Below are 56,058 nucleotides of genomic sequence, written 5' to 3'. Positions count from 1 at the left end.
GCGCCTCGCCGATCGCTGGTCCAAGCGTAAGATCGTCGCGATCGCCGCCACCGTCTGGAGCGCGGCGATCATCCTGTGCGGCATGGCCAAAAGCTTCTGGGTGCTGCTGATCGGCCGCGCCGGGATCGGCCTTGGCGAAGGCGGCTTCACTCCGCCGTCCCAGGCCTGGATCGCCGACCTCTTTCCCATTCGTCAGCGCGCCACCGCGCTTTCCATCTTCCTGCTCGGCGCGTCGCTCGGCACGTTTCTCGGCCCCGCCGTCGGCGGCTGGGCGGTGCAGGAATATGGCTGGCGCAACACGCTGATCTTCGCCAGCATCCCCGGCTTCATCCTGGCACCCATCGTCTGGTTCACCCTGCGCGACACCCGTGCTGGCCTCGCCGATGGCGCGCCGGTCGAAACGGGCGCGACGCCTTCCTTCCTCAAGACTGCGCGTGAACTGATGGCGATCCGGACATTGCCGCCGCTCATTCTGGCAGCCTCGCTCAATGCGCTGCTGACCATGGGCTTCATCAGCTGGGCACCGGCCTTCATGGAGCGCACGCACGGCATGCCCGCCAATGAAGCCGGGTTGCAGATGGGCGGCGCGCTCTTCTTCGGTTCGGCGATCGGCCATACGGTCGGCGGTCCCCTGGCGGACTTTCTTGGGCGTCGCGACATGCGTTGGTATGTCTGGATGCTGATGATCAGCGGCGCGCTCGCCACCGGCATCGGCTGGATGATCCTTACCGGCTCGGCCGACCGCGTGTTCCCGCTCTATGGCCTCAACATGCTGATCGGCGGCCTGTCCGCCGCGCCGTTGATGGCCGTGGTCGCGGGCCTTGTCCCGTCCCGCTCGCGCGCGACCGCCATTGCCGTGCTGATGGTGTCGATCCAGGTCATTGGCCTTGGCGGCGGCCCTGTGCTGGTTGGCTGGCTGAGCGACATGTTGCGGCCGATCTACGGCGAGGATTCGCTCGGCATGGCGATGCGCTGGGCGCTGCTGGTCGGCATTCCCAGCACCTTCCTCGCCTGGATCGCCAGCCGCTCCTGCCGCACCGATTTCGCGGCCGCGGGCGGCTGGAACGGGGCGGCCATCATCCACGCGCCGCATTGAAACAGGAGACGCACAATGCCCGCTTATATGATCTTCACCCGCGAAGGGCCGATCCACGATCAGGCGGCGATGGATGCCTATAGCGCCATGAACCGTGCCCAGGCGGGGCGCTTCGTCGCCGACTATGGGCTTAGGCCGCTCGCCGTCTACGGCGCGCTCGACACGCTGGAGGGCGAAGCACCCGATGGCATCATCATCCTGCAATTCCCCGACGCCGCCCAGGCCCGCGCCTGGTACGACAGCCCGGAATATCAGGAGGCCAAGGCCTTGCGGCAAAAGGGCGCAACCTATCGTGCCCTGCTGGTCGAGGGACTCTAGCCGATCGCCGCTCCCACCCCGCAGATGCCAAACCCAAGGAGGTATCCAGCCATGACCGACATCAAGCCCCGCATCCTGCCACTACCCCGCGCGGAATGGACGGACGACGCCCGCGAAGTCTTTGCCTATTGGGGCGAGCCCAATGCGTGGGAAGAAGGCTCCAAGACCAATGTCCTGATGGTTATGGCTAACCACCCTGATCTGGGCAAAGTCTATAATATCTGGGGCAAGCATCTGTTGATGTCGAACACGCTCTCGACGCGCCATCTGGAATTGCTCATCCTGCGCGTCGCCTGGAAGGTGAAGTCCGCTTATGAATGGCATAATCATGTCGGCTATGGCCTCAACGCCGGGCTGACGCTGGACGATATCGCCGCGATCCGTGATTATCCCACAGGCGGCGATTGGAACGAAGCCGATGAGGCCGTCCTGCGATCGGTCGATGAACTGATCGCCGACGGCACGATCAGCGATGCGACATGGGCCGTGCTTGGCCGTCATTTCGACAAGAAGCAGCAGATGGATCTGGTCTTTTCGATCGGCCATTATGTCATGACCAGTTGGGCCTTGTCCGCCTTTGGCGTCGGCATCGAAGGGGGTGCGGACCCGATCGGCTTCGACCTTAAGAGCGCATCGGGCAAGATACCCGGCAAGACCTACAAGCCCGGCGAGACCGAGGATTGGACCGACAGCCGCGGCTATTGACGCGGGCACTATCGCGGCAACGATATCGGGGCGGCACGCCCTGTTGCGCATTGCCGCGCGCCTGCCCCAGCGGGCATGACCAGCGCCAGATCTTCACGAAGGACAAGACCCATGGCGACCGACATATTGCTGCCCAAGATCGGCTTTTCGATGACCGAGGCCCAGATCGCCGAATGGCTCGCCGAAGACGGCGCGCAAGTGACCGAAGGCCAGCCGCTCTATCTGCTCGAAGCCGACAAGTCGGCCAATGAAGTGGAATCGCCCGCCAGCGGTACGTTGCGCATCGTCGCCCAGCCCGGCGAAACCTATGAAGTCGGCACCATATTGGGCACGATCGAATAATGACCCTGCGCGTCGGCATCGTCAGCGCCGCTTGGGGCGCCTTCGCCCATCTTCCCGCCTGGCGCGCCATTCCCGGCGTCGAGGTGACGGCCATCTGCACCTCGCGCGAGGAAACGGCGCGCGCTGCGGCCGACCGGCTGGGCCTGCCGCGCGCCTTCTGGAACGCGCAGGAGATGTGCGCCGACCCGGACATCGACATTGTCGATCTCGGCACCCGGCCCTCGGTGCGCCTGCCGATGGTGCTGGCCGCGCTGGCCCATGGCAAACATGTCTATAATGCCAGCCCCCATGCCCCCGACTGGGCAGGCGCCAAAGCGATCGACGCGGCGTGGCGCGCGGGCGGCAGCGTCGGTGTGGTCGATGCTTTCTCCCAATGGCTGCCCGCTCACCGCCAGATGAAGGCGATGCTCGACGATAGCTATGTCGGCACACCGCTCGGCGGCACCTGCCATTTCAACATCTCGCTGTTCAACAGCCCGATCAAGCAATTCCCCTATAATTGGTTCGCGCAAGGCGGGCAGGGGGTGTCGGCCGTCCGCAACAATGGCAGCCATGCGCTCTACATGCTGCGCCATCTGTTCGGCCCGATCGCCGAACTGGTCGCCGACGACAGCCAGATCCTGCGCGAATGGCGTTTCGCGGATGGCGACACCATCACGCCCGACACCACCGATTTCGCCAATGTCATTCTGCGCTTCGAAAGCGGCCTCACCATGCAGATGCAGATCAGCTGGTCCATGGCGCTGCACGATGGCTGGTTGATCGACGTCTTCGGCGACAAGGGCCGGATTGCCGTGTCGTCGCCGACCTTCCCGACCGCGCGCGACTGCACGTTGCGCGCCGGACAATTGGGCGGGGCGATGGCGGAGATCGCGATTCCCGATGCCTTCAAGGCGGCACCCGGCATCACGCTCGACTGGCAGAGCGAGCCCCAGCCAAGCTTCCCCATGGCGCTCTCGATGCAGGCCATGGTCGAAGCGATCGAGGGCCATGGCAACGCCGCCCCGGACTTTGCCGAAGCGCTGGAGGTAGAGCGTCTGCAGGAAGCCATCCGCCTGTCGAGCGAGGCACGATGTTGGGTATGGCTGGCGGACGTGACTTAACCTCTCCGTTCGTTTCGAGCGAAGTCGAGAAACGCCCGCGCCGCCTTATCGTCCGGTAAAGCGCGGCGCGCGCTTCTCCCTGAGCGCGGCAATCCCCTCGCGATGATCGGCGCTCCGCACGCTCAGCGACTCATAGGCGATCCCTGCCTCCATCACCGCGCCCGCAATTCGCTTGAGTTCGATATTGGTCAATATCTTGGTCCAGCGGATCGCATTCGGCGCGCCCGCCAGCAGCTTCGCGCAAAAGCCATCGACCGCCGCGTCCAGTGCCTCCGGCGCAACGCAGTGGTTGATCAGCCCGATCTCCGCCGCTTTTCGCGCGCTCAGCAGTTCACCGGTCAGCAGATATTCCTTGGCCTTGGCGAGGCCAATCCGCTGCGCCCACACGACCGCGCCGCCATCCCCGGCGACTAGGCCAATGCCCACATGCGGATCGCCGATCTTCGCGCCCTCCGCCGCAAAGATCACATCGCACAGCAGCGCGATCGACGCGCCCAGCCCCACCGCATGCCCGTTCATCCGGCAGACGACCGACTTTTCGATGTCCAGCATCGCAAAGACGATCCGCTTGGCCTGCCGCGCCTCATGGTCGAACAGGTGCGGGTTCGCGGCATTATGCGCCATATGGTCGATGTCGCCCCCCGCCGAAAAGGCCCGCCCCGCGCCGGTCAGCAGCACCACGTCGGAATCGGGATCGGTCCCGGCAAAGGTCAGCGCATCGGGCAATTCGTCATGCAGCACGCGATTGACCGCGTTCATCGCGTCGGGCCGGTTGAGCGTCACCACCAGCAACCGCCCGCGTCGCTCCAGCAGGATCGTCTCATAGGCGGGCAGCATCTGGGTCATCGCTCGGTCTCCTCGACGCTCCCCATATCACGCGCCGCGCCGCCGCCAACGTCGCCCCGGCGATAAGCGCAGGGCTGGCGTGGCGGCCGGCCGCATAACCGATATAGCCTGCGCCATAAGCAGAGGAGAGCGCATAGCATGACCGGATTTGACGAAATGGTCGACTGGCTCGTCGTCGGCAGCGGCGCAGGGTCGATGGCTTCGGCGCTGGTCATGCGCGACACCGGAAAATCGGTCGTCATCCTCGAAAAGACCGCCTTCGTCGGCGGCACGACGGCCAAGTCGGGCGGCGTGATGTGGATTCCAGCCAACCGTTTCATGCTGGCCGATGGCGAAAGCGACAGCGCCGAGGCAGCCATGGCCTATCTCGACGCCACGCAGGACGAGCATCCCGCCCCCGGCACCTCGTCCGCAAAGCGGCGCGCCTATGTCACGCAAGCGCCGCGCGCGATCGATTTCCTGGTCGACAAGGGCGTCGCCCTGCAACGCGGCGCGACCTTCTGGCCCGATTATTATGACGAACTGCCCGGCGGCTGCAAAACCTCACGCACGGTCGTCGCCAAGCCCTTCGACCGCAAGGAATTGGGGCCATGGCGCGACAAGCTGCGCAAGGGTTTCGCCGAATTCAACGTCACTTTGGTCGAAGGAATGGAGGCGCAGGGCCATCGCCGTACCAACAAGGCGTCGGGCAAAATGCTGCTGCGCATCATCGGCCGGACATTGCGGGACAAGCTGCTAGGACGCCAATATACCACCGCCGGCGCAGCGCTGCAGGGCCGCATGCTCAAGGCTGCCCTGGCCGCCGGCGTGGACATAAGGCTGAACGCACCCGCCCGCCAGATCATCATCGCCGATGACGCCGCGACAGGCGTCGAAACGGTGCGGGACGGCAAGCCCTGGCGGATCGGCGCGCGCTTGGGCGTCCTCATCAATGCGGGCGGCTTCTCGCAAAATCAGGCTATGCGCGATCGCTATATCCCCGGCACCAGCGTCCAATGGTCGCAGACGCCCGAAGGGGACACCGGCGACATGCACCAGGAACTGGAGCGGATCGGCGGTCATTTGGCGCAGATGGACCAGTTGGTCGGCTATCAGATGACGCCTGCGCCCGGTTGGGATCAAACCTATGTCGCACCAGGCGCGCAATCGATGACCGGCAAGCCCCACGCCATATTGGTGGACCAGAGAGGCCAGCGCTACATGAACGAGGGCGGCAGCTACGAACTTTATTGCGAAACCATGCGCAAGCGGAACGCGCTGGTCCCCGCCATCCCCAGTTGGGCGATCGTCGACCGCAACTATGTCGAATTATACGCCATCGCGGGTAAGTTCATCGACAAGAAAATCCCCGATGGCTGGATCGAAAGCGGCTATCTCCACACCGCCGACACGATCGCTGACCTTGCCACCAGCATCAAGGTCGATCCCGCTACATTGACCGCCACCGTCGCCCGCTGGAACGGCTTTGTCGCCAAGGGCGTGGACGAGGATTTTCAGCGCGGTGCCCGCGCCTATGATAATTGCGGCTTCGTCGGCGATCCCTTTTCCGACCAAAGCGCCCTCGGCGCGATCGACAAGGGGCCGTTTTACGCTGTCCCCGTGGTGCCCGGCGATGTCAGCACCTATGGCGGCGTCGTCACCGATGCGCGTGGCCGCGTGGTCAATGCCGACGGCCAGGTGATCGCCGGGCTCTATGCCACCGGCACCACCACGGCATCGGTCATGGGCAATGTCTATGTCGGCGCGGGGGCCAGCATCGGTCCTTCCCTGGTGTTCGGCTATATCGCCGCCCGCCACGCCGTAGGGCTCGATAATCAGCCCTGATCGGTAAAGCGCGCCGGTCGGGACAGAAGATAGGGCAGGGCAGGCGAAGAAATACGCGATTCGCCGCCATCGGCATGGATCAGCGACACCCGCCCCACGCCTGGTGAGGATACCACTGCCACCACGCTGTCCACCCATTGGTGCAGCATCGCGCGCGCATGGTCCAATTCCTCCCCTTGCGTCGTCGCTGCGCCCTCGGCCTCCAGTTCGGCCTCCAATTGCAGCACCCGGTCCGTCCGCTCGCTGATGTCGCGTGTGTCCTTGGTCATAAAATCCTTCCTTTCCCGTCGAGCATGAACGCCCCCGCGCGCCGCGCAAAGGGCAGCGTGCGCATATCGGCGGGGCGAATTGGCGGTGTGTTTCAGGGCATCAACGCCGCCTTCCGGGCCTTGATCCCCGCCCGCATCGACATATCGCCCCGGCGAGTTGACCCTCGCCCCGCAACGGCCAATGCAGGGGCATCCCATTGGCCATCTGAGGACTTTATGGCAGAGCTGAGCAACGCCCCGGCGCCGACCCCGGACCAGCTGGTAGACATCTACCGGCGCATGATCCGCATCGAACGCAATGATGACGCCATCCGCAAGACCATCCGGCTTGGGCGGCTCGTCATGCCCTATTATTCCGCGCGCGGGCAGGAAGTCATCCCCGCCACGCTCTCATCGCTGATGACGGACGATGACAAGATCTGCACCATCTATCGCGGCATCCACGACATGGTGGCCAAGGACATGCCGCTGCGCCCGCTCTGGGCCGAAATCGCCGGACGTGTCGATGGCACCTGCAAGGGGAAGGGCGGGCCGATGCACCTTACCCACCCCGAAAGCGGCGTCATGGTCACGACCGGCATCGTCGGCTCCTCCATGCCGATCGCCAATGGCCTCGCCTGGGCGGCAAAGCTGGATGGGTCGCGGCGCGTGACCATCGCCTATTTCGGTGACGGCGCTTCCAACATCGGCGCTTTCCATGAATCGCTCAACCTCGCCTCGGTCTGGAAGCTGCCGGTGATCTTCGTGTGCCAGAATAACGGCTTCGCCGAACATACACGCTATGAGAACGGCACCTCGGTCGACTTCATCGCCAAGCGCGCGATCGGCTATGGAATGCCGGGCTATACGGTTGACGGCAACGACCCGCTCGCCATGTTCGCCGCCGCCCATGATGCCATCACCCGCGCGCGCGATGGCGAAGGTCCGACCCTGCTGGAATGCAAGACGTTCCGCTTCCACGGCCATGTGCTGGGCGACGACGATAAATATATGACCAAGGAAGAAAAGGCTGCCGCGATCGAAAAAGACCCGCTGCCCGCCTTCAAGGCCTGGCTGATCGAACAGGGCCATGCGACCGAAGAGACGCTGGCCACAATGCAGGCGACGATCGAAGCCGAGATCGAAGACGCACAGGAATTCGGCCTCGCCAGTCCCTTGCCCTCGGTGGACGAATTGCGTCGCGATGTCTTTGCGCAGGAGATCCCGGCATGAGCGCCAAGAAGATGAACAGCCTCCAGGCCGTGAATGCAGCCTTGCATCAGGCCATGGCCGAAGACGACAAGGTGATCGTGCTGGGCGAGGATATCGCCGACCGCGAAGGCGGCGGCGTCACCGGCGCGACGGCGGGCCTGTCGACCAAATTCGGCGACGATCGCGTCAAATCCACGCCGATTTCCGAACAGGCGATCATTGGTGCGGCCATCGGCGCGGCGCTTGCGGGCTACAAGCCCGTCGCCGAAATCATGCTGATGAACTTCACCGCCGTCGCCATGGACATGATCTTCAACCATGCCGCCAAGCTGCGCTTCATGTCGGGTGGGCAAAGCACGGTGCCGATCACCATCCGCACGCTGACGGGTGCCGGCTGGCAGACTGCGGGCCAACATGCCGATCATCTCGAAGGCTGGTTCGCGCATACGGCGGGGATCAAGGTGGTCGCGCCGTCCAATCCCGTCGACTATGCAGGATTGCTCCTGTCCTGCATCCAAGATCCGGACCCCTGCATCTTCATCGAATCGGCCGGATCGCTGTTCATCCCTGCCGAAGTGCCCGATGTGATAGTGCCCGTTCCGCTCGGCAAGGCGCGGATCGTGCAGGAAGGGACCGACGTCACCATCGTCTCCTGGTCGTCGCAGGTCATCCGCTGCCAGCAGGCGCTTGCCCCCTTGGCAGAGGCGGGCATTTCGGTCGAACTGATCGACTTGCGCACGGTATCGCCCTGGGACAAGGAAGCCGTGCTGGCCTCCGTCGCCAAGACGGGTCGCGCGGTGATCGCCCATGAAGCGGTGCGCCATTTCGGCCCCGGCGGCGAAATCGCCTCGACCATAGCCGAAGAACTATTCGGTCAGTTAAAGGCACCGGTCCGCCGCCTTGGCGCGCCCTATTCGCCGGTGCCCTTCGCCAAGGTGCTGGAAGACGTCTATATCGTCTCGCCCGATCGGGTGGTCGAAACGGTGAAGGCCCTGATGGCCTGACAGAAACAGGGGGCCGATCCACAAAGGTCCGGCCCCCTTTCTTATGTCCCCCGTCAATCGCTCGATGACGCGCCATTCGACAGACCGGATGCCAGGCCGGATGCCAGCACAATTCCATCTATCTCGCGCAACATCGCCGCGAACTGGTCCAGCTCCGTCTTAGCAAAGCGGCTGAATATCTGCTGCTCCAACTCCAGCGCCTTGGGCACCACCGCCTCATATAAGGCGCGTCCCTCGCTCGTCAGCACCAACAGATGCGATCGCTGATCGGCGGCGTTGGGCCTGCGCGCGATCAGGTCGCGCGCGATCAGGCTCTTGGCCGCGCGGCTCACCGTCACCTTGTCCATCCGCGTGCGGATGCCGATCGCCTGCTGGGTGATTCCGTCCACGCTCTCGGCCGTCACCGCAATCACCCGCCATTCGGGAATGCGCAGTCCGAACAGCGCCTGATAGGCGCTCGCCACCGCGTCGCTCACCAGATTGGCGGTGAAGGACAGGCGATAAGGCAGGAAATCATCGAGCGTGAGCGTAGCGGCGGACATGGCAGATAGTAACATTTGACACCAGTTCGGCAAGGCCTATGATGGTTGCAAAGGAAACTATCGGCCGGAGAGGGCAGGGCAATGCGCGCCAGCGACAATATGATGACCGGCTTTGCCAATCATTTCGCAACGCAGGCGGTGCCAGGCGCGCTGCCGGTCGGCTGTAACTCGCCGCAGAAAGTGCCCTTTGGCCTCTATGCCGAACAGCTTTCAGGCACGGCCTTCACCGCACCCCGCGCCGAGAACCGCCGCAGCTGGCTCTACCGCCTGCGCCCGACGGCGCAGCATGGTGCCTATCGCCCCTGGCAAGGGGCTGGCCAATTTCGTTCCGCGCCCTTCACCGACCTGCCACCATCCCCCAACCGCCTGCGCTGGAACCCGCTGCCGATCCCGACCGATCCGACCGATTTCCTCGACGGCCTCGTCACCTATTGCGGCAATGGCGATGTCGCGGCGGGCACGGGGCAGGGGGTGCATCTCTACACCTGCAACCGCTCGATGCAGGACCGCGCCTTTTTCAACGCGGACGGCGAAATGCTGATCGTGCCGCAGGAAGGGGCCATTCGTCTCATCACCGAACTTGGTCGCTTCGACGTCGACCCGCTCCAGATCGCCCTCATCCCGCGCGGCCTGCGCTTCCGCGTCGAATTGCTGGACCTGGTCGCGCGCGGCTATGTCTGCGAAAATTACGGTGCGGCCTTTCGCCTGCCCGACCTTGGCCCAATCGGCGCGAACGGGCTTGCCAATCCGCGCGATTTCGAAACGCCGGTCGCCTGGTTCGAGGATGTCGATGCGCCGGTCGACTTGATCCAGAAATTCCAGGGTCAGCTCTGGTCCACCCGTCTGCCGCACAGTCCGTTCGATGTCGTCGCCTGGCACGGCGATCTCGCACCCTGCCGCTATGACCTGCGCCGCTTCAACACGATCAACACGGTCAGCTACGACCATCCCGATCCGTCCATCTTCACCGTCCTGACCAGCCCCAGCGACACGCCCGGCACCGCCAATTGCGACTTCGTCATCTTCCCGCCGCGCTGGATGGTGGCGGAGAATACGTTCCGCCCGCCCTGGTTCCACCGCAACGTCATGAGCGAATTTATGGGCCTGATAACCGGCACCTATGACGCAAAGGCAGGCGGCTTCGCCCCCGGCGGCGCATCGCTGCACAATCAGATGGCGAGCCACGGCCCTGACCGCGCCAGCTATGAAACGGGCATCACCGCCGCCTTGGCCCCGCACAAGATCGAAGCCACCATGGCCTTCATGTTCGAAAGCCGCTTCCCCTTCCGCCCCACAGAGTTCGCCGCGCAAGCCCCCTTCGCCCAGCCCGACTATGACCAATGCTGGGATGGCTTCCGCAAGGCGCAGCTCCCCACAGACAAGGACGCCGCATGATCGACCACACCCACGCCGCCGACCTGCAAAGCTGGGTCACCAGCGCGAACGGCCATGCCGCCTTCCCGATCCAGAATCTGCCGCTAGGTATCTTCTCGCCGCCCGGCGGCGGCCCGCGCGCAGGCGTCGCAATAGGCGACTATATCATTGATATAAAAGCCATAATTGACATTCTGCCGACGGACTTGCAGGCCGCGCTGAACCAAACCCGCCTCAACAGTTTCTTCGCCCTGCCAACCGCCCTCCGGCGCGAATTACGCAAAGCAATGTCCGCTTCGCTGTCCGATTTGGCGTTTCAGGCAGCGGTCGAACCCGCGCTGCACCCGATGGCGGCTTGCGAACTCCACCTCCCGGCTACCATCGGCGACTATACCGATTTCTATGTCGGCATCCATCACGCCACCCATGTCGGCCAGTTGTTCCGCCCCGACAATCCGCTGCTGCCTAACTATAAATATGTTCCCATTGGATATCATGGCCGCGCCTCTTCAATCCGCCCCTCCGGCGTCCCTGTGATCCGCCCGGCCGGCCAGACCAAGGGACCACAGGATAGCGAACCGGTCTTCGGCCCGACCCGGCGGCTCGATTATGAACTGGAACTTGGGCTTTGGATCGGGGAGGGCAATGAATTGGGTGAGCCCATCCCGATCGGTCAGGCGGCCGACCATATTGCGGGCTTCTGCCTGCTCAACGACTGGTCGGCGCGCGATTTTCAGGCCTGGGAATATGTGCCGCTCGGCCCCTTCCTCGCCAAGAATTTCCATTCCACCATCTCGCCCTGGGTCATCACCCCCGAAGCCCTAGCCCCCTTCCGCGCTGCGCAGCCAGCACGCGACGCCGCTGACCCCAAGCCCTTGCCCTATCTATGGGACGAACAGGATCAGGCTGGCGGCGCTCTAGCGCTCGACCTTAGCGTCACCCTGTCCACCACCCGGATGCGCGATCAGGGGCTGCCGGACTTCGCGCTCAGCCACGGCCCCTCGTCGAACATGTATTGGACGCCCGCGCAGATCGTTACCCATCATGCCTCGAACGGCTGTAACCTCCAGCCCGGCGACCTGCTCGGCACCGGCACCATTTCCGGTCCCGATCGCAGCGCTTATGGTAGCCTGTTGGAGATCAGCCGCGGCGGGGCGGAACCGATCACCCTGCCATCGGGCGAACAACGCACCTTCCTGGAGGATGGCGACGAAGTGGTCCTCACCGCAACTGCGCGGCGGGAGGGCTTTGCGTCTATCGGCTTTGGCGAATGCCGCGCCCGCATCCTTCCGGCCAAAGGCTGACGGGCATGATCCTGCACGGCTATTGGCGATCGAGCGCCGCCTACCGGGTGCGCATCGCGCTGGCGCTCAAAGGGCTGGACTATCGTCAGACGCCCTACGACCTGCGCACCAGTGCGCATCGCGCCCCGTCTTTCCGCGTACTCAACCCGCAGGCGCTCGTTCCCGCGCTGGAAACGCCGGACGGTGTCCTCACCCAGTCCGGCGCGATCATCGAATGGCTGGACGAGCAATATCCCGACCCGCCGCTGCTGCCCGCCAAGGCGTTCGACCGGGCGGTGGTGCGCGGCATGGCGGCCCTTGTCGGGTGCGACATTCACCCGCTCAACAATCTGCGCGTCCTCGACCGGCTACGTGGCGATTTCGCGGCTAGCCCCGATCAGATCACCGCCTGGATCGGCCATTGGATCAACGAAGGCTTCGCCGCGCTGGAGCAACAGATTGCCCGCCACGGCGGCGACTTCACCTTCGGCGATACGCCCGGCCTGGCCGACTGTTTCCTGCTACCGCAACTCTATAGTGCGCATCGCTTCGGCGTCGATATGCAGCCCTTCCCGCTGATCCGCGCGATCGGTATCCGCCTGTCGAGCCTCGCGTCCGTCGCCCAGGCCCATCCCGATCAGCAGCCCGACGCCGACCGCCCCTAGAGCAGCCCCGCATCCTTATGCGCCAGCCGCCGTCCGGTGATCAGCGTCTGGCCGATGAACAGGATGATCAACAGGCCGCCGACCGCGCCGACGAATATGTCGAAGCCCGACCAGCGCCCGAACAGGCCCGGCCCATAGCCCAGCATCATCATCATGATGGTCAGGCCGATCAGCATTAGCCGCAATTCGGTCGGCCCGGCCGACAGATAGGAGAGTTTGAACTCGCCCAGCACGCGGGCGGAAAGATAGGCGTGGATCGACAGCAGCAGATAGCCTGCCAGCGCCACCATCGCGACGTCCATCGTGACGAAGGGGCTAAGCCCTATCCCGGCCAGGATCAGCAGCGTGACCAGCCCGTCGCAGCTATGGTCGATGAAATAGCCATAGGATGGCCGCTCGATCCTCCGGAACCGCGCCAGGCTGCCATCCATCGAATCCCCGAACCACTGGACGACATAGCCAATAATGGCGAGGATCAGCCAGGCCGCACCCCAATTGCTGGCCACATAGCCGGCAAAGGTCATCACCGCGCCGATCACCCCGGCGAAGGTCAGGCGGTCGGGCGTGACCCAGCTCGGCATCCGGCTGCATAGCCAGGTCAGCAATCGTCGTTCGGCCTTGGCAAGAAAATTCTGTTGTATGCGATCAAGCGTGCCGGGGCCGCTTTGTAATGAGTCTGTCATATCGCCTTATCGGGCAACCCGGCGACAACGGCAATGCTCCTGTCACTTCGGTTCGTCGCCATCCCGACTCATGCCGTCATACGCCCGACAATACTGGCCGCGTCAGCCTGCCAGTCAATGCCATGCGCGCTCGTCCAATCCGCATCATAATAGGTGCAGCCATAGCGATCGCCACTGTCGCATAGCAGCGTGACGATACTACCCTGTTCGCCCGCCTGCGCCATGGCATCGGCGATCGCCATGCAGGCCCAGATATTAGTGCCGGTCGATCCACCGACGCGGCGACCCAATATCCCGGCGAGCGCATGCATCGCGCCGATCGACTGCGCATCCTCCACCGCGATCATCCGGTCGATCACGGAAGGGATGAAGCTCGGCTCAACGCGGGGCCGCCCGATCCCCTCGATCCGCGCCGCACAGCCTTCGGGCAGGGTGGTGACCGACGGGTCGGCATGGTGGCGATGAAAGACCGAGTTGACGGGATCGGCGACGCACAGGCGGGTCGAGTGCCGTTCGTAGCGGATGAAGCGGCCGATCGTCGCCGATGTGCCACCCGTTCCCGCGCCACAGACGATCCAGCTGGGGATGGGATATTCTTCGTGCGCCATTTGGGTGAAGATGCTCTGCGCGATATTATTATTGCCGCGCCAGTCGGTCGCCCGCTCGGCATAGGTGAACTGATCGAGATAATGACCGCCGGTTTCCTGCGCCAGCCGTTGCGCCGTGGCATAGACGGTGCGGGGATCATCGACGGCATGGATCTCGCCACCGTGAAAGCGGATGGCATCGAGCTTGGGCGCGGCGGTAGACGCTGGCACCACGGCGATGAAGCGCAGTCCCAGCATCTTGGCGAAATAGGCTTCGGACACGGCGGTCGAGCCGGATGAGGCCTCGATCACCGTCGTCTGCGGCCCGATCCATTCGTTGCACAACGCATAGAGAAAGAGCGAGCGCGCCAGCCGATGCTTGAGGCTGCCGGTCGGGTGCGAGCTTTCATCTTTTAGATACAGGGTGATGCCGGGGTGTCGCGGCAAGGGTAGGCGGATAAGGTGGGTGTCGGCGGAGCGGTTATAATCCGCCTCGATCCGCCTGATCGCCTCGGCCAGCCAGTCCCGCGACACCCCACCACTCATGCGGCCAGGCCCAGCGCCCGCAGCAGCGCAGCCGAATCCGGCTCGCGGCCCCGGAAGCCGACGAAATTGTCGAGCGCAGGCCGCGATCCGCCCCGTGCCAGCACATGGTCGCGGAACAGCCCGCCCAATGCGGCGCGGTCGGCGCGCTCATCGGCAAAGGCTTCGAAGGCATCGGCGGACAGGCGTTCGGCCCACAAATAGCTGTAATAGCCCGCCGCATAACCGCCCGCGAAGATATGGCTGAAGCCATGGGCGAAGCGATGCCATTCCGGCGGATGAATGACGGCTACTTCCTGCCGGACTGCCTGCAGCACTTGCTGTGCGGAGGGACCATCAGGCTGCGCCGTCGCCAGATGCAGACGCAGATCGAACAAAGCGAACTCCACCTGCCGCAGCAAAGCGAGCGCGCCCATGAAGCGGCGCGCGGCGAGCATCCGGCCGATCATTGCCTCATCCAGCGGCGCCCCGCTCGTCTCATGCGCCGACACCCGGCGCAGCATGGCTGGCTCCCAGGCGAAATTCTCCAGAAACTGGCTCGGCAGCTCCACCGCATCCCATTCGACGCCCGATATGCCGCCAATCGAGGGCAGGTCCACCTGAGTCAGCAGATGATGCAGGCAATGGCCCATTTCGTGGAACAGCGTGACCATATCCGAATGGGTAAGATGCGCGGGCCGATCCGCGCCGCCGCTGGCGAAATTGCACACCAGATAGGCGATCGGCATTTGCTCCCGGTCGGCTTCGCGCAGGCGCGGACGGCACACGTCCATCCACGCGCCGCCCCGCTTGCCCGCCCGCGCGAACATATCGCAATAGAGCGCGGCGACCGGCGCATCCTCGCCTGCCCGGTGGAACGTGAAATAGCGCACGTCGGGATGCCAGACCGGCGCTTCGCCATCGGCGGCGCGGATCTCCAGTTCGAACAGGTCGGTGACCAAGGCGAACAGACCGTCAAGCACGCGCGCCAGCGGCAGATGCGCGCGAATTTCCGCCTCGTCAACGGCATGCACCGCGCGGCGCATATGTTCGGTCACATAGGCGACATCCCATGGTTCGATGGTCGCAATGGCGAGATGATCGCGCGCGAAGGCGGTCAGTTCGGCCAGTTCCTCCTGCGCGCGCGGCCGCGCCCGTTGCGCCAGATCGACGAGGAAGGCGTCAACCTCGGCCCCGTCGCGCGCCATCTTGGTCGAGAGCGACAATGCCACCGCATCGCTATGGCCCAACAAGCGCGCGGCATCCTGCCGTAAGGCCAGCAATTGCGCGATCCGATCGCCATTGTCGAACTGGCCCGCCTGCGGCCCTTGTTCGGAGGCGCGGGTGCCATAGGCTTCGTAGACGGTGCGGCGTAGGTCACGATCCTGCGCAAAGGCCGTGACAGCGCGCACCGATGGCGCGTGGAGATCGACCAACCAGCCGTCCAGCCCCTTCGCCTGCGCGGCGCGCGCCATCGCGTCCTGGTCGCTTTGCGGCACCCCCGCCAGGCGCGTGTCGTCGGTCAGGTGTAGCGTCCAGGCTTCGGTCGCATCCATCACCGCATTGGCGAACGCGGTCGCCAATCGCCCCTGTTCGACGCTGTTGGCGGCAAAGGCAGCGCGATCTTCCCCGTCGAGACTGACGCCCGACAATTCAAAGCCGCGCAGCGTCAGGGCAAGCGCGCGGGCTTGCGCCTCATCCAGCCCCTCGGTCGGGATCGCGGCCAGCGCATCATAAAGCGGCCGGTCCTGCCCGACCTCGGCAAAATAGCTGTGGATCAGCGGTTGGGCTTCCCCATGGGCGGCACGCAGTTCGGGGCTGTTGGTCACGCCGATCAGATGATCGACCGTGCCCCATATGCGCGATAGGGCAGCGTCGGCGCTTTCCTTGGCCAGGAAGACGGCGGCAAAGCCCGACGCCTGGGCGCATTGGGTCATGGCGGCGCGATGGGTGGCGATCGCACTTTCCACGGCGGGCAGGACATGGTCGGGATGGATGTCGCCGAATTGGGGGTGCAGGCGGCTGTCGAGCAGGGGATTGGCTTGGGTCATGCCCTTGCCCTTACACGGGACGGGGCATGACCGTAAAGCGCTCCATGGGTCAGAGGCGGGCGCTATGCCAGCGCAGATGATCCTCGATGAAGGTCGAGATGGTATAATAGCTATGGTCATAGCCGGACTGGAGCCGCAGCGTCAGCGGAATGCCCGCCGCCTTGCAAGCCGCATCCAGCAGGTCGGGACGGAGCTGTTCAGCAAGGAAGGGATCGGCCTCTCCCTGATCCACCAGAAGGTCGGCGATCCGCGCGCCATCCTCGATCAGCGCCACCGCATCATGGCGACGCCAGGCTGTGCGATCATCACCGAGATAGCCGCTCAACGCTTTCTGGCCCCAGGGCACTTGCGAGGGGGCAACGATCGGGGCGAAGGCGGACACGGCTTTGAACCGATCGGGGAAGGTCAGTCCGATGGTCAATGCGCCATGGCCGCCCATGGAATGGCCCATGATCGACTGCCTGTCCATGTCGGCGGGGAATTGCGCCGCAACCAGCGCAGGCAGTTCTTCGGTCACATAGGACCACATATGATAGTGGGTGGCGAAGGGCGGCTGCGTCGCATCGACATAGAAGCCCGCCCCAAGCCCAAAATCATAGGCGCCATCGGGATCATCGGCCACAGCTTCGCCGCGCGGCGACGTGTCGGGCGCGACGAAGATGAGGCCGAGTTTAGCGCAGAGGCGGCGATATTCGCCCTTTTCCGTGACATTGGCATGGGTGCAAGTCAGCCCTGACAGATACCAGACCACTGGTAGCTTCGCGCCGGGCGCATGGGGCGGGACATAGACCGAGAAGGTCATGTCGCCGCCGCAGACGGCGGAGGCATGACGATAGACGCCCTGCACCCCGCCAAAAGCGCGATTGGTCGATACCGTCTCCATGCCGGTCATTCCCTTACTCGCCGTCAGCGTAGCAATAGGCGCAAATCTTGTTGCCGGTGGGGTCGCGCATATAGGCGGCATAGGCGGTCGGCGCGAAGGCGCGGGGGCCAGGCGCTCCTTCGCAGGTGCCGCCATGGGCAAGGCCTGCTTCATGGAAGGCGCGGACCTGCGCACGGGTGGCGGCGGCAAAGCCCAGCGTACCGCCATTGGCATGGCAGGCCGGTTCGCCATTGGCCGGGGTCAGCACCAGAAATTCGGGCGTGCCCTTGCCATAGAGAAAGGCCTTGTCGCCCATCGCGCCCAGATTATCGATGCCGAGCGCGCCAAGGGCTGCGTCGTAAAAAGCCTTCGATACGGCGATGTCGTTGGCGCCAACGCAGGCGTGGGTGAAAATGGACATGGGGTTGCTCCTCGCTCAAAATATCAGAAAATGACGACGCTGCGGATGCTTGTCCCAGCATGCATCAGGTCGAAGCCCTTGTTGATCTCTTCGAGGCTCAGGACATGGGTGATCATCGGGTCGATCTCGATCTTGCCGTTCATATACCAGTCGACGATCTTGGGGACGTCGGTGCGGCCCTTGGCACCGCCAAAGGCGCTGCCCTGCCAGACGCGGCCGGTGACCAGCTGGAACGGGCGGGTGCTGATTTCCTTGCCCGCTTCCGCGACACCGATGACGGTCGATACGCCCCAGCCGCGATGGCAGGCCTCCAGCGCCTGACGCATGACCGTGGTGTTGCCGGTGCAGTCGAACGTATGGTCCGCGCCACCATCGGTCAGCGCCACCAGATGCTGGACAATATCGCCCTCAATGTCCTTGGGATTGACGAAATGGGTCATGCCAAAGCGCTTGCCCCATGCCTCCCGGTCGGGATTGATGTCGACGCCGATGATCTTGTCGGCCCCCACCATGCGCGCGCCCTGCAGCACGTTCAGGCCGATGCCGCCCAGGCCGAATACGATGACATTGTCGCCCACGCGAACCTTGGCGCTGTTCACCACCGCGCCGACGCCCGTGGTGACGCCGCAGCCGATATAGCAGCTCTTGTCGAACGGCGCGTCCTCGCGGATCTTGGCGACCGCGATCTCCGGCAGGACGGTGAAGTTGGAGAAGGTCGAGCAGCCCATATAATGGAAGATGGGCTGGCCCTTATAGGAAAAGCGGGTCGTGCCGTCGGGCATCAGCCCTTTGCCCTGCGTCGCGCGGATCGCGGTACACAGGTTTGTCTTGCCCGACAGGCAGCTTTTGCACTGGCGGCATTCAGGCGTGTAGAGCGGGATCACATGGTCGCCAGGCTTGACGCTGGTCACGCCAGCGCCGACTTCGCGCACGATGCCTGCGCCTTCATGGCCCAGTACGGACGGGAAGATACCCTCGCTGTCGAAACCATCAAGCGTATAAGCGTCGGTATGGCAGATGCCCGTCGCCATGATTTCCACCAGCACTTCGCCCGCCTTCGGCCCTTCCAGGTCGAGTTCGACGATTTCAAGCGGCTTCTTGGCTTCAAAGGCGACGGCGGCGCGGGTCTTCATATGGCACTCCTCTGCGATTGCCCGTCTTCTAGCGCCACGTAAGGGAGATGATAAAGAGGCGTATCGATAAATCTCTAGCTCGTCTTTGGCCGCTTCACCTTCTTGAGTTGGCGGATGCCGAGCCAGACGGCCAGTATGATGGCGGGGATCAAGGCAATGTCGATCCAGCCGGGCAGATGCGCGCCCTGATGCTCCAGCGCTTCCTTGAGATAGTGCCACAGCCCCAGCGTATAGTAGCTGACCGCGACCACCGACAGCCCCTCGACCGTATGTTGCAAGCGCAGTTGCAGCCCGGTGCGCCGATCCATCGACGCCAGCAGATCGCGGTTGCGGCGGGCGAGCGCGGTGTCGACGCGGGTGCGTAGCATCGCGCTGGTCCAGGCGGTGCGTTGCGACAGATCCTCCAACCGCCGGGTGAAGGCGTCGCAGGTGCGCATCGCGGGTAGCAGCCGCCGTTCAGTGAAATCATCAAGCGAGCCATAGCCCCGCACCGGCGCGACCTCCAGGGCGCGGATGCGGTCGCGGCAGATGGCGGCATAGGCCTGTGTCGCGCTCATGCGGTAGCGGGTGCGTGCGACGATCTGCGCCAGTTCGGCGGCAAGGGCGGACAGTGCCTCCAGTACCGCATCGGCGTCGGCATCCGGCTCGGCGACGCGGCTGGTGATGGCGGTCAATCGCTGTTCGAGGCCGGTGAGCAGCGGGGTTGCGGCTTGCGCTTCGGGGAGGCCGAGCAAAGCGATCTTGCGATAATTGCCAAGCTCCTGCAGCCGCTGGACCAGCTGGGCGAGTTCCGCGCCCTGCAATCCCTTGTCCTGAACGAGCAGGCGGCCAAAGCCATCGGCGTGGAGACGAAAGTCGCTCCAGATGCGCGCCTGGCCATCGGCGACATCGGAGATGATGAGGTCGTCCTGGGCAAAATGGGAGGCGATAGTCGCCTCATCGGGCGCATCGGCGATCAGAGCAATCTGGGTCGAGCGGATCACCCGGCCGGGCAGCGCGCCGATCCATAGGGCTGCCTGCGCAAAGGGGGCGAGGTCGAACAGCGGCCCGCCACCAGCAGCGAGGAAGCTGTAGGTCATGAACTCGCTATGCCGTTCCCAGGTAAAACCCAGCGCACCGATTTGGCAATTGAGGAAGCGGACGGTCGGATCGAACGGCACATCATGCGGGGCAAGCAGGCTGCGCATGATCGTCAGGCTGGCGTCGACGTCCGCGTCATCGACCAGCAGCACGAACTGCACGACGCGCGCGGGTGCCTGGAGCCGGGGCATCTTGCGGACATGCATTTCCCGCGAGAGCGAACCGCGCAGCGGGTGGCTGCGCGCGTGCAGGGCCGCAAATGGATCGCCGCTATCGTTCATGCTGCCTCACCCCCCAGTCTTGAGGGGTATTAAGTCAGACAAATGCGCGATGCGCAAGATCGGTGGGGGTCAGATTTCTTCGTATAGCTCCAGCGGCAGGCCATCGGGGTCGCTGAAGAAGGTGAAGCGCTGCCCGGTATATTCGTCCACGCGGATCGGCTCGCACGTCACATCATGCGTCGCGAGGCGAGCGACTTCTGCGTCGATGTCGCGCACCACGAAGGAGAGATGGCGCAGGCCGCAGGCTTCGGGACGGGACGGGCGGGGCGGCGGCGCGGGGAAGGAGAAGAGTTCGATCCGGGCATTGCCCGCATCGAGATCGCACTTCCAACTATCGCGCGCCTCGCGATAGACCTCATGCAGCACTGGCAGCCCCAGCACCTCGACATAGAAGCGGCGCGAGCGGGCATAGTCCGATCCGATGACCGCGATATGATGAACGCCGCGCAGCATGGTGCTTATTTCTCGATCTGGCTGACGTCGCGTACCGCGCCCTTGGCGGCGTTGGTGGTCATCGCGGCATAGGCGCGCAAGGCCGGGGAAACGGCGCGCTTGCGGCCAAAGGGCTTCCAGGCCTTGACGCCCATCTTCTCCATCTCGGCACGGCGCTCGGCCAGGACAGCGTCGTCCAGGTCAAGCTTGATGACGCGGTTGGGAATGTCGATGACGATCGGATCGCCGGTCTGAACCAGCGCGATCAGGCCGCCTTCAGCGGCTTCCGGCGAGACATGGCCGATCGACAGGCCCGACGTGCCGCCTGAAAAGCGCCCGTCGGTGATGAGCGCGCATTCCTTGCCCAGCCCCTTGGATTTCAGATAGCTGGTCGGATAGAGCATTTCCTGCATGCCGGGGCCACCCTTCGGCCCTTCATAGCGGATGACGACGACGTCGCCAGCCTTGACCTCATTGCCGAGAATGCCGACGACCGAGGCATCCTGGCTTTCATAGACGCGCGCGGTGCCGTGGAAGGTCAGGATGGAGTCATCCACGCCCGCGGTCTTAACGATGCAGCCTTCGGGCGCGAGGTTGCCATAGAGAACCGCAAGCCCGCCATCCTTCGAGAAGGGATGCTCGGCCGAGCGGATCACGCCCTTTTCGCGGTCGGTGTCGAGTTCCTCCCAACGCGCCGACTGGCTGAACGCGGTCTGGGTGGGCACGCCACCGGGGGCCGCGCGGAAGAAATTGCGGACTTCCTCGCTATTGGTGCGGCCAATGTCCCAGCGGGCGAGCGCAGCCGCCATGGTCGGGGCGTGGACGGTGGGGAGCGACGTATCGACCAGCCCGGCGCGTTCCAGTTCGCCCAATATCGCCATGATGCCACCGGCGCGGTGGACATCCTCCATATGGACGTCCTGCTTGGCGGGTGCGACCTTGCACAGGCACGGCACCCGGCGCGACAGGCGATCGATATCGGCCATCGTGAAATCGACCCCGCCCTCATGCGCGGCGGCGAGCAGATGGAGGACGGTGTTGGTCGAGCCGCCCATGGCGATGTCGAGGCTCATCGCATTTTCGAACGCGGCGAAGCTGGCGATGGTGCGGGGCAGGGCGGTTTCGTCGTCCTGCTCATAATAGCGCTTCGCGAGATCGACGATGACATGCCCCGCCTCGCGGAACAGCCGTTCGCGATCCGAATGGGTCGCCAGCGTCGAACCGTTGCCCGGCAGCGACAGCCCCAGCGCTTCGGTCAGGCAGTTCATCGAATTGGCGGTGAACATGCCCGAACAACTGCCGCAAGTCGGGCAGGCGGAGCGTTCGATGGTCTGGACTTCTTCGTCGGTATAGCTTTCGTCGGCGGCCACGACCATCGCGTCGACCAGATCAAGCGCGACCTCCTTGCCGCGCATCACGACCTTGCCGGCTTCCATCGGGCCGCCGGAGACGAAGACGGCGGGGATGTTGAGGCGCATCGCGGCCATCAACATGCCGGGCGTGATCTTGTCGCAATTGGAGATGCAGACCATCGCGTCGGCGCAATGGGCGTTGACCATATATTCGACGCTGTCGGCGATCAGGTCGCGGCTGGGCAGCGAATAGAGCATCCCGCCATGGCCCATGGCGATGCCGTCATCGACCGCGATGGTGTTGAATTCCTTGGCGACGCCGCCTGCTGCCTCGATCTCGCGCGCGACCAGCTGGCCGAGGTCTTTGAGGTGGACATGGCCCGGCACGAACTGGGTGAAGCTGTTGACCACCGCGATGATCGGCTTGCCGAAATCTTCGTCCTTCATCCCCGTTGCCCGCCACAGGCCGCGCGCGCCCGCCATGTTGCGGCCGTGGGTGGTGATGCGTGAACGATAGGCAGGCATGATGGCGGTCCTTCAGGGCTTTGAGGCGGCCCCTCTACAGCGCAGGGGCCAGCTTTGGAACAAATTATTCCTTTTGGCGGCCCTGTGCGCCATTTTCTTACGCCGCCGCGCCGCTCCCCTGGAGGAGAGCCATGCGCAGGCATTGGCAGACGATCTCGTCGCGCTGGTTGCGCAGGCGATGGGTGAAGGTGACGATGCCTGCGCCGGGCCGCGATTTGCTGGGCTTCAAGTCGGTGACTTCGGAGTCGCAGCGCAGCGTGTCGCCGATGAACACGGGCTTTGGCATCACCAGTCTGTCATAGCCAAGGTTCGCGACGAGCGTGCCGAGCGTCGTGTCGCCCACCGACAGCCCGATCATCAGCGCGAAGGTGAAGGTGCCGTTGACGAGGATCTGGCCGAACTCGCTGGCTTTGGCGAACTCGGCGTCGAGATGCAGCGGCTGCGGATTATGCGTCATCGTCGTGAACAGAAGATTGTCGGTCTCCGTCACGGTGCGGCGGATATCATGGGTGATCGTGTCGCCGATGGTCCATTGATCGTAAAAGCGCCCGGCCATGTTTTTCCCTTAACTTCGCATATTTCCCGCAGTTTTTGACATTATATGCCAAGATGGGGACTGAATATTTCAAACGGAGGGCTGGCCCGCATCATAGCCCGAAAGGCGGGCTGTAGGACAGCGGCTAAGTGGTTTTGGCGATCTTGGCCAACAACACGCCCTCGCTCACCTGACCGCCTTCGGCTGCGTTCAGTTCGGCAACGGTGCCATCGAACGGGGCGATCAGGCTATGCTCCATCTTCATGGCTTCGAGCGTCAGGAGTTTCTGGCCTTTGACTACAGCGTCACCCGCCGCGACGGCAACCGCGATGATGCGACCGGGCATGGGGGAGAGGATCGCACCGTCGGAGGCGGCGTCCGCACCAATGGTTCTGGGAGCAGTGCTGCTGAACAACCAGCTTTGCCCCGCTTCGGTGACGATGATGGTTCCATCAGGGTCGAAATCAGAGGCTAGGCCGGTAAGCACGTCATCGCTTGTAACGTCCGTGACGACGCGCGCGCCGTTCACCTCATAAAGGTCAACGGTCAGCTTTGCGGACGCATTCAATCGGAAGCCCATCAGCCCAACCTTCATGTGCCGCTCATCAACGTCCTCGTAGGTCAACCAATCACGTCGGAACCTGCGACCCGCAGTGAGGATCGTTTTAGGCGAAGGCCCGTCCACATGCGTCAACTTCTCGCCTTCACGCTCGATCAAGCCCGTATCCAGAATACAATCCCGAAAATTCGGCATGGATAAGCAAGCGAAAAGGAAGGCCTTGTTGGTTTTTAATGGACTTATGTAGCTGCGATCCATCCATCTGAGGAGGCCAGTTCGTGCTTCTTCCCGATCAGCGCCATGGCAAATGACTTTAGCTATCATCGGATCGTAGAACGTACTGACGGTGTCGCCTTCGTCCACGCCAGCTTCGACCCGCGCACCTAAATTGAAAACAAATCTTTCGATTTTCCCCGGACTAGGCAGAAAACCCGTCGCTGGATCTTCCGCGTACAGTCGCGCTTCCATGGCGTGGCCGGTGATGTTGAGCTGGTCCTGGGCCAGCGGCAGCGGTTCGCCGCTTGCCACGCGCAACTGCCATTCGACCAGATCGACGCCGGTGATCTCCTCCGTCACGGGATGTTCAACCTGGAGCCGCGTGTTCATTTCCATGAACCAGATGCGGTCAGCGCGCAGGCCTTCGCTGCCGTCGGCGATAAATTCGATCGTGCCTGCGCCGACATAGTTCACCGCTTGCGCGGCGCGGACGGCAGCGGAACAGATCGCCTCGCGGGTCGCTTCGTCCATGCCCGGTGCGGGGGCTTCCTCGATCACCTTCTGGTGGCGGCGCTGGAGCGAGCAGTCGCGTTCGAACAGGTGGACGACATTGCCATGACTGTCGCCGAAGACCTGCACCTCGATATGGCGCGGGTTGGTGACCCATTTTTCGAGCAGGACATGATCATTGCCGAAGCTGGACGCGGCTTCGCGCTGGCAGGAGGTAAGCGCGTCGGCGAAGTCGGCCGGGGCGTCGACCTTGCGCATCCCCTTGCCGCCGCCGCCTGCGACGGCCTTGATGAGGACGGGGTAGCCGATGGCGTCGGCTTGCGCCGCGAGATGGGCGGGGGACTGGTCCGCGCCGAGATAGCCGGGCGTGGTGGGAACGCCTGCATTTTGCATCAATTGCTTGGCGGCGTCCTTGAGACCCATGGCGGTGATGGAGGACGGGTTGGGGCCGACCCAAATGAGGCCCGCGTCGATGACGGCCTGCGCGAACTCGGCATTTTCGGACAGGAAGCCGTAGCCGGGGTGGATCGACTGCGCGCCGGTCTCGCGCGCGGCGGCGATGATGCGGTCGCCCATAAGGTAGGATTCGCGCACCGGGGACGGGCCGATATGGACGGCTTCGTCGGCGGAGCGGACGTGGAGGGCGTTCGCGTCGGCGTCGGAATAGACGGCCACGGTGCGGATGCCCATGGCCCGCGCGGTGCGGATGATACGGCAGGCGATTTCGCCGCGATTGGCGATGAGGAGGGATTGGATCATGATCTTGAAACCGGGTAATAATAAGCGGGAGCAAAGGGCGAAAGGTAACCATAAGGGTCTCTCACGACCTGCATCTTGCCGTCCCAGACCGCCCAATGATCATAGGTTTCAATCGATATTTTTGTGCTTTCGTCGCTCACTCTAACGATGCTTTGCAGGAGCGGTGCCTTGAAGGTAAATCTGGCCCTTTCCGTGACGCCATTCCAAGGATGCAAGCGGCGCTTATCCCAATCTCTTTCCAGAATTGGTCCCCAAAGCAGGGCATCATCTGATATTTTCAGAAGAGTGTGTCTATCCTCGCTGATCTTTATGCCCTCGCCCATCGCATAACCCCGGTTCGCGAAGGCAGCGCGAAGGTCTTTTTCACTAATACCCTCGCGTTCCCAATCCTGCTCACCGCAGACTTCTAGTGCTTTATCTAGGGAAATATCAGCGAGCATTGCCAAACATGCCGGGCCACATCCAAATTCAGCGCTTTGCGCAATCGTCTTCATATTCTCCACTCCATCACAGCGGCAACAGGCCGAAATGCGCTTCCACGTCCGCCAGCACATTCAGCGTCAGGACGAGCGCCATTCCTAGCACGTTGCGGGTCTGCTCCGCGTCTATGACGCCGTCGTTCTACTGCCGCGCGGATGATATGGCAGGCGATTTCGCCGCGGTTGGCGATGAGGAGGTATTGGATCATGGAGCTACTCCAGAAAATCCTCCCCGAGCTTGTCTCGGGGAGGGGGACCATGCGAAGCATGGTGGAGGGGTGATGGCACAATGCTGAAAGATGGGGCGCCCAAGGCACGAACAGCCACTGTGCGCAAAGCCCGGCAGTTGTGCCGCGCGATGACACTGCCGGAAGTGCTTGTCTGGCAAGGTCTTCGTGCGCGACCGAACGGTCTGAAATTTCGTCGGCAGCATCCCAGCGGGCCTTATATTCTGGATTTTTATTGCAGCGATGCACGGCTTGCGATCGAGATCGATGGCGAGGGCCATGCCGACAGATCGCAAATCGAACGGGATGTTGAACGTGACCGATGGTTTGCCGAAGCGAACATCCATACACTGCGCATTGCCGCGCGGGACGTGTTGGCCGATCTGGATGCGGTCACGCGAGAGATCGTGACTGAGGCGACGGCGCGATTGCCCCTCCACCATCCGGCTGCGCCGGACGGTCCCCCTCCCCCAGACGAGCTGGGGGAGGAATTTTAGGGGGGTGCTCACCGCCATCACATCCGGAACAGGCCGAATTGCGCCTTGTCCGGCACCGGCGCATTCAGCGCCGCAGAGAAGGCCAGTCCCAGCACATCGCGCGTTTGTGCTGGGTCGATGACGCCGTCGTCCCACAGGCGGGCGGTGGCGTAATAGGGGTTGCCTTCTTCCTCATATTTCTGGCGGACGGGGGCTTTGAAGGCTTCGGCTTCCTCCGGTGTCCATTTGCTTGCGTCGCGGTGGACGGTGGCCAGCACGGACGCGGCCTGTTCGCCGCCCATCACGCTGATGCGGGCATTGGGCCAGGTGAAGAGGAAGCGGGGTTGATAGGCGCGGCCGCACATGCCGTAATTGCCTGCGCCGAAACTGCCGCCGATCAGGACGGTGACCTTGGGCACCTGCGCGGTGGCGACGGCGGTGACGAGTTTGGCGCCGTGCTTGGCGATCCCCTCCGCCTCATATTTGCCGCCGACCATGAAGCCGGAGATATTCTGGAGGAACAGGAGCGGTATGCGGCGCTGGCAGGCGAGTTCGATGAAATGCGCGCCCTTTTGCGCGCTCTCGCTGAATAGCACGCCGTTATTGGCGAGGATCGCGACGGGCATGCCCCAGATATGGGCGAAGCCGCAGACGAGCGTGGTGCCGTAGAGCGCCTTGAACTCGTGAAACTCACTGCCGTCCACGATGCGCGCGATGATTTCGCGGACGTCATAGGGGGCGCGAACATCGTCGGGGATGATGCCATAGAGGTCGCTCGCGTCATATTTGGGCGGGCGGGGTTCGCGCAAGTTCAGGTCGGGCTGGCGGTCGGGTTGCAGAGTCGAGACGATGTCGCGGACGATGGTCAGCGCCTGATCGTCGCTGTCGGCGACATGATCGACCACGCCCGATTTGCGGCCATGCAGGTCGCCGCCGCCCAGATCTTCGGCGGTGATGACTTCGCCGGTCGCGGCCTGCACCAGCGGCGGGCCAGCGAGGAAGATCGTGCCCTGGTTGCGGACGATGACGGTCTCGTCGGACATGGCGGGGACATAGGCGCCGCCCGCGGTGCAACTGCCCATGACGCAGGCGATCTGGGGTATGCCCTGCGCCGACAGGTTCGCCTGATTGTAGAAGATGCGGCCGAAATGGTCGCGGTCGGGGAAGACCTCCGCCTGATTGGGCAGGTTCGCACCGCCGCTATCGACCAGATAGATGCAGGGCAGGCGGTTTTCGAGCGCGATTTCCTGCGCGCGCAGATGCTTTTTCACGGTGACGGGGTAATAGGTGCCGCCCTTCACCGTGGCGTCGTTGCAACCGATCATGACCTGTCGGCCCGACACCCGGCCAATCCCGGCGATCAGGCCAGCGCCGGGGACTTCATCGCCATAAAGGCCATTGGCGGCAAGCTGGCCGATTTCGAGGAAGGGCGAGCCGGGATCGAGCAGGCGCTCGACGCGATCGCGCGGGAGGAGTTTGCCGCGCGCGGTGTGTTTGTCGCGTGCGCTGGCGGAGCCGCCCTGCGCGGCTTCGGCGACCTTGGCGCGCAATTTTTCGGCCAGCGCGCGGTTGTGCGCGACATTGGCGCGGAAGGCTTCGCTATCGCGCAGGACTTTGGTGTCGAGGATGGGTGCGGTCACTTTGGCCCTCTACTTTGTGTTCTGGGGCACCTGCCCCTCCACCACCCTTCGGGCGGTCTCCCTTCCCCAGCAAGCTGAGGGAGGATCATTGTGCGCCGATGACCTCGCGGCCGATCAACATCCGGCGGATTTCGTTGGTGCCGGCACCGATGTCGAGCAGCTTGGCGTCGCGCAGATAGCGTTCGACCGGCCAGTCCTTGGTATAGCCCGCGCCGCCCAAGGCCTGCACGGCTTCGAGCGCGACCTTCACCGCATTTTCCGACGCCAGCAGGATCGCACCCGCCGCGTCGAAGCGGGTTGTGCGCCCGGCGTCACAGGCCTTGGCGACCGCATAGACATAGGCGCGCGCGCTGTTGAGCGCGACATACATGTCGGCGATCTTGGCCTGCATCAACTGGAACGTGCCGATGGCTTTGCCGAACTGCTTGCGGTCGCGGACATAGGGAATGACGGTATCGAGACAGGCTTGCATGATGCCAAGCTGTATGCCCGCCAGCACCGTGCGCTCATAGTCGAGGCCCGACATCAAGATGCCGACGCCGCCATTGAGCGCCCCCATGATATTGTCTTCCGGCACTTCGCAATCGTCGAAGATCAGTTCGGCGGTGGGGCTGCCGCGCATCCCCATCTTGTCGATCTTCTGGCCGATGGAAAAGCCCTTCATCCCCTTTTCGATGAGGAAGGTGGTGAGGCCTTGGCTGCCTTCGCCGGTGCGGGCGTAGACGACCAGCGTGTCGGCATAGGTCGCGTTGGTGATCCAGAACTTGGTGCCGTTGAGGATATAGCGGTCGCCGCGCTTTTCCGCTTTCAGCGTCATCGACACGACGTCCGAACCTGCACCCGCTTCCGACATGGCGAGGCTGCCGACATGCTCGCCGGAGATAAGTTTGGGCAGATATTTCGCTTTTTGCGCGTCGGTGCCCCAGCGGCGGATCTGGTTGACGCAGAGGTTGGAGTGGGCGCCATAGGACAGGCCGATCGAAGCGGAGGCGCGCGCGACTTCCTCTTGCGCCACGACATGGTCGAGATAGCCAAGGCCAAGGCCGCCCCATTCCTCCTCGACCGTGATGCCATGCAGGCCAAGCGCACCCATTTGCGGCCACAGGTCGCGGGGGAACCAGTCCTTGGCGTCGATTTCGGCGGCCAGCGGCGCGATCTTGTCAGCGGCGAAGCGCGCCGTGCTTTCGCGGATCATGTCGGCGGTTTCGCCCAGGGCGAAATCGAAATTGCTCATTGGCCTCTCCTATTTGCCGCAAGACTAACGCAGCCAGCCACCAATTCAAAATTGAAAGAATTGGCAGGGTGTCATAGATGGCATCTATGATCGAACGTTATCAGCTCCGTTATTTCCTGGCCGTGGTCGACCATGGCAATTTTTCACGCGCGGCGGGGCATTGCAATGTGGCGCAGCCGACGCTCTCGGTCGGGATCGCCAAGCTGGAGCGGGCGCTGGGCGGGGTCTTGTTCCTGCGATCGGGGCATCGGGTCGAGCTGACGCAGGCGGGATCGCGCCTGCTGGCCCATGCGCGGCGGATCGAGGGCGAGTTCAACCTGGCGCAGCAGATGCTGGCGGGCGCGGCGCAAGGGCCGCTGACGCGGATGGGGGTGATCCGCAGCCTGCCCGGTGCGACGATCGCAGCGATCACGCGCGCGGCGCGCGGCATCGACCCTGACGCGCGGTTGGAACTGGTGGAAGGGACCGAGCGGGAATTGCTGGGCCATGTTGCGCGCGGACGGATCGACTGTGCGCTGACGTTGGTCGGGCGGGGCAGCGACCGGTTTCTGGAAGAACCGCTGCGCGAGGAGGGCTATGCGCTGGCCGTGCCGCTGGATCACCCCGCCGCCGGGCAGGCATCGGTCGCGGCCGAGACGCTGAACGAGGATGTGATGATCGTGCGCCGCCATTGCGAGGTTCTGTCGAATACGAGCCGCTTCTTCACCGAACGCGGCGTGCGGCCGCATTTCGCCTATCGGTCGGTCAATGACGAACGGGTGATGCAGATGGTGGCGGCGGGGGTGGGGATCACGCTGATGCCGATCAGCTATGCCGCGCCGGATGTCGCCCGACCGCGGCTGGCGGGGTTCGACCAGACGCGCACCATCGGGCTGCTCTATGCCACGACGTCCGAAGCGCTGGCCGCGTCACCGCCGCCGATCGTGGCGGCGGCGCGCAGCGTGTTGGCGGACTGATCAGGCGCGCGGGGCGAGGCCGCCGATCAATATATCAACCATCGCGTTGGCGATCTCGCTGGGGGTCAATGGCCCGTCCGGCGCATGCCAGCGGCCCGGCCAGTTGAGCGCACCCGCCAGGGTGAAGGCCGTCATCCGCACATCGACCGGTGCGATCGAGCCATCGGCGATCCCGTCCTCAATCAGCGCCCGGATCGACAGGTCGATCGCCCGCTTGCGCGCACGAAATAGCGCCGCGCCTTCGGGGGAGAGAAATTCGTCGCCGGTGCGCACCACGCATCGACCGAAATCATCCATCATCACCAGCGCATAGCTGCGCAGGACACTGCGTAGTCGGGCGAGGCCATCGCCGGGCTGGGCGCGGGCCGTATCGGCGGCGGCGCTGAGCAATTCCAGCCCGCGCGTCACGCATTCGATCAGCACCTGCTCCTTATTGCCCAGATAATGATAGATGGTCGGCTTGCTGATCCCCAGGCTCGCCGCGACATCATCGAGCGACGTCGCGTGAAAACCGCGTGCGTTGAACATCCGCACTGCTGCACGCAGCACGGCTTCGCGCTTTTCCTCGCGGTCACGCTCGCGCTCTTCGCGCGATCGGAAGGGGGAGGGGGCGGCATTGGGCAGAGGCAAGCTATTCTCCTTACGGCTCCACCCTTGACAAGAAACCTGCGGATAATCAATATACCGACGAGTATATAGGAGACGAATGGGTTTTATGCTGACGGAAATTCAGACGGCCATTCGCGATACGGTGCGCAGTTTCGCGCAGGAAACCATCCGTCCGCATAGCATGCGCTTCGAAGCGGAGGGCGGCTATCCGCCTGAGCTGTTCGAGGAGATGGCAGGCCTCGGCCTGTGGGGCATGACGGCGCCGGAAAGCTATGGCGGGGCGGAGGCGGACGCGGTGTCCTACGCGCTGGCGCTGATCGAACTGGCGGCGGCGGACGGGGCACTGTCCACCATCGTTTCTATCCAGAATAGCATCCTCGTGTCCGGCCTGCTCAAGGATGGTAGCGAGGCGCAGAAGGCGCGCTTCCTGCCCGACCTGATTGGGGGGCGGATCATCGGTGCCTTTGCCCTGACTGAGGCCGATGCCGGATCGGATGCGTCCGCCGTGCGCACCCGCGCGACCAAGGTCGATGGCGGCTGGCGCATTAATGGCTCCAAACAGTTCATCACGTCGGGCAAGATCGCCGGACTGGTAATGGTCGCCGCCGTGACAGATCCCGATGCGGGCAAGAAAGGTCTGTCCGTGTTCATCGTGCCGACCGACCGACCCGGTTTCAGCGTCGACAAGGTCGAGCATAAGTTGGGGCAGGGCGCGTCGGACACCTGCGCGCTGCGGTTCGATGATATGTTCGTCGAGGATGATCTGCTGATCGGCCAGCCGGGGCAGGGCTATCGCATTGCGCTTGCCAATCTGGAGACGGGCCGCATCGGCATCGCCGCGCAATGCGTCGGCATGGCGCAGGCGGCAATGGACATCGCGGTCGCCTATGCCAAGGAACGCCGGAGTTTCGGCAAGCCCATCATGGAGCATCAGGCGGTGGGCTTCCGCCTTGCTGACCTCGCCACCCGGCTGGAGGCGGCGCGGCAGCTGGTGCTGAACGCCGCACGGGTGAAGGATGCGGGCCTGCCCTGCCTGACCGAAGCGTCGATGGCCAAGCTGTTCGCGTCGGAAGCCGCCGAACAGATCGTATCGGGCGCGCTCCAGACGCTGGGTGGCTATGGCTATCTGGAAGAATATGGCGTCGCCAAAATCTATCGCGATGTGCGCGTGTGCCAAATTTACGAGGGCACATCGGACATCCAGCGCATGGTCATCGCGCGCAGTCTTTGAAAGGAATTGATATGCAGGACGATCCGGTAGTTATCGCCAGCTATGCCCGCACGCCGATGGGCGGGTTTCAGGGTGCCTTGTCGGGCCTCAAGGCCACCGAACTGGGCGCGGCGGCAGTCAAGGCCGCGGTCGAGCGGGCGGGCGTTTCGGTCGATGCGGTCGATCGCATCTATATGGGGTGCGTCCTGCCAGCCGGACTGGGGCAGGCGCCGGCGCGGCAAGCGGCATTGGGTGCGGGGCTTGGCCTCAACACCGAAGCCACCACCGTCAACAAGATGTGCGGATCGGGGATGCAGGCCGCGATCATGGCGCATGAAGCGCTGGCATCCGGCGCGGTGGATGTCGTGATTGCAGGCGGGATGGAGAGCATGACCAATGCGCCTTATGCCCTGCCCAAGCATCGTGGCGGGGCGCGGATCGGCCATGACCGGATCATCGACACGATGATGATGGACGGGCTGGAAGATGCCTATGAGCCGGGCAAGGCGATGGGTGTGTTCGCCGAGGAAGCGGTGCGCGATTATCAGTTCACGCGGCAGGATCAGGATGATTATGCCATCCGCTCGCTCGAACGCGCCAATGCGGCGATCGGCAGCGGTGTTTTCGTGCGCGAGATTACGCCGGTGACGGTCAGGGGCCGGGGCGGCGACACGATCGTCGATACCGACGAACAACCGGGCAAGGCACGGCCGGACAAGATTCCCGGCCTCAAGCCCGCTTTCGTCAAGGATGGCACGATCACGGCGGCCAATGCCTCGTCCATTTCGGACGGTGCGGCAGCGTTGGTGATGACGCGGCAGAGCGTCGCGGACAAGCAAGGCATGAAGGTTGTCGCCCGCGTGGTCGCGACCGCAGGGCACGCGCATGAGCCATCGAAATTCACGACCGCACCGGTTCCGGCAATGCGCAAGCTGCTGGAAAAGGCAGGCTGGTCGGTGGACGATGTCGATCTATTCGAGGTCAACGAAGCCTTTGCCGTCGTCGCGATGATCGCCGCCAAGGAATTGGGCATTCCGGCGGAGAAGCTGAACGTCAATGGCGGCGCTACGGCGCTTGGCCATCCGATCGGCGCATCGGGCGCGCGCATCGTCGCGACGTTGATCGGGGCGCTGGAAACGCGCGGGTTGAAGCGCGGCGTCGCCAGCCTGTGCATCGGTGGTGGTGAAGCGACGGCGATGGCGATCGAGCTGGTCTGATAGTTTAGGGGTTGGTTGTTATGGATATCAAAGGTTTGGCCGCCATTGTTACGGGCGGCGCTTCGGGGCTTGGCCGGGCGACCGCGACGATGCTGGCGGCGCAGGGCGCGAAGGTTGCGATCTTCGACTTGAACGAAGAAGCGGGCAAGGCCGTCGCGGCGGAACTGGGCGGGGTCTATGTCTCGGTGAATGTCGCCGATGATGCCAGCGTCGCGGCCGGTTTGGACACGGCGGAGGCCGCGCATGGCGTAGCGCGCATCCTGGTCAACTGCGCGGGGATCGCACCTGCGGTCAAGACGGTGGGCAAGGAGAATGCGCCGCATCCGCTCGATACGTTTGCCAAGACGGTGACCGTCAACCTCATCGGCACATTCAACGTCATTTCCAAATTCTCGGCGCGGCTGGCCGCGGCCGAGGAGATTGACGGCGAGCGTGGTGTTATCGTCAACACCGCATCGGTCGCGGCCTATGACGGGCAGATCGGACAGGCAGCATACAGCGCGTCGAAGGGCGGCGTCGTCGGGATGACATTGCCGATCGCGCGTGACCTGGCGCAACATAAGATTCGCGTCATGACGATCGCGCCGGGCATTTTCTTGACGCCGATGCTCGAAGCCTTCCCGCAGCATGTGCAGGATGCATTGGGCGCGCAGGTGCCGCATCCCAGTCGCCTGGGCAAACCGGCCGAATATGCGCAACTGGTGGAGTCCATCGTCCGCAACCCGATGCTGAACGGCGATGTCATCCGCCTGGACGGTGCAATCCGCATGGCGCCGCGCTGATGGACGGGATCGCCTTTACGGTCGAGGACGGCATCGGGCGGATCACGCTTGACCGGCCAGAGGCAGGCAACGCCATCACTTTGCCGCTGGCGCGCGCGCTGCTGGCGGCCGCGATCCGGTGCCAAACCGACGCGGCGATCCGCTGTATCGTCCTGACCGGCAATGGGCGGTTATTCTGCGCAGGCGGCGATGTGCAATTGCTGGCCGGTGCGGGCGACAAGCGATCGGAAGTGCTGAGCGAATTGATCGCAACCTTTCATGCCGCCGTCGCCCGGCTGGCGCGCGCGCCCAAGCCGCTGGTCACATTGGTCAACGGCCCGGCGGCGGGCGCGGGGTTCAGCCTGGCGATGCTGGGTGACGTGGTAATCGGCGCGCGGTCGGCGCATTTTACCGCCGCTTATGGCGCGATCGGCCTGACGCCGGACGGGGGCCTTAGCTGGTTGCTGCCGCGTCTGGTGGGGTTGCGCAAGGCGCAGGACATCATCCTGACCAACCGCCGGATCAAGGCGGAGGAGGCCGAGGCGATCGGGCTGGTCACGCGGATCGTCGATGACGAAGCGCTGGTCGACGAAGGCCTGCGCGTCGCCACCGCGCTGGCCGATGCGCCGATGGCGGCGCTGGCCGCCAGCCGCGCGCTGCTGGCCGACAGTTTCGAGACCGGGTTGGAGACGCAGCTGGACCGCGAATTGCGGAGCATGGCGGCGGCAGGCGCGGGACAGGAAAGTGAAGAGGGGCTAAGCGCATTGCTTGCAAAACGCCCCGCCAATTTTAGGGGAGTTTGAGACCATGGCCGACGCCTATATCGTAGAAGCCGTCCGTACCGCCGGTGGCCGCGCCCGCAAGGGCGGCCTGATCGACGTGCATCCCGCCGATCTGGGCGCGACCATCCTCAATGCGCTGGTCGATCGCACGGGCGTCGATCCCGCTGCGATCGAGGATGTCATCGTCGGCTGCGTCAGTCAGGCAGGCGAACAGGCCTTTGCCTTTGGCCGCAACCTCGTGCTGGCGTCGAAGCTGCCCGACAGCGTGCCCGCCGTCACCATCGACCGGCAATGCGGTTCCTCGCAACAGGCGCTGCATTTCGCGGCGCAGGCGATCATGTCCGGTACGCAGGATCTGGTGATTGCCGCGGGCGCGGAAAGCATGACGCGGGTGCCGATGGGTTCCAACTATCAGCTTCACGCGGCGGCGGGCGTCGGCATCGGGCCATGGCCCAAGAGCATCCAGAACCGCTATGGTGTGGCCGAGTTCAGCCAGTTCCATGGCGCGCAGATGATCGCCAACAAATATGGCTTCACCCGTGAGGATATGGACGCTTTTGCGCTAGCCAGCCATGCCAAGGCGGCCGCCGCGATCGACAGCGGTGCGTTCAAGGGCGAGATCGTCGGCGTGGGGACGCCCGAAGGCCTGTTCGACACCGATGACGGCGTGCGCCGCGGCGGCACGATGGAGGCGATGGCCAGCGTCAAGACGCTGGAGGAAGGCGGCACCATCACCGCAGCCAATGCCAGCCAGATGACCGATGGCGCTTCGGGGGTGCTGGTGGCGAGCGAGGCAGCGATCAAGCGCTTCAACCTCAAGCCCATTGCGCGCATCGTCAACCTGACGGTGACGGCGGGTGACCCGGTGATCATGCTGGAGGAGCCGATTCCGGCGACCCGGCGCGCGTTCGAGCGGTCGGGCCTCAGCCTCAACGACATCGACCTGTTCGAAGTGAACGAAGCCTTTGCCGCGATCCCGATGGCATGGCTCAAGGCGATCGGCGCGGACCCGGCGAAGCTCAACGTTCATGGTGGCGCGATCGCGCTCGGCCATCCGCTGGGCGCCAGTGGCACCAAGCTGATGACCACGCTGATCCATGCCCTGCGCGCCAAGGGCAAGCGCTATGGCTTGCAGACGATGTGCGAAGGCGGGGGCGTTGCCAATGTGACGATCGTGGAAGCGCTGTAATGGGGATCAGGACGCGCTTTACAGACCTGTGCGGGATCGAGCATCCGATCGTGCAGGGCGGCATGATGTGGGTCGGCCAGGCGGAACTGGCCGCGGCCGTCTCCAATGCCGGTGGCTTGGGCATATTGACCGCGCTGACCCAGCCGACGCCCGACGATCTGCGGCGCGAAATCGATCGCTGCCGTGCGATGACCGACAAGCCGTTCGGCGTGAACCTCACCATATTGCCGTCGGTCAGTCCGCCGCCTTATGCGGAATATCGCAAGGCGATCATCGATAGCGGGGTCAAGATCGTCGAGACGGCGGGGCATAAGCCGCAGGAGCATGTCGACGATTTCAAGGCGCACGGCGTCATCGTCGTGCATAAATGCACGGCCGTCCGTCATGCTCTATCGGCGCAGCGGATGTGCGTGGATGCGATCTCGATCGACGGGTTCGAATGTGCGGGGCATCCGGGCGAGGATGATATTCCGGGGCTGATCCTGATCCCGGCGGCGGCCGACAAGCTGACGATCCCGATGATCGCGAGTGGCGGCTTCGGCGACGGGCGCGGTCTTGCCGCCGCGCTGGCGCTGGGGGCGGACGGCATCAACATGGGCACGCGCTTCTGCGCGACGGTGGAAGCGCCGATCCATGACAATGTGAAGCAGTTTCTGGTCGATAATGACGAGCGGGGCACGAACCTGATCTTCCGCAAATTCCACAATACGGGGCGCGTCGCCAAGAATAGCGTGTCGGATCAGGTGGTCGAGATATCGTCGCGCGACGGCGCGGAGTTTCAGGACATCCAGCCGCTCGTATCGGGCGCGAAGGGGCGGGTTGCGCTGGAAACGGGCGATCTGGACGCGGGGCTGGTCTGGGCCGGGCAGGTCCAAGGCCTGATCCACGACATCCCGACCTGCGACGCGCTGGTGAAGCGCATCGTGGCGGATGCCGAGGCGATCATCCGCGGTCGGTTGAGCGAGATGCTGAGCGGCGAACGGGTCGCCGCCTGAGCGTCACTGTTCGATCAGCAGGGCGGCGAATGGCGGCAGGCTGGCCGACGATGCTCCGTTGACGGCGCTCAGGATGCGACCTGACCCGTCAACGCCAGCGGGCCAGTCCATGGCCTCGCGCGACAGGTTGAAGATGCAGAGCAAAGACTGGTCGCCGCTGGTCCGGCGGAAGGCGAGGCAGGCGGTGTCGGCAACCAGGATGGCGAGCGCACCATGGCGTAGCGCCGGGTTGGTCTTGCGCAGCGTCAGCATGTTGCGGGTGAAGGTGAGGAGGGATTCGGGGTCGGCCTCCTGCGCGTCCACGGCGAGAGCGAGATGATCGTCGCCATGGGGCAGCCAGGGTTCGACGCTGGAAAAGCCCGCCTGTATGGCATCGGCCGACCAAGGCAGCGGCGTGCGCGCGCCATCGCGCGACAGGGTGAGCGGCCAGTTGGCGATCGCTTCGGGGTCTTGCAATCGCTCGAAGGGGATGTCGACCTGGGTGATGCCCAGTTCCTCGCCCTGATAGAGGATGGCGTTGCCGCGCAGCGCCATCAGCAGAACCATCTTCATGCGCGCAAAGGCAGGCCGATCTTCGGGCGCGCACCAGCGCGACAGCGCGCGCGGCGCGTCGTGATTCTCGAACGCCCAGCTGGGCCAGCCCATGCCCGGCTCGTCCGGCCATTGGTCGACCGTCTCCGCCACTAGCGCTGGCGTGAGCGCGGGCGCGTAGAGGAAGGTGAAGCCATAGGCGCTGTTGAGGCGATGATCGCCGGCGGTAAAGGCCTTCATTTCGTGCTCGGCGAGTGCGCCGCCCACTTCGGCGACCGTGAAGATCGCACCATAGGCGTCGCATAGTGCGCGGATGCGTTCCACGAAGGGGACGATGGCGTGATGCGACTGGCTGTAGCGTTTGATCTGGAAATCAAAAGGCCGGGTGCGGGGGCTGCCATCATCGGGCGCGGGAGGATTGTCGCGGAAATCGGGATCGTGCATCGCGTGGTTGAGCGCATCGAGGCGGAAGCCATCGACGCCGCGGTCCAGCCAGAAGCGCATGACGTCCAGCAACGCATCCTGAACCATCGGGTTATGGACGTTGAGCTGCGGCTGGCTGGCCAGGAACTGGTGCATATAATATTGACCGCGCCGCGCGTCCCAGGTCCAGGCCGGGCCGCCGAATACCGATTGCCAATTATTGGGCGGGCTGCCGTCGGCCTTGGGATCGGCCCAGACATACCAGTCGGCCTTGGCATTGGTGCGGTCGGCGCGGCTCTGCACGAACCAGTCGTGGAGGTCGGAACTATGGGCATAGACCTGATCGATCGTGACCTTCAAGCCCAGCGCATGGGCGCGGGCGATGAGCGCGTCGAAATCGGCGAGCGTGCCGAAGACCGGATCGACGCCGCAATAATCGGCGATATCATAGCCAAAATCGCGCATCGGCGAGGTGAAGAAGGGCGATATCCAGATCGCGTCCACGCCCAATTTGGCGACATGCTCCAATCGCTGGGTGATGCCGTTCAGGTCACCCACGCCGTCATGATTGCTGTCCTGAAAGCTGCGCGGATAAATCTGGTAGATCACCGCGCCCTTCCACCAGGGCTGATCGGTCTGCGGGGACGCTGCTGTCATGGCTGGCCTTTTCGGGTCAGGGATTGGCGGTGGACGAAAATATCGACTCACTCTTGCATGCCGGACGGGAGAGGTGAAGCCTGCGCATATCGTCGGCAGAATGCAGGACCCTCACAATGGCTATCACCATCACCGCTTTTGCCCAATCGCCCGATCGCGGCCGGGGGCTGGCACGCGATATGGGGGTCAGATGGGCCTTGGAGGAAGTGGGCCAGCCTTATGCGGTTCGCTTGTTGTCCTTTGCGGCGATGAAGGAAGCCCCGCATCAGTCGCTGCATCCGTTCGGGCAAATCCCGACCTATGAGGAAGGAGATTTGAGGCTGTTCGAATCCGGCGCGATCGTCCTCCACATCGCACAGCAGCATCCCGGCCTGTTGCCGGACGATGACATCGCGCGAGGGCGGGCCATCAGTTGGATGTTCGCGGCGCTCAGCACGGTGGAGCCCCCGATCCTCCATCGCGAAAGCGCCATGTTCACTGAACGCGACAAGCCTTGGCATGTTGAACGTCTGCAGATGATGGACGATCAGACTCGCCACCGTCTCGACGCCCTGTCAAAGCATTTGGATGATGCGGAATGGCTTGATGGTGCGTTCAGCGCGGGCGATTTGCTGATGGTCACTGTGCTGCGTCGGCTGACCATATCCGGCCTGCTGACCGCCTATCCCAATCTATGTACCTATGTCGCTCGTGGCGAGGCGCGCCCGGCCTTTAAGCACGCCTTCGCCGATCAGTTGGCGGTTTTCGCGCAGTCATCATAAAGGCAGCCAAACGCTGTGCGTAAAGCATGGATCAGCAAGTGATTCGCCGAGTCGCAACCAGCGATCGCCCACCACAACGCCACAGGGCAGCGATCAATTACCCTACGGAAAGCGTTGCATTGCGCTACGGATGCAAATTTTGCAATCGCACATGATGCTTTCGCACTTGCAGCAAAACGCCATTGGGGCGAAAACAAACTCGCCTTTCAGGCATCCTCTCCTAAAACTTTTACGGGCTGGTCTTCGGATCGGCCCTTTTTTTGTCTGGTGGCGTTTCGCCCTCCGGCCCTGCAGGGTCGACGCAGGTGGTTTTGGCTGGGTCGCGCCAGACGACGCCGACTTCGAGATAGGCTTCGAGTTCGCGCCAATGCCGGTCCCAGCCTGGGCCGCGCCTGGCGACGGGCACTTCCTGCTCCACCATCTGGCGCGCACGGGTAATCGGGTTGGCAGGCCGCTGGCCGATCCGCTCGACAATGTCGCGCAGCTCTTGCGGGCGGTCCTTGCTCATGGCTCTGCTTTCCTCCGCCGCGCTATCGCCCGTGCCATGGCGCGGGAAAGGCAGAGAGGCAAGGGCGAAGAAGCGGGGTTTAGCGGCGCTGCGGCGCAGCATCCTTGTGCGGCTGCGGTGCCCGCGCGCTGATGATCAACTGATTGAGGCGCAGTTCATCCTGCGCACCGGCGGCACATTGCCGACAAAACCAATCCAGATACCGCGCCAATAACAGCATGGTCTCTCTCCATTTATCTTATGGAGAAAGCATATCATAAATAGGCGGCAGCGGAAGAGCCTATGCTTACTGGTCCGCGCCGATCACGCGATAAAGCAGGATGCGGTTGGAGACGAGCGCCAGGTCGGTGGCGATCGCCGACTGGCGGGCGGCATAGAGCGTGCGCTGGCTGGTGAGCGTCGTGAGGAAGGTATCGATCCCCGCACGATAACGGCCTTCGGACAGGGCATAGGCCCGTTGGCTGGCAACCACGAGGCGACGCTGGGCGGCCTGCTGCGCGTCGATCGTCCCGTCGCGGGCCAGGGCATCGGCGACTTCCCTGAAAGCGGTCTGGATCGCGCCCTCATATTGCGCCAGCATCATGTCGCGCTGCGCCTTGCTAAAGTCGATATTGCCGCGCACGGGGCCGCCGAAAATCGGCAGGCTCGCCGACGGCGCGGCCGACCAGGCAAAGGCATCGCCGTTAAACAGCGAGGACAGGGCCGAACTGGCAACGCCGATCGCCGAGGTCAGGCTGATCCGCGGAAACATCGCCGCGCGCGCCGCGCCGATATCCGCGTTGGCGGCCATGAGCTGATGCTCGGCCTGTAGCACATCGGGACGCTGGAGCAGGATGTCCGAGGTCAGTCCGGCGGGCACATTGGCAATGCCCACAATCAGGCTGTCGAGCGAGGCCGGGAGCAGCGCATCCTCGACGGGCGCGCCTGCCAGCAGGTCGATCGCATTACGGTCCTGCGCCACCTGCGTCACATTGGCGGCGACATCGGAAGCGGCCTGTTCGACCGTGGTCTGCGCCTGATAGACGTCCAGCTTGCCGGTCAACCCGGCGCCGTTCAGCGAACTGACAAGGTCGAGCGTGCGCTGGGCGCTGGCGAGCGTCTGGCGCGAGACGGCGAGCAATTCCTGGTCAGCGGCCAGCGTCGCATAGGCGCTGGCCGTCTCGGCAATGAGCGCGATGCGCGCGGCGCGCGCGCCTTCCTGCGTCGCCAGATAGGATTGCAGCGCGGATTCCGACAAGTTGCGCAGGCGCCCGAACAGGTCGATCTCGAACGACCCAAAGCCGATGTCCGCGCTATAGCTATTCTGCCGCGTATCATTCTGACGGACGAAGGCGGCGCTGGCATCGCCGGTCACGGTGGGGAGCTGGCTCGCGCGCTGGATGCGATATTGGGCGCGGGCGGCCTGCACATTGGCCAGCGTCGCGCGCAGGTCGCGATTATTGGCGAGCGCGCGCGCGATCACCGTCTGGAGTTTGGCGTCACCCACCAATTGCGTCCACGGCAGGCCCGCCGCTGCCCCCGCCTGCGCCGGGGCATAAGCGTCGCCCGTGGGCAGGGCCGCTGGAACCGGCGCAGCGGGGCGGACATAGGTCTGGGCCATGTTGCACCCCGCCAGCGTCAGCGCGCTGGTCAGCAGAAGGAGCGAGCGGATCATGCGGGCAATCCTCCGTCCGGGGCGGGTCTTGGCGGCAGGGCTTTGGCTTTGGCCTTGCTGTCGAACAGCCGCGCGATGGTGACGAAGAAGAGCGGCACATAGAAGATCGCCAACAATGTAGCGGTCAACATGCCGCCGACGACCGCCGTGCCGATAGCGACCCGGCTCTGCGCGCCAGCACCGGTGGCGATGGCGAGCGGAATGACGCCCGCGATGAAGGCCAGCGAGGTCATCAGGATCGGGCGGAAGCGCAGCCTCGCGGCTTCGATCGCCGCCGACAGCGGGTCTTTGCCCTGGCGATGCGCGAGTTCGGCAAATTCGACGATCAGGATGGCATTCTTGGCGGCAAGACCCATGGTGGTAAGCAAGCCCACTTGGAAGAAGATATTATTCTCCAGCCCGCGCGCCCACACCGCGATCACCGCGCCGACAAGGCCAAGCGGCACCACCAGCAGCACCGCGATCGGAATCGACCAGCTTTCATACAAGGCGGCGAGGCAAAGGAAGACGACCAGCACCGACAGGCCGTACAGCAATGGCGCTTGCCCGCCCGACAATTGTTCCTGATAGGATAGGCCGCTCCAGGCATAACTGGTGCCTGCGGGAAGCTGTTGCTGTAGCTCAACGATGCGGTCCATCGCTTCGCCCGAACTGGCTCCCGCTGCCGCCTGACCCTGCAATTCATAGGAGGATTGGCCGTTGAAGCGCGCCAGCGTGGACGGCCCCATCGTCCAGCGGGTGGTCGCAAAGGCGGAGAAGGGCACCATTTCGCCGGTGGACGCTGATCGCACCATCCAATTGTCGAGGTCGGTCGGCAGTGCGCGATAGGGGGCGTCGGCCTGCATGAAGACGCGCTTCACCCGGCCGCGATCCACGAAATCATTGATGTAGCGACTGCCCCAGGCGGCGCTCAGAACAGAGTCCACATCGCTCTGGCTAAGCCCCAGGACGGCGAGCTTTTCGGAATCCACATCGATCTTGAGCTGCGGTGTATCCTCCAGCGCGGCGGCGCGCACGCCTGCGAGCAGCGGGTCTTTCGCGGCGGCGGCGATCAACTGGTTGCGCAGTTCCAGAAAACGGTCGCGGCTTAACCCACCGGTGTTGAGCAGTTGAAAGGTGAAGCCATTGGATTGGCCGAGGCCGCGAATGGCGGGCGGCGTCATCGCCAGCACCCTGGCGTCGCGAATGGCCGATAATTGCTTGTTGGCGCGCTCGGCAATGCCACCCGCGCTATTGACCGCACCCTTGCGATCTTCCCACGGCGCGAGGTTGATGAAGCCCTGCGCGACATTCTCGCCCTGACCTTGAAAACTGAACCCCGTCATGATGAAGGCGAAAGCGACATTGTCCTTCTCATCATTCAGAAAATAGTTCTGCACCTGCGCCGCGGTTTCGGTGGTGCGGCTGGACTTGGCACCGGCGGGCAGCGTCATCTGCACCATCACCTGACCCTGATCCTCGACCGGCAGGAAGCTGGAAGGCAGGCGCACGAACAGCAGGGCAAGGATGCCAAGGATCACAACATAGCCGACCCAGAACAGCTTGCGGCGTCCCAGCATCTGCTCGGTGCGGCGGATATAGCCGTTGGTCAGCCGATCGAACCCGCGGTTGAACTTGCCCGCCCAGCCATGATTGCGCCGTTCGTCATGCACGGGTTTGAGCAGGGTGGCGCAGAGCGCGGGCGAGAGAATGAGCGCCACCACGACCGAAAGCAGCATGGACGAGACGATGGTGATCGAGAATTGGCGATAGATGACGCCGGTCGATCCGCCGAAAAAGGCCATGGGCAACAGCACGGCGGACAGGACGAGGCCGATGCCGACCAACGCGCTGCCGATCTCCTCCATCGACTTGATCGTCGCGTCGCGGGGCGACAGCCCCTCTTCCTCCATGATCCGCTCGACATTTTCGACCACGACGATGGCGTCATCGACCAGCAGGCCGATCGACAACACCATGCCGAACAAAGTGAGCGTGTTGATGGAATAGCCGAACAGCGCCAGCACGCCGAAGGTGCCGAGCAGCACGACGGGCACCGCAATGGTGGGGATAAGGGTCGCGCGCCAGCTTTGCAGAAAGACGAACATGACCACGACGACCAGTAAGACAGCCTCGATCAGCGTCTTGATGACTTCGTTGACGGACAGTTTGATGAACGGCGTCGTATCGCGCGGATAGACCAGCTTATAGCCATGGGGCAGGTTTTGCGACAATTGCTCGACCCTGGCCTTGACCAGTTCGGCGGTCTTGAGCGCGTCGGCACCGGGTGCAAGTTGCAGCGCCATGCCCGATGCGGGATGGCCGTTCAGCCGCGCGGCGGTGGTGTAGCTTTCATTGCCCAATTCCACCCGTGCGACGTCGGACAGGTGGACGATCGACCCGTCGCGCTGCGTCTTGACGACGATGTTGCGGAACTGTTCGGGGGTTTCCAGCCGCGATCGCGCAGTGACCGTGGCGTTGATCTGCTGCCCGGCGGGTGCAGGATCGGCCCCGATCTGCCCTGCGGACACTTCGACATTCTGCGCCGATATCGCGCTCTGCACGTCCGAGGGCATCAGCTTGACGGCGGCGAGCTTATAGGGATCGAGCCAGACGCGCATCGCATATTGCGACCCGAAAATCTGGGTCGCGCCAATACCTTCGATCCGCGCGATCGGGTCTTGGAAATTATTGACCAGATAGTCCGAAATATCGGCCTGAGTCGCGAGGTCCGTCTCGTCATAGAGACCGACCAGCATCAGAAAGTCTGTCTGCTGCTTGGTGACGGTCAATCCCTGCTGCTGCACCGGATTGGGCAGGCGGCTTAGCGCCTGCTGTACGCGATTTTGCACCTGCACCTGCGCGGTGTCGGGGTCGGTGCCCTTCTGGAAGGTGACGGTGATTTGCGACCGGCCCGTCGCGGACGACGAAGACGAGAAATACATCAGCCCGTCAATGCCGGTCAGTTGCTGTTCGATGACCTGGGTAACGGCGGTTTCGACGGTGTCGGCGGACGCACCCGGATAGGTCGCGCTGATGCCGACGCCGGGCGGCGCAATGTCGGGATATTGGGCGATGGGCAGCGAAAACATCGCCCCCAGCCCCGCCAGCATGATGCCGATGGCGATGACCCAGGCAAAGATCGGCCGTTCGATGAAATAGCGACTGAGCATGGCTTATTTCGATGCCGCGACGGGCTTGACGACATCGTCGGGCTGCACCTTGCCCGTGCCTTCGACGATCAGCCTGTCACCGGCTTTCAACCCCTTGGTGATCAGCCATTTGTCGCCGATCGCCTGGCCCGCCGTCACGGTGCGGCGCTCGACCTTGTTCGCGCTGTTCACCACCAGGGCGGTGGCATTGCCTTTGGGATCGCGCGTGATCCCCTGTTGCGGCGCGAGGATTGCGCCCGGCACGACCGATTGCGGGGCGACGACCCGCACGAACATGCCGGGCATCAACAGCCCGTCGGGATTGGGGAAGCGCGCGCGCAGCGTCACCGTGCCGCTATTGACGTCGACAATCGGCTCGGCGAACGCGATCACCCCCTCCTGCGGATAATCGCTGCCATCCTCCAGTTTCAGGCGGATGGTCGCGCTGGCGGGCAGGGTCTGGCCCGACGCCAGCGAACGACGCAGCGCGAGCAACTGGGTGCTGGACTGCGTGACATCGACATAGATCGGGTCGAGTTGCTGGATCGTCGTCAGCGGATCGGCCTGGCTGGCGGTCACGAGCGCGCCCGGCGTGAACAGGGTGCGGCCGATACGCCCGCTGATCGGCGCGCGGACCAGGGTGAATTGCAGGTTGACGTTGCTGGTCTGCAGGCTGGCGCGGGCCTGCTGCACGGCGGCGCTGGCCTGCCGCGCCGTAGCGGTGACATCGTCACGATCCTGCGCGCTGACGGCTTCGCTGTCGCCAAGCAATGTGTAGCGGCGCGCCCTGGCCTGCGCCGCCATCTGGGTCGCCTGCGCGCTCGCCAGCGCGGCCTGCGCTTCGTCGCGCGACGCACGATAGAGGCGTTCGTCAATCTGGTAGAGCGGTTGCCCCGCCGTCACCATCGCGCCTTCGGTGAACAGGCGCTTCTGAATCAGGCCTGCAACCTGGGGCCGGACTTCCGACATCATCGCCGACACGGTGCGGCCAGGCAGTTCGCTCGCCACCGTGACATTTTGCGTCGTCAGGGTGACGACCCCCACTTCGACCGGGCCTTTTTGCGGGGGCTTGGGTTCAGCGCAGGCGGCGATCAATATGCAGAGCGCCAGAGGCACGGTGCGAAAAGGCGAGGGCATAGAGTAGCGTCGATCCTTGCGTGAACCAGGCGGAGCCTCGCGTCATCGGCGGGCCGGCCGGACACGGGGGGAGGGGGAGGGATCGTGCGCCGGACGGACATGGTCCGCTGACGTCGCGAGGACTCCGCTTGGCGTCGGCTAGGGGGTGCCGACGCTCTCGTCCTGACGCTTTTGCCTGTCACATGGTAGAGCGACTTATGGTCGGCCTGTCGCATCGCCTCGCCGGCGCGTAACGCTTTGTATCAGCCTGTAGCAGGGTGCGGAGAAGCGCAGACTTTTGCCGGTACGCACGATAGAAGACCGCATGATCGACCCTTCCCTTCCTCCTGCCGCCACGGTGCTGGTGGTCGATGACGATGCCGATATTCGCGACCTGATCATCGGGCAGTTGCGGCAGGAAAATTACCGGCTGCTGGGTGTGGGCAGCCTGACCGAACTGCGCCAGACGCTGCGCGAGGAGACGATCGACCTCATCGTGCTGGACCTCAACCTGCCCGATGGTGACGGCTTGTCGCTGTGCCGCGAGTTGCGGGCCGAGGGATCGGCCGTGCAAATCATCATGGTGACTGCGCGCGGCAGTGCGATCGACCGGGTGCTGGGGCTGGAGCTGGGCGCCGACGATTATCTGACCAAACCGTTCGAACCGCGCGAATTGCTGGTGCGTATCCGCAACCTGTTGCGGCGCGGGCGGAGTGAACCTGTGGCACCGGCCGAGGCGATGCGCTACGCCCATTTCGGGCCGTGGCGGCTGGACCTCGTACAACGACGGCTGGTCGCGCCCGACGAGCGGCTGGTGATGCTGTCGTCGGCGGAATATCGCTTGCTCTGTCGCTTCATCGAGGAACCGAATGTCGTTCTGGCGCGCGAGGCGTTGCTGCCCGAACGGCGCGCGACCGCTGCCTTCGACCGGACGATCGACCTGCAGATCAGCCGGTTGCGGCAGAAACTGGCGGTCTTGCCCGGCGGTAGCGAACTGATCCTGACGGTGCGTGGCGAGGGCTATGTGCTGGCCAGCGCGGTCGATTATTCATGATCCGTCGGTCCTTGTCGCGCGTGCCGGTCTTCTTCCGGTCCATGACCGGCCAGATTTTCGTGATCCTGACGATCGGCATGTCGGTCGCCGCGATCATCGCGCTGATGGTCGCTGAACAGACGCGGCGGCATGATTTTGAACGGGTGCGGCGTCAGCGGGTGGTGGCGAGCGCGCTAGACATTGCCGACCGCTTGCGCCGCGATCCGGCGCGGATCGAGGCGATGATGGCGACGCACAGCATCATCGGTGCCTCGCCTGCCCCGGCGGGGGTCGCGATCAACGAACCGGACGCCGACCTGCAGGCGACGCTGTCCGACCGCCTTGGCCCACGCTCTTTGCCCGAAGCCGGGCAAGTGCCGCTTGGCCTCTGCTTCCCTGATTTCGCCCGGACGACCGAGCGCGCGGCGGGGTTGGTGGATGCGCCGCGACCCGATTGCTGGGTTGTCCGTTTCACCGACAGCAGTGGCCAGCGGCGCGCGCTGGCCCTGACCTTCCCGCGCCTCGCCAAGCCGCTGCGGGTCATCTATAATCCGCTCTACCTGATGGTCATCATCGCCGCGTCGGCCGGACTGGCGATCCTTGTCGCGCGCTTCGTATCCAAACCGTTACGCCGTCTGGAACGCGCGGCCGAAGCCTTTTCGGTATCACTCGACCCGGAGGAAATTCCCGAACGGGGACCGGAAGAGGTGCGCGCGGCGCTTTCCACCTTCAACCTCATGCAGCGCCGCGCCCGCGCCGGTTTTGCCGAGCGCACGCAATTGCTGGCCGCAATCAGCCATGATCTTCAGACGCCGATGACACGGATGCGGCTGCGGCTGGAGTTGATGGAGGAGGGCGAGTTGCGCGCGCGCCTGCTACAGGATCTGCAGGCGATGCAGACGCTGGTGCGCGAGGGGCTGGACCTCGCCAGCAGCACCGAAGCGCGCGAGCCATGGTCGCAACTCGACATCGACTCGCTGCTCGCGAGCATGGCCGAGGATGCGCAGGAACTCGGCGCGCCGGTGCGGTTCATCACGGGCTGTGGCGGAACGGTGCGGGTGAAGCCCAATGCGCTGACCCGCTGCATCGGCAATCTGGTCGACAATGCGATCAAATATGGCGGCAGTGCCGATATAAGCTGCGCGCGGACCGGCGGGCGCGTGCTGATCCATGTGCGCGACCGGGGGCCGGGCATTGCGCCCGATCAGCTTGATCAGATGTTCGAGCCGTTCACGCGGGGGCCGAGCGGTCAACCCGGCGGGCGGCACGGGACTGGCATCGGCCTCACCATCGCCCGGTCGCTGGCGATGAGTTTCGAGGCATCGGTGCGCTTGCGCAATGCCGACGATGGCGGATTGATCGCTACCATCGACATGAAGGGGTAGGCCAAGTTTGCGTTACGCCGACAAGGCCTGCCAACCAGCGATGAACGCGCGCGCCGCTTCGCCGACCTGCGCCGCGGTCGCGCCGGGCTTGTAGAGCGCCGAGCCAAGGCCGAACCCATTGGCCCCCGCCTGAACCCAGGGGGCCATATTGCCGGGGTTGATGCCGCCGACGATCAGCACCGGCATATCCTTCGGCAGGACCGCGCGCTGCGCCTTGAGCAGGGCAGGGGTGGCGGCCTCCGCCGGGAAGAGCTTGAGCGCACTTGCCCCCGCTCGGATCGCGGCAAAGGCTTCGGTCGGGGTGAAATAGCCCGGCATCGAAATCATGCCCGCCTGCGCGGTCGCGGCGATCACTTCGACATCGCTGTTGGGCGAGATGACGAGTTGTCCGCCCGCCTGCCGCACCTGTTCGACCTGCTCGACGGTCAGCACCGTGCCTGCGCCGACCAGTGCCCGCCCTTCGAACCGGCGCGCCAGCCGGGCGATGCTGTCGATCGGGTAGGGCGAGTTCATCGGCACTTCGATGAGCGTGAAGCCCGCTTCGACGAGCGCGTCGCCGATCGGTTCGACCTCGTCCGGCCGCACGCCGCGCAAAATGGCGACCAGCGGGCAGCGGGTAAAGGCGGTGGGGAAATCCAGGCTCATGCAATCTGCTCCCAAAGGCGGGTCATGCCCGCGATAAAGGCGGCTTCGCTATCGACCATGACGGCGGTGCCGCCCAGTTCCATGATCGCGCAGCTGTAGAGGGCGCCCAACGTCGGATCGGCCAACAGATGGACAGTGCCGCCGGTCGCATGGGCGGCGCAATCATTGCCGATCAGCAGGCCGCTGGCGAAGGACGCGGCGTCCGCGCGGTCGCGCAGGCCAAGCAGGCCCGCCGGGCGGATGGCGAACAGCGAGGCGAGCATATCCCCGCGTCTGGCTTCGCGTACGCCCGCCAAGAAGGCGTCGCCCGGCATGACCGGACCCGTCATATCCTGTCCGATCAAGGCATGGGCCTTGAGCAGGGCGAACATCTCGCCAGTCATGGCCGTGACGAAGGCGGCGATCGCGCCGCCACGCATCCACGCCCATTTGCAATGGGTGCCGGGCTGGCACAGCAGCGCGTCGGCGGGGACGAGGCCAGCGGCAACAGCGCCGAGCAATTGCACTTCCTCGCCCCGCATCACGTCGCCACGGCCGTCCGCGATATGCGACACGCCCGGCACGATCATGACGCCCTCGGCGGGGTGCGCCATCGCGGCGGCCAGTATATCGAGCGTTGCGGGCGTGGGCACATAGCCCGCATCGATCCAGCCGCGATTGGACCCGACCATCCCCGCCAGCAACAGCGGGCCGCCGCCCAGCCGCGCGCGCAGGCGATCGACTTCCTGCTCAAAGCCGCCAGGCGGCACCGATGTCACGCCCAGCGTATCGCGGTGCGTCGCGACCACTGCGCCATCCTCAATCCGATAGGCGCGGCGATTGGTCGTGCCCCAATCGACGGCGATGAAATGCGCTATTCCCATATTGTCCGAGTATATCGAGGCCTTTGCAAAGGCAACGCTGTTGGTCGCCGGTCCGTGCTAAGGGTGTGACCGTTCAATCATATTGCCATATCCGTATGCCTGGGATACTTTTGCGGCGATTGGCAAGATCGGTCGACGGGCAAAGATAAGCGCGCGACGAAAAGGGGAGAGGATGTTGGCTATGATCCACCATATATATGGCCGCGAGATGGTCGGTCGATGAGCGCGGTCGAGCGTTTCTCCACGCGTCTCGTGCCGCCGCAAAGTCGCCAGCTCTTCTGGCGCGAGGTGGTGGCGGAGGCCTTTCCCGGCATGACCGCGCATGCACCCGAAGGGATCAAGGCCGAGCTTGCGCGCTGGTCGCTCGGCGGTGTCGGCTTTGCCCGCGCGCGCAGCGAGCGGGCGCAGGTCAGCCGGGTCGTGACGGAAGGCGAAGAGCGGCACCTGTTGCTGCACCTGCTTCATCGGGGATCGATGACGATGATCCATGGCGACCGCAGCAGCATGGCGCGGGTCGGCGACGTCGTCATCGCAGATGACCGCCACCCTTATGCCATCGACATTTCGCAGTTCAACGACTGCCTGATCCTGCAGGTGCCGGTGTCGATGATGGGCGACGAAATCGCCGCGCGCGATTGGCACGGCTGTCTGGTGCCATCGACCAACCCGCATGTCCTGTTCCTCGCCCATGTGTTGCAAGGCCTATGGTCACAGCGCGACCAGCTCGCCGCACTGGACGATGAGGCGGGCGTGCTGCTGGCCGATGCGGCACGGCTGCTTTGCCGACGCAGCGTGCTCGATCGACCGGCGATCGCCATGCCGCGCTCGCCGGTCGATTATGCGCTGGAGCATCTGGGCAATCCAGACCTTGGCACGGCGCTGATCTGCGAAGCGCTCGACCTCTCCCCCCGCGCCGTCCAAAAAAGCTTCTTTCGCCATGTCGGGCTGACGCCGACCGCGTTCATCACCACGCGGCGGCTCGAACGGGCGGCGGCCTTGCTGGCCCGTGACGACGGCATGACGATCACGGACGTCGCCTTCGACGTCGGTTTCAGCGACTCCGCTTTCTTCACCCGCTGCTTCCGCCGTCATTTCGGCGTCTCGCCCAGCCAGTGGCGCAGCGGCCAGGGTGGTTCGCTTTTGTCCTGATCCCCGGTTCGCCCCTATCCAAGACGCGATGGGGGCTGCCGCCTATGATGGCCGACAACACACCGGAACAGGTGGGCCATTATGGGAGGATTGAAGATGGGCAAGTCGATGATCGCGGCGCTGATGGCGTCGAGCGCGATGGCCAGCACGCCACTATTGGCACAGGATGCCGAACAATCGGGCGGTATCGCCGAAATCGTCGTGACGGCGCAGAAGCGCGCGGAAAATGTGCAGGATGTGCCGATCGCCATTTCGGCCTTCACTGCTGAGTCCTTGCAGGAGCGCGCTGTTGGCAGCGTGTCGCAGCTTTCCGCCATCGCGCCCAACGTCAATCTGGACGCTGGCACGCCCTTTTCCGGTTCCACCGCCGTTCTGGCCGCCTATATTCGCGGCATCGGGTCGGACGATTTCGCCTTCAACATCGATCCGGGCGTCGGCATCTATCTCGACGGCGTCTATCTCGCCCGCACGGTCGGCGCGAACCAGGATCTGCTCGATGTCGAGCGGGTGGAAATATTGAAGGGACCGCAGGGCACCCTGTTCGGCCGCAATACGATCGGCGGCGCGATCTCGATCGTCACGGCCGATCCGGGTGACGAATTCAAAGCCAAGGGCGACGTGACGCTGGGCAGCTACAAGCTGTTCCAGGTGCGCGGGTCGGTAACGGTGCCGATCACCGATGGCCTCAGCTCCGCTTTCACCTTCGGCATCAAGTCGCGCGACGGCTTCTTGAAGCGCTTGCCCTATCCCGATCAGCGGGCGAACAATACGCCCTCCTTCGACGCATTCTCGGCCGCTGGCTATGACAGCGCCGCCAAGGAAGGTGCCAATGACAATTGGAACCTGCGCGGCAAGCTGCGCTGGGACAATGGTGGCGCGGTGCGCGCGACCTTCTCCGGCGACTATAGCAAGGACAAGGGCACGTCGGCCAACAAGCTGATCGGCACGACCGAGTTCGTGCCCGGCAATTTTGCGGGCACGACCAACCTGCCCGGTACGGCGTTCGACCCGACCGGCACCACCGGCTTCCTGTTCGCTGGCCTCTATAATTTCTGCATCGGCAGCACGGGCGCGCAAATCGCGGCGCGCAACGCCCAGGCCTTGTGCGGTGTGGCAGGCACCCAGTTCAATCCGCAATTCCAGCTGGCCAGCGTCGCCAGCGCCAATGTCGATGGCAATCCCGCCAATGACCGCCTGCCCTGGGACGGTCGCTATCTGATCGACAATCCCGATCGCAGCTATGCCAGCGGCAACAGCTATTCCAACCTCGAAAGCTGGGGCCTGAGCAGCATCGTCGACTTCGACCTGGCCGACAATCTCGCGCTCAAATCGATCACCGCCTATCGTGAGCTGCACTGGAATGCCGGCCTCGATGCGGACGGATCGCCGCTCAATTTCGTGCAGTTGAGCTTCACCATGAACCAGTGGCAGTTCAGCCAGGAATTGCAGCTGCTCGGCAACGCCCTGGATGAAAAGCTCAACTATGTTTTGGGCGCCTATTATTTCAAGGAAGCGGGCGACCTGCACGACTATGTGACCTTCGCCGAAGGGCTGGTGCAGGTCGATGGTCCCAATGAATTGGCAACGAAGAATTACGCCTTTTTCGGCCAGATCGACTATCGCCCAATCGACCTGATCGGCATCACCATCGGTGGGCGCTACACCAACGAACGCAAGCGGTTCGAGGGTGGGCAGCAGGAATTGAACGGCTTTAACTATAAGCTATTTGGCTGCTCGGACGCCAATGGCAATATCGCCCCCGGCGGTGCCTTCCCGCTGGCCCCTATTCCCTGCCAGGCGGGCCTTGGCTATCCCGACCCAAACAACCCTGTCCGCGTCTACACACCCGGCGTCAACCGCAAGAAATTCAGCGATTTTTCTCCCAAGGTCGGCGTACAGATCCATCCCACCGACGATGTCATGCTCTATGGTAGTTGGTCGAAGGGTTATAAGACCGGCGGCTGGACCACGCGCCTCACCAACCCACAGGGCAATGTCGCTCCCGACTTCAACGAGGAAAAGGCAACCACCTGGGAAGCGGGCATCAAGTCCACGCTGCTCGACCGGCATCTGCAACTCAACGCGGCGGTCTTTTCGACCAAATATCGCGACATTCAGCTCAATATCCAGGTCGGCACCTCGCCCACCATCGCCAATGCGGGCGATGCGCGCATTCGTGGCTTCGAATTGGAGATGGTGGCGGCGCCGGTCGATGGCCTGACTATCAATGGCGCGGTCGGTTATATCGACGCGCAATATACATCGGTGTCGGCGGGTGCTGCCGCGGTCGGCGGGGCTAATGGCTTCCAGGCCGGGACGCTGGTCGGCGAAACCCTGCCCAAGACGCCCAAATGGAAAGTCAATCTCAGCCCCCGCTACGAAGCAAAGCTCGGCAATGGCGCGTCGCTCGTCATGCTGGCCGACTGGACCTATACGTCCAGCGCCTGGAACGACACGCAACGTACCCTGCTGCTCAAGCGGGTATCGACCGACATCGTCAACGCCTCGATCAGCTATCGCGCGCCGGACGGCCAGTGGTCGGTAACGGCGGGCGGCACCAACCTGACCGACAAGCGATTCCTGACATCGGGCGGGTCCAACATCGCGGCGGGTGCGATCTTTGGCACTTATAACCGGCCGCGCGAATGGTATCTGCGCTTTGGCTTCGATTTCTGATCATGGGCCGGATCGCGATCAGGGCCGCTGTGGTGGAAGCACCGGGCGGTCCCTTCCACTTCGAAACGCTGGCCATGGACCCGCCCGGTCCCGACCAGGTCCGCGTGCGGCTTCATGCCTGCGGCATCTGCCACACCGACATGGTGATGCGCGACGGCGCATTGCCCACGCCCTTCCCGGTCATATTGGGGCATGAAGGGGCAGGCGTGGTCGATGCGGTTGGCTCCGCCATCGACGATGTGGCCGTCGGCGACCATGTGTTGCTGAGCTTCCATAGCTGCGGCGCCTGTGGGGCCTGCCATGATCATCAACCGGGCTATTGCGTCGAATTCGTGCCGCGCAATTTCATGGGGCTAACGCAGGAAGGCGAAGGCGGCATCTGGCGCGGCGATCAGCGGATCGGCAGCAATATCTTCGGCCAGTCGGCCTTTGCGACTCATGCGCTTGCGCATCGCGACAATGTGGTGCGGATCGACCCGGACCTGCCGCTCGACATCCTTGCCCCTTTGGGTTGCGGGATACAGACGGGCGCAGGCACGGTGCTGGAAACGCTCAAGGTCGCGCCTGGCCAGTCGATCGCCATCCTGGGGGCGGGCGCCGTTGGCCTGGCCGCCGTCATGGCGGCAGTAATTGCCGGGGCTGGAAGGATCGTAGTGATCGATCGCCATGCCAGCCGCCTGGACCTTGCCCGCACATTGGGCGCGACCGAAACAAGCGATGATCTCGCATCGATCGAAGGCCTGTTCGACCATATCGTCGACACGACCGGCGTTCCGGCCTTGCTTGGCCCAGCCGTCGAGAAACTGGCGCAGCGCGGCACGCTCGCCCTGGTCGGCGCCTATCCGCCCGGCGGCTGCGCCATCGATGCGTCGGCGATCATGAGCATGGGGCGGCGGATCGTCGGCGTGGTCGAGGGCGGCATCGATCCGCAAAGCTTCATTCCCCGCCTAATCGGCTATTATCGCGACGGCCGGTTGCCGCTGGAAAAGCTGATCCAGCGCTATGTCTTTGACGATTTGCAGGCGGCCTTCGCCGCGTCGGAAAGCGGGGCGGTCGTCAAGCCGGTGGTGGTGATGGATCAGCCCTGACGTTCAGCGACCGGCAAGGCGGATCGGGCCATAGCGTCAGCCCAGCAACAGGGAGACGCATCATGGTGGACAAATTGGGGACAGCGCCGACCGGCCTTTGCAACAGGCGCAGCTTGATCGCGACAATCGCGCTGTTGCCGCTTGCCGCCTGCGCGACTCCGATGGGCCGCTATACCGTGGAGGAAGCGGTGCGCCGCCTGCTCCAATTGTCGAGCCAGCGCGCCTTTGCGCGCCTGACCGAACCGGGCGGCTTTTACGACGATCAACTCACCCGCATCACGCCCCCCGATCTGGGCGGGGACCGGGGTGGCGCGGTGTTGTCCGCGCTGCTGCGCACCCGCGCGGTGCGCGATCGGGTGGGTATGGCGCTCAACGATGTCGCCGTCGATCTGGCCGACAATGCCGCGCCGATCGTGATGGATGCGGTGCAGCGCATGACGCTGGCCGATGCCGTGTCCGTCCTGCGTGGCGGGCCGACGGCGGCGACCGACCTTTTGGCGCGCGAAGCACGCGGTTCTGTGGTCGAAGCCTTGTTGCCCGGCGCGTCACGCGCGCTGCAATCGGACATGTTCGAAATGCTCACCGCAGCGCTGTCCGCCACAGGCGGCCGGGATTATGCGGCGCTGGCGGACAATGTGTCGGGCCAGATTGGCGATGCCATCTTCCGCGCCATCGGCCGCGAGGAAGCGGAGATACGGCGCGACCCCGGCGCCACGCGCGACCCGATCCTGATGGCGCTGCTGCGATAAGCCCCTTGATTTTGGCGGCGCGCCGTGGTGTTCCGGCCCCTATGGAACAGAAATATCCCGGCGTCGCCGCCATCCCCTGGGACCAGCCCGCGACGATGATCGACCTGGACGGCAAGCCGCCGCTGATCGGCACGATCCGCGACTGCGCGACGCATTTCGCGCTCTATAAACCCCACGCCCAGACGCAGGCGCGGGTTTTGCTCACTCACCCCGTCCATCGGGAAGGCCGCAAGACGCGGACCTGGCTGCTGGAACCCAATGAGATCGAAGCGCTGGTCGGGCGAATGCGCAGCGAGGCACACTAAGGTTCGACCAGTGCGCGCCCGGCGTCAATAATTCCACTGCACCTGGGTGCGGATAAGGTGGCCTTCGGCGCGGCCGGTCCGGCGTTCGTCGGCTTCGGCGCGCTTCATCCGGGCATAGGCCATGGTGATCTCCAGCGCCTTCCATGGCTGCCATTCCAGGCCCAGTTCGAACTCGTCCGTCTCCAGACGCGGGGCGTTGGTCGCGGCTTTCCAGCCGCCGCGATAATGTTGCCAGCGGCCATAGGGCATCAGCGTGCCGAAACTGTCCGATGTCGGCAGGCGCATCATCATCTGGACATAGCCGCCATTCAGCTTGCTGGCGCGGATCGACTGGCTGGCCAGATCATATTGCGGCGCGCGGCCCCAATTCCATTCGGCCTGAATGCCGATCGGCTGGGGATACAGCATGGCGTGGATGCCAGCGCGATTATCGTCATAGGAGAGAGCGCTGACGCCGCCGCTGCGGATTTCCGGCTGGATGGTGTTGAGCATCGCCGACCCGCCGATTTCGAACACCTGGCCTGCAAAGGCGTCGCCCA

At 64.1% G+C, this 56,058-nt stretch carries 54 protein-coding genes (2 of these 54 only partly in view); 27 read left to right on the top strand and 27 right to left on the bottom strand.

Annotated features, from left to right (window positions below; genetic code table 11):
- The 5 genes from OVY48_RS04375 to OVY48_RS04355 form a co-directional block, all read left to right on the top strand.
- A protein-coding gene (locus tag OVY48_RS04375) for an MFS transporter (RefSeq protein WP_037473690.1) crosses the window boundary here: on the top strand, positions 1 to 1,096 show its 3' portion. 239 nt of this gene lie to the left of the window's left edge; the window shows 1,096 of its 1,335 coding nt (coding positions 240-1,335); its start codon lies off the left edge, out of view; the stop codon is at positions 1,094 to 1,096.
- A gap of 15 nt (positions 1,097 to 1,111) precedes the next feature.
- Positions 1,112 to 1,414 carry a DUF1330 domain-containing protein gene (locus tag OVY48_RS04370; RefSeq protein WP_037473688.1) on the top strand — a complete coding sequence of 101 codons (303 nt, stop codon included), beginning with the start codon at positions 1,112 to 1,114 and terminating at the stop codon, positions 1,412 to 1,414.
- Positions 1,415 to 1,465: 51 nt separating this feature from the next.
- Positions 1,466 to 2,119 (top strand): carboxymuconolactone decarboxylase family protein, encoded by a 654-nt coding sequence (locus OVY48_RS04365; protein WP_037473687.1) that lies wholly within the window; start codon positions 1,466 to 1,468, stop codon positions 2,117 to 2,119.
- Between the two features lie 111 nt (positions 2,120 to 2,230).
- Complete coding sequence (locus OVY48_RS04360) at positions 2,231 to 2,461, top strand: biotin/lipoyl-containing protein (protein ID WP_037473685.1); 231 nt, start codon at positions 2,231 to 2,233, stop codon at positions 2,459 to 2,461.
- Complete coding sequence (locus tag OVY48_RS04355; protein ID WP_037473684.1) at positions 2,461 to 3,564, top strand: Gfo/Idh/MocA family protein; 1,104 nt, start codon at positions 2,461 to 2,463, stop codon at positions 3,562 to 3,564. Before OVY48_RS04360 ends, OVY48_RS04355 begins: the two co-directional genes overlap by 1 nt.
- A 45-nt stretch (positions 3,565 to 3,609) precedes the next feature.
- Here the strand turns inward: OVY48_RS04355 and OVY48_RS04350 are convergent, their stop codons facing one another.
- Entirely contained in the window at positions 3,610 to 4,410 is an 801-nt protein-coding gene (locus OVY48_RS04350; RefSeq protein WP_069064347.1) for an enoyl-CoA hydratase/isomerase family protein, read from the bottom strand.
- Between the two features lie 138 nt (positions 4,411 to 4,548).
- Here OVY48_RS04350 and OVY48_RS04345 point away from each other — a divergent pair, with 138 nt between their 5' ends.
- On the top strand, positions 4,549 to 6,234 hold the full coding sequence (locus OVY48_RS04345; RefSeq protein ID WP_037473681.1) for an FAD-binding protein: 1,686 nt from the start codon (positions 4,549 to 4,551) through the stop codon (positions 6,232 to 6,234).
- Here the strand turns inward: OVY48_RS04345 and OVY48_RS04340 are convergent.
- A complete protein-coding gene (locus OVY48_RS04340; protein WP_037473680.1) occupies positions 6,225 to 6,503 on the bottom strand; it encodes a hypothetical protein in 279 nt (92 codons plus the stop codon). The two genes, OVY48_RS04345 and OVY48_RS04340, sit on opposite strands and share 10 nt — an antisense overlap.
- A 216-nt stretch (positions 6,504 to 6,719) precedes the next feature.
- On the opposite strand from OVY48_RS04340, the gene OVY48_RS04335 reads away from it, so the two are divergent.
- A complete protein-coding gene (locus OVY48_RS04335) occupies positions 6,720 to 7,715 on the top strand; it encodes a thiamine pyrophosphate-dependent dehydrogenase E1 component subunit alpha (protein ID WP_037473679.1) in 996 nt (331 codons plus the stop codon).
- Positions 7,712 to 8,698, top strand: coding sequence for an alpha-ketoacid dehydrogenase subunit beta (locus OVY48_RS04330; RefSeq protein WP_313921909.1), 987 nt, complete (start codon positions 7,712 to 7,714; stop codon positions 8,696 to 8,698). Before OVY48_RS04335 ends, OVY48_RS04330 begins: the two co-directional genes overlap by 4 nt.
- A 53-nt stretch (positions 8,699 to 8,751) precedes the next feature.
- Here OVY48_RS04330 and OVY48_RS04325 read toward each other — a convergent pair whose 3' ends face one another.
- Entirely contained in the window at positions 8,752 to 9,240 is a 489-nt protein-coding gene (locus tag OVY48_RS04325) for a MarR family transcriptional regulator (protein WP_313921908.1), read from the bottom strand.
- A 102-nt stretch (positions 9,241 to 9,342) separates the two neighbouring features.
- On the opposite strand from OVY48_RS04325, the gene hmgA reads away from it, so the two are divergent.
- The 3 genes from hmgA to maiA are packed head-to-tail and all read left to right on the top strand — an operon-like array spanning position 9,343 to position 12,562.
- Positions 9,343 to 10,635: a homogentisate 1,2-dioxygenase gene (gene hmgA, locus OVY48_RS04320; RefSeq protein WP_409592956.1), complete on the top strand. Its 1,293-nt coding sequence runs from the start codon at positions 9,343 to 9,345 to the stop codon at positions 10,633 to 10,635.
- Complete coding sequence (fahA, locus tag OVY48_RS04315) at positions 10,632 to 11,918, top strand: fumarylacetoacetase (RefSeq protein ID WP_313921906.1); 1,287 nt, start codon at positions 10,632 to 10,634, stop codon at positions 11,916 to 11,918. The genes hmgA and fahA overlap by 4 nt, the downstream gene beginning before the upstream one ends.
- Before the next feature lie 5 nt (positions 11,919 to 11,923).
- The gene (maiA, locus tag OVY48_RS04310; protein WP_313921905.1) at positions 11,924 to 12,562 is read left to right on the top strand and encodes a maleylacetoacetate isomerase; all 639 of its coding nucleotides are present in this window, start codon (positions 11,924 to 11,926) and stop codon (positions 12,560 to 12,562) included.
- On the opposite strand, the gene OVY48_RS04305 is transcribed toward maiA, so the two are convergent.
- The 12 genes from OVY48_RS04305 to OVY48_RS04250 all read right to left on the bottom strand — a co-directional run bounded on the left by OVY48_RS04305 (position 12,559) and on the right by OVY48_RS04250 (position 25,564).
- Positions 12,559 to 13,245 carry a CDP-alcohol phosphatidyltransferase family protein gene (locus tag OVY48_RS04305; protein WP_313921904.1) on the bottom strand — a complete coding sequence of 229 codons (687 nt, stop codon included), beginning with the start codon at positions 13,243 to 13,245 and terminating at the stop codon, positions 12,559 to 12,561. The genes maiA and OVY48_RS04305 overlap by 4 nt on opposite strands.
- Before the next feature lie 68 nt (positions 13,246 to 13,313).
- A complete protein-coding gene (locus OVY48_RS04300; protein WP_313921903.1) occupies positions 13,314 to 14,378 on the bottom strand; it encodes a PLP-dependent cysteine synthase family protein in 1,065 nt (354 codons plus the stop codon).
- Positions 14,375 to 16,405: a M3 family metallopeptidase gene (locus OVY48_RS04295; RefSeq protein ID WP_037473670.1), complete on the bottom strand. Its 2,031-nt coding sequence runs from the start codon at positions 16,403 to 16,405 to the stop codon at positions 14,375 to 14,377. The genes OVY48_RS04300 and OVY48_RS04295 overlap by 4 nt, the downstream gene beginning before the upstream one ends.
- Before the next feature lie 49 nt (positions 16,406 to 16,454).
- The gene (gene fghA, locus OVY48_RS04290) at positions 16,455 to 17,288 is read right to left on the bottom strand and encodes an S-formylglutathione hydrolase (RefSeq protein ID WP_313922059.1); all 834 of its coding nucleotides are present in this window, start codon (positions 17,286 to 17,288) and stop codon (positions 16,455 to 16,457) included.
- 13 nt (positions 17,289 to 17,301) lie between these two features.
- A complete protein-coding gene (locus OVY48_RS04285; RefSeq protein ID WP_037473669.1) occupies positions 17,302 to 17,688 on the bottom strand; it encodes a VOC family protein in 387 nt (128 codons plus the stop codon).
- A gap of 23 nt (positions 17,689 to 17,711) precedes the next feature.
- Entirely contained in the window at positions 17,712 to 18,821 is a 1,110-nt protein-coding gene (locus OVY48_RS04280) for an S-(hydroxymethyl)glutathione dehydrogenase/class III alcohol dehydrogenase (protein ID WP_037473667.1), read from the bottom strand.
- 74 nt (positions 18,822 to 18,895) lie between these two features.
- Positions 18,896 to 20,182 (bottom strand): DUF3422 domain-containing protein, encoded by a 1,287-nt coding sequence (locus OVY48_RS04275; protein WP_037473665.1) that lies wholly within the window; start codon positions 20,180 to 20,182, stop codon positions 18,896 to 18,898.
- A gap of 69 nt (positions 20,183 to 20,251) precedes the next feature.
- Entirely contained in the window at positions 20,252 to 20,632 is a 381-nt protein-coding gene (locus OVY48_RS04270; RefSeq protein ID WP_156106265.1) for a VOC family protein, read from the bottom strand.
- 8 nt (positions 20,633 to 20,640) lie between these two features.
- The gene (gene ilvD / locus OVY48_RS04265) at positions 20,641 to 22,491 is read right to left on the bottom strand and encodes a dihydroxy-acid dehydratase (RefSeq protein WP_313921902.1); all 1,851 of its coding nucleotides are present in this window, start codon (positions 22,489 to 22,491) and stop codon (positions 20,641 to 20,643) included.
- Between the two features lie 97 nt (positions 22,492 to 22,588).
- Entirely contained in the window at positions 22,589 to 23,047 is a 459-nt protein-coding gene (locus tag OVY48_RS04260) for a MaoC family dehydratase (protein WP_037473660.1), read from the bottom strand.
- Between the two features lie 124 nt (positions 23,048 to 23,171).
- Positions 23,172 to 25,070, bottom strand: coding sequence for an acetyl/propionyl/methylcrotonyl-CoA carboxylase subunit alpha (locus tag OVY48_RS04255; protein WP_037473658.1), 1,899 nt, complete (start codon positions 25,068 to 25,070; stop codon positions 23,172 to 23,174).
- On the bottom strand, positions 25,067 to 25,564 hold the full coding sequence (locus tag OVY48_RS04250; protein ID WP_069064333.1) for a hypothetical protein: 498 nt from the start codon (positions 25,562 to 25,564) through the stop codon (positions 25,067 to 25,069). Before OVY48_RS04250 ends, OVY48_RS04255 begins: the two co-directional genes overlap by 4 nt.
- Positions 25,565 to 25,838: 274 nt before the next feature.
- Here OVY48_RS04250 and OVY48_RS04245 point away from each other — a divergent pair, with 274 nt between their 5' ends.
- Entirely contained in the window at positions 25,839 to 26,273 is a 435-nt protein-coding gene (locus OVY48_RS04245; RefSeq protein ID WP_037473656.1) for an endonuclease domain-containing protein, read from the top strand.
- A gap of 17 nt (positions 26,274 to 26,290) precedes the next feature.
- Here the strand turns inward: OVY48_RS04245 and OVY48_RS04240 are convergent, their stop codons facing one another.
- Both OVY48_RS04240 and OVY48_RS04235 read right to left on the bottom strand, forming a co-directional pair.
- A complete protein-coding gene (locus tag OVY48_RS04240; RefSeq protein ID WP_313921901.1) occupies positions 26,291 to 27,892 on the bottom strand; it encodes a carboxyl transferase domain-containing protein in 1,602 nt (533 codons plus the stop codon).
- An 85-nt stretch (positions 27,893 to 27,977) separates the two neighbouring features.
- Complete coding sequence (locus OVY48_RS04235; RefSeq protein WP_037473652.1) at positions 27,978 to 29,126, bottom strand: isovaleryl-CoA dehydrogenase; 1,149 nt, start codon at positions 29,124 to 29,126, stop codon at positions 27,978 to 27,980.
- Between the two features lie 86 nt (positions 29,127 to 29,212).
- Between OVY48_RS04235 and OVY48_RS04230 the strand changes: the two genes are divergently transcribed.
- On the top strand, positions 29,213 to 30,082 hold the full coding sequence (locus tag OVY48_RS04230) for a LysR family transcriptional regulator (RefSeq protein ID WP_313921900.1): 870 nt from the start codon (positions 29,213 to 29,215) through the stop codon (positions 30,080 to 30,082).
- Here the strand turns inward: OVY48_RS04230 and OVY48_RS04225 are convergent, their stop codons facing one another.
- Complete coding sequence (locus OVY48_RS04225; RefSeq protein ID WP_076605624.1) at positions 30,083 to 30,712, bottom strand: TetR/AcrR family transcriptional regulator; 630 nt, start codon at positions 30,710 to 30,712, stop codon at positions 30,083 to 30,085.
- 85 nt (positions 30,713 to 30,797) lie between these two features.
- Between OVY48_RS04225 and OVY48_RS04220 the strand changes: the two genes are divergently transcribed.
- Genes OVY48_RS04220 through OVY48_RS04195 form a run of 6 tightly spaced genes read left to right on the top strand, consistent with a single transcriptional unit; the run spans position 30,798 to position 36,845 of the window.
- Positions 30,798 to 31,922 (top strand): acyl-CoA dehydrogenase family protein, encoded by a 1,125-nt coding sequence (locus tag OVY48_RS04220; RefSeq protein WP_037480831.1) that lies wholly within the window; start codon positions 30,798 to 30,800, stop codon positions 31,920 to 31,922.
- A gap of 11 nt (positions 31,923 to 31,933) precedes the next feature.
- A complete protein-coding gene (locus tag OVY48_RS04215; RefSeq protein ID WP_037480468.1) occupies positions 31,934 to 33,118 on the top strand; it encodes an acetyl-CoA C-acyltransferase in 1,185 nt (394 codons plus the stop codon).
- Between the two features lie 20 nt (positions 33,119 to 33,138).
- Positions 33,139 to 33,900: a 3-hydroxyacyl-CoA dehydrogenase gene (locus OVY48_RS04210; RefSeq protein WP_037480465.1), complete on the top strand. Its 762-nt coding sequence runs from the start codon at positions 33,139 to 33,141 to the stop codon at positions 33,898 to 33,900.
- Positions 33,900 to 34,682, top strand: coding sequence for an enoyl-CoA hydratase/isomerase family protein (locus OVY48_RS04205; protein WP_037480462.1), 783 nt, complete (start codon positions 33,900 to 33,902; stop codon positions 34,680 to 34,682). The genes OVY48_RS04210 and OVY48_RS04205 overlap by 1 nt, the downstream gene beginning before the upstream one ends.
- Positions 34,683 to 34,686: 4 nt before the next feature.
- Complete coding sequence (locus OVY48_RS04200) at positions 34,687 to 35,850, top strand: acetyl-CoA C-acetyltransferase (protein WP_037480459.1); 1,164 nt, start codon at positions 34,687 to 34,689, stop codon at positions 35,848 to 35,850.
- Positions 35,850 to 36,845, top strand: a complete 996-nt coding sequence (locus OVY48_RS04195) for an NAD(P)H-dependent flavin oxidoreductase (protein WP_037480456.1) — start codon at positions 35,850 to 35,852, stop codon at positions 36,843 to 36,845. Before OVY48_RS04200 ends, OVY48_RS04195 begins: the two co-directional genes overlap by 1 nt.
- A gap of 3 nt (positions 36,846 to 36,848) precedes the next feature.
- On the opposite strand, the gene OVY48_RS04190 is transcribed toward OVY48_RS04195, so the two are convergent.
- A complete protein-coding gene (locus OVY48_RS04190; protein ID WP_037480453.1) occupies positions 36,849 to 38,456 on the bottom strand; it encodes an alpha-glucosidase in 1,608 nt (535 codons plus the stop codon).
- 116 nt (positions 38,457 to 38,572) lie between these two features.
- Between OVY48_RS04190 and OVY48_RS04185 the strand changes: the two genes are divergently transcribed.
- Positions 38,573 to 39,217: a glutathione S-transferase family protein gene (locus OVY48_RS04185; RefSeq protein WP_037480450.1), complete on the top strand. Its 645-nt coding sequence runs from the start codon at positions 38,573 to 38,575 to the stop codon at positions 39,215 to 39,217.
- Positions 39,218 to 39,446: 229 nt separating this feature from the next.
- Here the strand turns inward: OVY48_RS04185 and OVY48_RS04180 are convergent, their stop codons facing one another.
- From OVY48_RS04180 to OVY48_RS04160, 5 genes are all read right to left on the bottom strand, one after another.
- Positions 39,447 to 39,725: a hypothetical protein gene (locus tag OVY48_RS04180; RefSeq protein ID WP_313921899.1), complete on the bottom strand. Its 279-nt coding sequence runs from the start codon at positions 39,723 to 39,725 to the stop codon at positions 39,447 to 39,449.
- 79 nt (positions 39,726 to 39,804) lie between these two features.
- Positions 39,805 to 39,945, bottom strand: coding sequence for a hypothetical protein (locus tag OVY48_RS04175; RefSeq protein WP_313921898.1), 141 nt, complete (start codon positions 39,943 to 39,945; stop codon positions 39,805 to 39,807).
- Positions 39,946 to 40,011: 66 nt separating this feature from the next.
- Positions 40,012 to 41,379: an efflux transporter outer membrane subunit gene (locus tag OVY48_RS04170; protein ID WP_313921897.1), complete on the bottom strand. Its 1,368-nt coding sequence runs from the start codon at positions 41,377 to 41,379 to the stop codon at positions 40,012 to 40,014.
- The gene (locus OVY48_RS04165; RefSeq protein ID WP_313921896.1) at positions 41,376 to 44,531 is read right to left on the bottom strand and encodes an efflux RND transporter permease subunit; all 3,156 of its coding nucleotides are present in this window, start codon (positions 44,529 to 44,531) and stop codon (positions 41,376 to 41,378) included. The genes OVY48_RS04170 and OVY48_RS04165 overlap by 4 nt, the downstream gene beginning before the upstream one ends.
- Positions 44,532 to 44,534: 3 nt before the next feature.
- Positions 44,535 to 45,647, bottom strand: a complete 1,113-nt coding sequence (locus OVY48_RS04160) for an efflux RND transporter periplasmic adaptor subunit (protein ID WP_313921895.1) — start codon at positions 45,645 to 45,647, stop codon at positions 44,535 to 44,537.
- Positions 45,648 to 45,951: 304 nt separating this feature from the next.
- Between OVY48_RS04160 and OVY48_RS04155 the strand changes: the two genes are divergently transcribed.
- A complete protein-coding gene (locus OVY48_RS04155) occupies positions 45,952 to 46,680 on the top strand; it encodes a response regulator (protein WP_037473208.1) in 729 nt (242 codons plus the stop codon).
- Positions 46,677 to 48,044, top strand: coding sequence for an ATP-binding protein (locus OVY48_RS04150; protein WP_313921894.1), 1,368 nt, complete (start codon positions 46,677 to 46,679; stop codon positions 48,042 to 48,044). The genes OVY48_RS04155 and OVY48_RS04150 overlap by 4 nt, the downstream gene beginning before the upstream one ends.
- Positions 48,045 to 48,056: 12 nt before the next feature.
- On the opposite strand, the gene OVY48_RS04145 is transcribed toward OVY48_RS04150, so the two are convergent.
- On the bottom strand, positions 48,057 to 48,689 hold the full coding sequence (locus tag OVY48_RS04145) for a 2-dehydro-3-deoxy-6-phosphogalactonate aldolase (protein ID WP_313921893.1): 633 nt from the start codon (positions 48,687 to 48,689) through the stop codon (positions 48,057 to 48,059).
- Complete coding sequence (locus OVY48_RS04140) at positions 48,686 to 49,552, bottom strand: 2-dehydro-3-deoxygalactonokinase (protein WP_313921892.1); 867 nt, start codon at positions 49,550 to 49,552, stop codon at positions 48,686 to 48,688. The genes OVY48_RS04145 and OVY48_RS04140 overlap by 4 nt, the downstream gene beginning before the upstream one ends.
- Before the next feature lie 219 nt (positions 49,553 to 49,771).
- Between OVY48_RS04140 and OVY48_RS04135 the strand changes: the two genes are divergently transcribed.
- The 5 genes from OVY48_RS04135 to OVY48_RS04115 all read left to right on the top strand — a co-directional run bounded on the left by OVY48_RS04135 (position 49,772) and on the right by OVY48_RS04115 (position 55,519).
- Positions 49,772 to 50,701 carry a helix-turn-helix transcriptional regulator gene (locus OVY48_RS04135; RefSeq protein ID WP_313921891.1) on the top strand — a complete coding sequence of 310 codons (930 nt, stop codon included), beginning with the start codon at positions 49,772 to 49,774 and terminating at the stop codon, positions 50,699 to 50,701.
- Positions 50,702 to 50,782: 81 nt separating this feature from the next.
- Entirely contained in the window at positions 50,783 to 53,377 is a 2,595-nt protein-coding gene (locus OVY48_RS04130) for a TonB-dependent receptor (protein WP_313921890.1), read from the top strand.
- 2 nt (positions 53,378 to 53,379) lie between these two features.
- Positions 53,380 to 54,465, top strand: coding sequence for an NAD(P)-dependent alcohol dehydrogenase (locus OVY48_RS04125; protein ID WP_313921889.1), 1,086 nt, complete (start codon positions 53,380 to 53,382; stop codon positions 54,463 to 54,465).
- A gap of 62 nt (positions 54,466 to 54,527) precedes the next feature.
- Positions 54,528 to 55,214, top strand: coding sequence for a DUF4197 domain-containing protein (locus OVY48_RS04120; RefSeq protein ID WP_313921888.1), 687 nt, complete (start codon positions 54,528 to 54,530; stop codon positions 55,212 to 55,214).
- A 41-nt stretch (positions 55,215 to 55,255) separates the two neighbouring features.
- Entirely contained in the window at positions 55,256 to 55,519 is a 264-nt protein-coding gene (locus OVY48_RS04115; RefSeq protein WP_037473199.1) for a hypothetical protein, read from the top strand.
- A gap of 24 nt (positions 55,520 to 55,543) precedes the next feature.
- Here the strand turns inward: OVY48_RS04115 and OVY48_RS04110 are convergent, their stop codons facing one another.
- Positions 55,544 to 56,058, bottom strand: the 3' portion of a protein-coding gene (locus OVY48_RS04110) for a porin (protein ID WP_313922057.1). It continues 913 nt past the right edge of the window; the window shows 515 of its 1,428 coding nt (coding positions 914-1,428); its start codon lies off the right edge, out of view; its stop codon occupies positions 55,544 to 55,546.

This window comes from Sphingobium sp. SA2, assembly GCF_032227065.1.
Classification (GTDB): domain Bacteria; phylum Pseudomonadota; class Alphaproteobacteria; order Sphingomonadales; family Sphingomonadaceae; genus Sphingobium.
Note: the sequence above shows the minus strand (reverse complement) of the source record. Positions and strands in the feature narration are given on the sequence as shown.

Excerpts from the sequence above, each read along its gene's own strand:
- OVY48_RS04325 (WP_313921908.1), bottom strand. The coding sequence starts at position 9,240 with ATGTCCGCCGCTACGCTCACGCTCGATGATTTCCTGCCTTATCGCCTG.
- hmgA (WP_409592956.1), top strand. The coding sequence starts at position 9,343 with ATGACCGGCTTTGCCAATCATTTCGCAACGCAGGCGGTGCCAGGCGCG.
- OVY48_RS04145 (WP_313921893.1), bottom strand. The coding sequence starts at position 48,689 with ATGAGCCTGGATTTCCCCACCGCCTTTACCCGCTGCCCGCTGGTCGCC.
- OVY48_RS04305 (WP_313921904.1), bottom strand. The coding sequence starts at position 13,245 with ATGACAGACTCATTACAAAGCGGCCCCGGCACGCTTGATCGCATACAA.
- OVY48_RS04295 (WP_037473670.1), bottom strand. The coding sequence starts at position 16,405 with ATGACCCAAGCCAATCCCCTGCTCGACAGCCGCCTGCACCCCCAATTC.
- maiA (WP_313921905.1), top strand. The coding sequence starts at position 11,924 with ATGATCCTGCACGGCTATTGGCGATCGAGCGCCGCCTACCGGGTGCGC.
- OVY48_RS04200 (WP_037480459.1), top strand. The coding sequence starts at position 34,687 with ATGGCCGACGCCTATATCGTAGAAGCCGTCCGTACCGCCGGTGGCCGC.
- OVY48_RS04175 (WP_313921898.1), bottom strand. The coding sequence starts at position 39,945 with ATGCTGTTATTGGCGCGGTATCTGGATTGGTTTTGTCGGCAATGTGCC.
- OVY48_RS04220 (WP_037480831.1), top strand. The coding sequence starts at position 30,798 with ATGCTGACGGAAATTCAGACGGCCATTCGCGATACGGTGCGCAGTTTC.
- OVY48_RS04215 (WP_037480468.1), top strand. The coding sequence starts at position 31,934 with ATGCAGGACGATCCGGTAGTTATCGCCAGCTATGCCCGCACGCCGATG.
- OVY48_RS04340 (WP_037473680.1), bottom strand. The coding sequence starts at position 6,503 with ATGACCAAGGACACACGCGACATCAGCGAGCGGACGGACCGGGTGCTG.
- OVY48_RS04365 (WP_037473687.1), top strand. The coding sequence starts at position 1,466 with ATGACCGACATCAAGCCCCGCATCCTGCCACTACCCCGCGCGGAATGG.
- OVY48_RS04150 (WP_313921894.1), top strand. The coding sequence starts at position 46,677 with ATGATCCGTCGGTCCTTGTCGCGCGTGCCGGTCTTCTTCCGGTCCATG.
- OVY48_RS04370 (WP_037473688.1), top strand. The coding sequence starts at position 1,112 with ATGCCCGCTTATATGATCTTCACCCGCGAAGGGCCGATCCACGATCAG.
- OVY48_RS04210 (WP_037480465.1), top strand. The coding sequence starts at position 33,139 with ATGGATATCAAAGGTTTGGCCGCCATTGTTACGGGCGGCGCTTCGGGG.
- OVY48_RS04300 (WP_313921903.1), bottom strand. The coding sequence starts at position 14,378 with ATGAGTGGTGGGGTGTCGCGGGACTGGCTGGCCGAGGCGATCAGGCGG.
- OVY48_RS04275 (WP_037473665.1), bottom strand. The coding sequence starts at position 20,182 with ATGAACGATAGCGGCGATCCATTTGCGGCCCTGCACGCGCGCAGCCAC.
- OVY48_RS04285 (WP_037473669.1), bottom strand. The coding sequence starts at position 17,688 with ATGTCCATTTTCACCCACGCCTGCGTTGGCGCCAACGACATCGCCGTA.
- OVY48_RS04115 (WP_037473199.1), top strand. The coding sequence starts at position 55,256 with ATGGAACAGAAATATCCCGGCGTCGCCGCCATCCCCTGGGACCAGCCC.
- fghA (WP_313922059.1), bottom strand. The coding sequence starts at position 17,288 with ATGGAGACGGTATCGACCAATCGCGCTTTTGGCGGGGTGCAGGGCGTC.
- OVY48_RS04350 (WP_069064347.1), bottom strand. The coding sequence starts at position 4,410 with ATGACCCAGATGCTGCCCGCCTATGAGACGATCCTGCTGGAGCGACGC.
- OVY48_RS04245 (WP_037473656.1), top strand. The coding sequence starts at position 25,839 with ATGCTGAAAGATGGGGCGCCCAAGGCACGAACAGCCACTGTGCGCAAA.
- OVY48_RS04260 (WP_037473660.1), bottom strand. The coding sequence starts at position 23,047 with ATGGCCGGGCGCTTTTACGATCAATGGACCATCGGCGACACGATCACC.
- OVY48_RS04165 (WP_313921896.1), bottom strand. The coding sequence starts at position 44,531 with ATGCTCAGTCGCTATTTCATCGAACGGCCGATCTTTGCCTGGGTCATC.
- fahA (WP_313921906.1), top strand. The coding sequence starts at position 10,632 with ATGATCGACCACACCCACGCCGCCGACCTGCAAAGCTGGGTCACCAGC.
- OVY48_RS04255 (WP_037473658.1), bottom strand. The coding sequence starts at position 25,070 with ATGATCCAATCCCTCCTCATCGCCAATCGCGGCGAAATCGCCTGCCGT.
- OVY48_RS04130 (WP_313921890.1), top strand. The coding sequence starts at position 50,783 with ATGGGAGGATTGAAGATGGGCAAGTCGATGATCGCGGCGCTGATGGCG.
- OVY48_RS04120 (WP_313921888.1), top strand. The coding sequence starts at position 54,528 with ATGGTGGACAAATTGGGGACAGCGCCGACCGGCCTTTGCAACAGGCGC.
- OVY48_RS04345 (WP_037473681.1), top strand. The coding sequence starts at position 4,549 with ATGACCGGATTTGACGAAATGGTCGACTGGCTCGTCGTCGGCAGCGGC.
- OVY48_RS04330 (WP_313921909.1), top strand. The coding sequence starts at position 7,712 with ATGAGCGCCAAGAAGATGAACAGCCTCCAGGCCGTGAATGCAGCCTTG.
- OVY48_RS04135 (WP_313921891.1), top strand. The coding sequence starts at position 49,772 with ATGAGCGCGGTCGAGCGTTTCTCCACGCGTCTCGTGCCGCCGCAAAGT.
- OVY48_RS04250 (WP_069064333.1), bottom strand. The coding sequence starts at position 25,564 with ATGAAGACGATTGCGCAAAGCGCTGAATTTGGATGTGGCCCGGCATGT.
- OVY48_RS04195 (WP_037480456.1), top strand. The coding sequence starts at position 35,850 with ATGGGGATCAGGACGCGCTTTACAGACCTGTGCGGGATCGAGCATCCG.
- OVY48_RS04125 (WP_313921889.1), top strand. The coding sequence starts at position 53,380 with ATGGGCCGGATCGCGATCAGGGCCGCTGTGGTGGAAGCACCGGGCGGT.
- OVY48_RS04235 (WP_037473652.1), bottom strand. The coding sequence starts at position 29,126 with ATGAGCAATTTCGATTTCGCCCTGGGCGAAACCGCCGACATGATCCGC.
- OVY48_RS04335 (WP_037473679.1), top strand. The coding sequence starts at position 6,720 with ATGGCAGAGCTGAGCAACGCCCCGGCGCCGACCCCGGACCAGCTGGTA.
- OVY48_RS04355 (WP_037473684.1), top strand. The coding sequence starts at position 2,461 with ATGACCCTGCGCGTCGGCATCGTCAGCGCCGCTTGGGGCGCCTTCGCC.
- ilvD (WP_313921902.1), bottom strand. The coding sequence starts at position 22,491 with ATGCCTGCCTATCGTTCACGCATCACCACCCACGGCCGCAACATGGCG.
- OVY48_RS04205 (WP_037480462.1), top strand. The coding sequence starts at position 33,900 with ATGGACGGGATCGCCTTTACGGTCGAGGACGGCATCGGGCGGATCACG.
- OVY48_RS04230 (WP_313921900.1), top strand. The coding sequence starts at position 29,213 with ATGATCGAACGTTATCAGCTCCGTTATTTCCTGGCCGTGGTCGACCAT.
- OVY48_RS04360 (WP_037473685.1), top strand. The coding sequence starts at position 2,231 with ATGGCGACCGACATATTGCTGCCCAAGATCGGCTTTTCGATGACCGAG.
- OVY48_RS04280 (WP_037473667.1), bottom strand. The coding sequence starts at position 18,821 with ATGAAGACCCGCGCCGCCGTCGCCTTTGAAGCCAAGAAGCCGCTTGAA.
- OVY48_RS04190 (WP_037480453.1), bottom strand. The coding sequence starts at position 38,456 with ATGACAGCAGCGTCCCCGCAGACCGATCAGCCCTGGTGGAAGGGCGCG.
- OVY48_RS04170 (WP_313921897.1), bottom strand. The coding sequence starts at position 41,379 with ATGATCCGCTCGCTCCTTCTGCTGACCAGCGCGCTGACGCTGGCGGGG.
- OVY48_RS04160 (WP_313921895.1), bottom strand. The coding sequence starts at position 45,647 with ATGCCCTCGCCTTTTCGCACCGTGCCTCTGGCGCTCTGCATATTGATC.
- OVY48_RS04185 (WP_037480450.1), top strand. The coding sequence starts at position 38,573 with ATGGCTATCACCATCACCGCTTTTGCCCAATCGCCCGATCGCGGCCGG.
- OVY48_RS04155 (WP_037473208.1), top strand. The coding sequence starts at position 45,952 with ATGATCGACCCTTCCCTTCCTCCTGCCGCCACGGTGCTGGTGGTCGAT.
- OVY48_RS04180 (WP_313921899.1), bottom strand. The coding sequence starts at position 39,725 with ATGAGCAAGGACCGCCCGCAAGAGCTGCGCGACATTGTCGAGCGGATC.
- OVY48_RS04140 (WP_313921892.1), bottom strand. The coding sequence starts at position 49,552 with ATGGGAATAGCGCATTTCATCGCCGTCGATTGGGGCACGACCAATCGC.